General features: G+C 61.7%; 43 protein-coding genes, 5 other RNA genes, 10 pseudogenes and 2 riboswitches (2 of these 60 only partly in view). Of the genes and pseudogenes, 35 read left to right on the forward strand and 23 right to left on the reverse strand.

The window, feature by feature from the left end; genetic code table 11:
- Both J5I97_RS03760 and avrBs1 read left to right on the forward strand, forming a co-directional pair.
- Positions 1 to 259, forward strand: a pseudogene (locus J5I97_RS03760) (IS3 family transposase) (it extends 955 nt beyond the left edge of the window).
- Between the two features lie 373 nt (positions 260 to 632).
- Positions 633 to 3083: an AvrBs1/Avra family type III secretion system effector gene (gene avrBs1, locus J5I97_RS03765; RefSeq protein WP_208589171.1), complete on the forward strand. Its 2451-nt coding sequence runs from the start codon at positions 633 to 635 to the stop codon at positions 3081 to 3083.
- Positions 3084 to 3228: 145 nt separating this feature from the next.
- Here avrBs1 and J5I97_RS03770 read toward each other — a convergent pair.
- Positions 3229 to 4189 (reverse strand): annotated as a pseudogene (locus J5I97_RS03770) (IS30 family transposase).
- Positions 4190 to 4441: 252 nt separating this feature from the next.
- A complete protein-coding gene (ahcY, locus tag J5I97_RS03775; RefSeq protein ID WP_208589172.1) occupies positions 4442 to 5884 on the reverse strand; it encodes an adenosylhomocysteinase in 1443 nt (480 codons plus the stop codon).
- Positions 5885 to 5915: 31 nt separating this feature from the next.
- Positions 5916 to 6029, reverse strand: a riboswitch (S-adenosyl-L-homocysteine riboswitch).
- Positions 6030 to 6188: 159 nt separating this feature from the next.
- On the opposite strand from ahcY, the pseudogene J5I97_RS19725 reads away from it, so the two are divergent.
- The 5 genes and pseudogenes from J5I97_RS19725 to J5I97_RS20480 form a co-directional block, all read left to right on the forward strand.
- Positions 6189 to 6430: pseudogene (locus J5I97_RS19725) on the forward strand (hypothetical protein); the annotation flags it as partial.
- Between the two features lie 108 nt (positions 6431 to 6538).
- The gene (gene ppc, locus J5I97_RS03780; protein ID WP_208589173.1) at positions 6539 to 9253 is read left to right on the forward strand and encodes a phosphoenolpyruvate carboxylase; all 2715 of its coding nucleotides are present in this window, start codon (positions 6539 to 6541) and stop codon (positions 9251 to 9253) included.
- 80 nt (positions 9254 to 9333) lie between these two features.
- Positions 9334 to 9906, forward strand: a complete 573-nt coding sequence (locus J5I97_RS03785) for a TetR/AcrR family transcriptional regulator (RefSeq protein ID WP_208589174.1) — start codon at positions 9334 to 9336, stop codon at positions 9904 to 9906.
- The gene (locus tag J5I97_RS03790; protein ID WP_208589175.1) at positions 9903 to 10940 is read left to right on the forward strand and encodes a DUF4105 domain-containing protein; all 1038 of its coding nucleotides are present in this window, start codon (positions 9903 to 9905) and stop codon (positions 10938 to 10940) included. The genes J5I97_RS03785 and J5I97_RS03790 overlap by 4 nt, the downstream gene beginning before the upstream one ends.
- Positions 10933 to 11112, forward strand: a pseudogene (locus J5I97_RS20480) (hypothetical protein); the annotation flags it as partial. The gene J5I97_RS03790 and the pseudogene J5I97_RS20480, both read left to right, overlap by 8 nt.
- Positions 11113 to 11334: 222 nt before the next feature.
- On the opposite strand, the gene metK reads toward J5I97_RS20480, so the two are convergent.
- Positions 11335 to 12546, reverse strand: coding sequence for a methionine adenosyltransferase (metK, locus tag J5I97_RS03795; protein WP_208589183.1), 1212 nt, complete (start codon positions 12544 to 12546; stop codon positions 11335 to 11337).
- 231 nt (positions 12547 to 12777) lie between these two features.
- Between metK and J5I97_RS03800 the strand changes: the two genes are divergently transcribed.
- Complete coding sequence (locus J5I97_RS03800; RefSeq protein ID WP_208589185.1) at positions 12778 to 13881, forward strand: metal-dependent hydrolase; 1104 nt, start codon at positions 12778 to 12780, stop codon at positions 13879 to 13881.
- A 1-nt stretch (position 13882) separates the two neighbouring features.
- Here J5I97_RS03800 and J5I97_RS03805 read toward each other — a convergent pair whose 3' ends face one another.
- Complete coding sequence (locus J5I97_RS03805) at positions 13883 to 14710, reverse strand: class I SAM-dependent methyltransferase (RefSeq protein WP_208589186.1); 828 nt, start codon at positions 14708 to 14710, stop codon at positions 13883 to 13885.
- A gap of 28 nt (positions 14711 to 14738) precedes the next feature.
- Positions 14739 to 15737, reverse strand: a complete 999-nt coding sequence (gene dusB / locus J5I97_RS03810; protein ID WP_208589187.1) for a tRNA dihydrouridine synthase DusB — start codon at positions 15735 to 15737, stop codon at positions 14739 to 14741.
- Positions 15738 to 15843: 106 nt separating this feature from the next.
- Between dusB and J5I97_RS19730 the strand changes: the two genes are divergently transcribed.
- Positions 15844 to 15978 (forward strand): hypothetical protein, encoded by a 135-nt coding sequence (locus J5I97_RS19730; protein WP_371885880.1) that lies wholly within the window; start codon positions 15844 to 15846, stop codon positions 15976 to 15978.
- 137 nt (positions 15979 to 16115) lie between these two features.
- Here the strand turns inward: J5I97_RS19730 and J5I97_RS03815 are convergent, their stop codons facing one another.
- The 3 genes from J5I97_RS03815 to J5I97_RS03825 all read right to left on the reverse strand — a co-directional run bounded on the left by J5I97_RS03815 (position 16116) and on the right by J5I97_RS03825 (position 17787).
- Complete coding sequence (locus J5I97_RS03815) at positions 16116 to 16736, reverse strand: LemA family protein (protein ID WP_208589188.1); 621 nt, start codon at positions 16734 to 16736, stop codon at positions 16116 to 16118.
- Between the two features lie 228 nt (positions 16737 to 16964).
- Positions 16965 to 17345 (reverse strand): diacylglycerol kinase, encoded by a 381-nt coding sequence (locus tag J5I97_RS03820; RefSeq protein ID WP_208589189.1) that lies wholly within the window; start codon positions 17343 to 17345, stop codon positions 16965 to 16967.
- A 366-nt stretch (positions 17346 to 17711) separates the two neighbouring features.
- A non-coding RNA gene (locus J5I97_RS03825) (sX9 sRNA) lies at positions 17712 to 17787 on the reverse strand.
- A 62-nt stretch (positions 17788 to 17849) separates the two neighbouring features.
- On the opposite strand from J5I97_RS03825, the pseudogene J5I97_RS03830 reads away from it, so the two are divergent.
- Positions 17850 to 18054 (forward strand): annotated as a pseudogene (locus tag J5I97_RS03830) (hypothetical protein); the annotation flags it as partial.
- A 342-nt stretch (positions 18055 to 18396) separates the two neighbouring features.
- On the opposite strand, the gene J5I97_RS03835 reads toward J5I97_RS03830, so the two are convergent.
- The 3 genes from J5I97_RS03835 to J5I97_RS03845 form a co-directional block, all read right to left on the reverse strand.
- A complete protein-coding gene (locus J5I97_RS03835; protein ID WP_208589190.1) occupies positions 18397 to 19680 on the reverse strand; it encodes a sensor histidine kinase in 1284 nt (427 codons plus the stop codon).
- Positions 19681 to 19822: 142 nt separating this feature from the next.
- Positions 19823 to 20536 carry a response regulator transcription factor gene (locus J5I97_RS03840; RefSeq protein ID WP_208589191.1) on the reverse strand — a complete coding sequence of 238 codons (714 nt, stop codon included), beginning with the start codon at positions 20534 to 20536 and terminating at the stop codon, positions 19823 to 19825.
- A 92-nt stretch (positions 20537 to 20628) separates the two neighbouring features.
- A complete protein-coding gene (locus J5I97_RS03845; RefSeq protein WP_208589193.1) occupies positions 20629 to 21291 on the reverse strand; it encodes an arylesterase in 663 nt (220 codons plus the stop codon).
- A gap of 109 nt (positions 21292 to 21400) precedes the next feature.
- Here J5I97_RS03845 and J5I97_RS03850 point away from each other — a divergent pair, with 109 nt between their 5' ends.
- The 9 genes and pseudogenes from J5I97_RS03850 (at position 21401) to J5I97_RS03890 (ending at position 30407) form a co-directional block, all read left to right on the forward strand.
- A complete protein-coding gene (locus J5I97_RS03850; RefSeq protein ID WP_208591541.1) occupies positions 21401 to 22000 on the forward strand; it encodes an ABC transporter ATP-binding protein in 600 nt (199 codons plus the stop codon).
- Positions 21997 to 24480, forward strand: a complete 2484-nt coding sequence (locus J5I97_RS03855) for an ABC transporter permease (RefSeq protein ID WP_208589195.1) — start codon at positions 21997 to 21999, stop codon at positions 24478 to 24480. The genes J5I97_RS03850 and J5I97_RS03855 overlap by 4 nt, the downstream gene beginning before the upstream one ends.
- A 138-nt stretch (positions 24481 to 24618) precedes the next feature.
- Positions 24619 to 25270: pseudogene (locus J5I97_RS03860) on the forward strand (TauD/TfdA dioxygenase family protein); the annotation flags it as partial.
- 68 nt (positions 25271 to 25338) lie between these two features.
- A pseudogene (locus tag J5I97_RS20485) lies at positions 25339 to 25934 on the forward strand (IS4 family transposase); the annotation flags it as partial.
- Positions 25935 to 27380 (forward strand): annotated as a pseudogene (locus J5I97_RS20490) (peptidase domain-containing ABC transporter); the annotation flags it as partial.
- 245 nt (positions 27381 to 27625) lie between these two features.
- On the forward strand, positions 27626 to 27823 hold the full coding sequence (locus J5I97_RS03875) for a zinc-finger domain-containing protein (protein WP_208589197.1): 198 nt from the start codon (positions 27626 to 27628) through the stop codon (positions 27821 to 27823).
- Positions 27824 to 27833: 10 nt separating this feature from the next.
- Positions 27834 to 28946, forward strand: coding sequence for a glycosyltransferase (locus tag J5I97_RS03880; RefSeq protein ID WP_208589198.1), 1113 nt, complete (start codon positions 27834 to 27836; stop codon positions 28944 to 28946).
- The gene (locus tag J5I97_RS03885; RefSeq protein WP_208589199.1) at positions 28927 to 30261 is read left to right on the forward strand and encodes an O-antigen ligase family protein; all 1335 of its coding nucleotides are present in this window, start codon (positions 28927 to 28929) and stop codon (positions 30259 to 30261) included. The genes J5I97_RS03880 and J5I97_RS03885 overlap by 20 nt, the downstream gene beginning before the upstream one ends.
- Before the next feature lie 69 nt (positions 30262 to 30330).
- A non-coding RNA gene (locus J5I97_RS03890) (sX9 sRNA) lies at positions 30331 to 30407 on the forward strand.
- A 53-nt stretch (positions 30408 to 30460) separates the two neighbouring features.
- On the opposite strand, the gene J5I97_RS03895 is transcribed toward J5I97_RS03890, so the two are convergent.
- Positions 30461 to 31381 (reverse strand): LpxL/LpxP family Kdo(2)-lipid IV(A) lauroyl/palmitoleoyl acyltransferase, encoded by a 921-nt coding sequence (locus J5I97_RS03895; RefSeq protein WP_208589201.1) that lies wholly within the window; start codon positions 31379 to 31381, stop codon positions 30461 to 30463.
- A gap of 134 nt (positions 31382 to 31515) precedes the next feature.
- Between J5I97_RS03895 and waaA the strand changes: the two genes are divergently transcribed.
- Positions 31516 to 32832, forward strand: coding sequence for a lipid IV(A) 3-deoxy-D-manno-octulosonic acid transferase (waaA, locus tag J5I97_RS03900; RefSeq protein WP_208589203.1), 1317 nt, complete (start codon positions 31516 to 31518; stop codon positions 32830 to 32832).
- A gap of 184 nt (positions 32833 to 33016) precedes the next feature.
- Here waaA and J5I97_RS03905 read toward each other — a convergent pair whose 3' ends face one another.
- The 4 genes and pseudogenes from J5I97_RS03905 to J5I97_RS03920 all read right to left on the reverse strand — a co-directional run.
- Entirely contained in the window at positions 33017 to 34390 is a 1374-nt protein-coding gene (locus J5I97_RS03905) for a TolC family outer membrane protein (RefSeq protein ID WP_208589204.1), read from the reverse strand.
- Between the two features lie 21 nt (positions 34391 to 34411).
- Positions 34412 to 35068 (reverse strand): protein-L-isoaspartate O-methyltransferase family protein, encoded by a 657-nt coding sequence (locus J5I97_RS03910; RefSeq protein WP_208589205.1) that lies wholly within the window; start codon positions 35066 to 35068, stop codon positions 34412 to 34414.
- Positions 35069 to 35197: 129 nt separating this feature from the next.
- A complete protein-coding gene (locus J5I97_RS03915) occupies positions 35198 to 35851 on the reverse strand; it encodes a TetR/AcrR family transcriptional regulator (protein ID WP_208591542.1) in 654 nt (217 codons plus the stop codon).
- A 170-nt stretch (positions 35852 to 36021) separates the two neighbouring features.
- A pseudogene (locus J5I97_RS03920) lies at positions 36022 to 36158 on the reverse strand (LysR family transcriptional regulator); the annotation flags it as partial.
- A gap of 122 nt (positions 36159 to 36280) precedes the next feature.
- Here J5I97_RS03920 and leuC point away from each other — a divergent pair.
- The 4 genes from leuC to J5I97_RS03940 all read left to right on the forward strand — a co-directional run bounded on the left by leuC (position 36281) and on the right by J5I97_RS03940 (position 41014).
- Positions 36281 to 37729, forward strand: a complete 1449-nt coding sequence (gene leuC / locus J5I97_RS03925; RefSeq protein WP_208589206.1) for a 3-isopropylmalate dehydratase large subunit — start codon at positions 36281 to 36283, stop codon at positions 37727 to 37729.
- Positions 37730 to 37794: 65 nt separating this feature from the next.
- Positions 37795 to 38442 (forward strand): 3-isopropylmalate dehydratase small subunit, encoded by a 648-nt coding sequence (leuD, locus tag J5I97_RS03930; protein ID WP_208589207.1) that lies wholly within the window; start codon positions 37795 to 37797, stop codon positions 38440 to 38442.
- A gap of 94 nt (positions 38443 to 38536) precedes the next feature.
- A complete protein-coding gene (leuB, locus tag J5I97_RS03935; RefSeq protein WP_208589210.1) occupies positions 38537 to 39610 on the forward strand; it encodes a 3-isopropylmalate dehydrogenase in 1074 nt (357 codons plus the stop codon).
- A 519-nt stretch (positions 39611 to 40129) separates the two neighbouring features.
- On the forward strand, positions 40130 to 41014 hold the full coding sequence (locus tag J5I97_RS03940; RefSeq protein WP_238135632.1) for a hypothetical protein: 885 nt from the start codon (positions 40130 to 40132) through the stop codon (positions 41012 to 41014).
- Positions 41015 to 41053: 39 nt separating this feature from the next.
- Here the strand turns inward: J5I97_RS03940 and J5I97_RS03945 are convergent.
- A non-coding RNA gene (locus J5I97_RS03945) (sX9 sRNA) lies at positions 41054 to 41128 on the reverse strand.
- Between J5I97_RS03945 and J5I97_RS19745 the strand changes: the two genes are divergently transcribed.
- Genes J5I97_RS19745 through J5I97_RS19755 form a run of 3 tightly spaced genes read left to right on the forward strand, consistent with a single transcriptional unit; the run spans position 41114 to position 41945 of the window.
- Positions 41114 to 41563 (forward strand): hypothetical protein, encoded by a 450-nt coding sequence (locus tag J5I97_RS19745; protein WP_238135633.1) that lies wholly within the window; start codon positions 41114 to 41116, stop codon positions 41561 to 41563. The two genes, J5I97_RS03945 and J5I97_RS19745, sit on opposite strands and share 15 nt — an antisense overlap.
- A gap of 4 nt (positions 41564 to 41567) precedes the next feature.
- A complete protein-coding gene (locus J5I97_RS19750) occupies positions 41568 to 41759 on the forward strand; it encodes a hypothetical protein (protein WP_238135634.1) in 192 nt (63 codons plus the stop codon).
- Between the two features lie 3 nt (positions 41760 to 41762).
- Positions 41763 to 41945 carry a TonB-dependent receptor gene (locus J5I97_RS19755; protein ID WP_238135635.1) on the forward strand — a complete coding sequence of 61 codons (183 nt, stop codon included), beginning with the start codon at positions 41763 to 41765 and terminating at the stop codon, positions 41943 to 41945.
- 177 nt (positions 41946 to 42122) lie between these two features.
- Here the strand turns inward: J5I97_RS19755 and J5I97_RS03955 are convergent, their stop codons facing one another.
- The 5 genes from J5I97_RS03955 to ilvC all read right to left on the reverse strand — a co-directional run bounded on the left by J5I97_RS03955 (position 42123) and on the right by ilvC (position 47884).
- The gene (locus J5I97_RS03955) at positions 42123 to 43685 is read right to left on the reverse strand and encodes a 2-isopropylmalate synthase (RefSeq protein WP_208589211.1); all 1563 of its coding nucleotides are present in this window, start codon (positions 43683 to 43685) and stop codon (positions 42123 to 42125) included.
- Positions 43682 to 44800 carry a threonine dehydratase gene (locus J5I97_RS03960; protein ID WP_208591543.1) on the reverse strand — a complete coding sequence of 373 codons (1119 nt, stop codon included), beginning with the start codon at positions 44798 to 44800 and terminating at the stop codon, positions 43682 to 43684. Before J5I97_RS03960 ends, J5I97_RS03955 begins: the two co-directional genes overlap by 4 nt.
- A 75-nt stretch (positions 44801 to 44875) precedes the next feature.
- A complete protein-coding gene (locus J5I97_RS03965) occupies positions 44876 to 45133 on the reverse strand; it encodes an ACT domain-containing protein (RefSeq protein WP_208589212.1) in 258 nt (85 codons plus the stop codon).
- On the reverse strand, positions 45117 to 46838 hold the full coding sequence (ilvG, locus tag J5I97_RS03970; protein ID WP_208589213.1) for an acetolactate synthase 2 catalytic subunit: 1722 nt from the start codon (positions 46836 to 46838) through the stop codon (positions 45117 to 45119). Before ilvG ends, J5I97_RS03965 begins: the two co-directional genes overlap by 17 nt.
- A 44-nt stretch (positions 46839 to 46882) precedes the next feature.
- Positions 46883 to 47884, reverse strand: a complete 1002-nt coding sequence (gene ilvC, locus J5I97_RS03975) for a ketol-acid reductoisomerase (protein WP_208589214.1) — start codon at positions 47882 to 47884, stop codon at positions 46883 to 46885.
- A gap of 797 nt (positions 47885 to 48681) precedes the next feature.
- Here ilvC and J5I97_RS20280 point away from each other — a divergent pair.
- From J5I97_RS20280 to thiC, 7 genes are all read left to right on the forward strand, one after another.
- Entirely contained in the window at positions 48682 to 48810 is a 129-nt protein-coding gene (locus tag J5I97_RS20280; protein ID WP_279631226.1) for a hypothetical protein, read from the forward strand.
- 68 nt (positions 48811 to 48878) lie between these two features.
- Entirely contained in the window at positions 48879 to 50717 is a 1839-nt protein-coding gene (locus tag J5I97_RS03980) for a methyl-accepting chemotaxis protein (RefSeq protein WP_208589215.1), read from the forward strand.
- An 86-nt stretch (positions 50718 to 50803) separates the two neighbouring features.
- A non-coding RNA gene (locus J5I97_RS03985) (sX9 sRNA) lies at positions 50804 to 50879 on the forward strand.
- A gap of 628 nt (positions 50880 to 51507) precedes the next feature.
- On the forward strand, positions 51508 to 51972 hold the full coding sequence (gene hap3 / locus J5I97_RS03990; protein ID WP_208589216.1) for an Hpa3 family type III secretion system protein: 465 nt from the start codon (positions 51508 to 51510) through the stop codon (positions 51970 to 51972).
- Positions 51969 to 54098, forward strand: coding sequence for a type III secretion system effector XopF1 (xopF1, locus tag J5I97_RS03995; protein ID WP_279631227.1), 2130 nt, complete (start codon positions 51969 to 51971; stop codon positions 54096 to 54098). Before hap3 ends, xopF1 begins: the two co-directional genes overlap by 4 nt.
- 468 nt (positions 54099 to 54566) lie before the next feature.
- A non-coding RNA gene (locus tag J5I97_RS04000) (sX9 sRNA) lies at positions 54567 to 54642 on the forward strand.
- Positions 54643 to 54684: 42 nt separating this feature from the next.
- A riboswitch (TPP riboswitch) is annotated at positions 54685 to 54783 on the forward strand.
- 115 nt (positions 54784 to 54898) lie between these two features.
- Positions 54899 to 56776, forward strand: a complete 1878-nt coding sequence (thiC, locus tag J5I97_RS04005) for a phosphomethylpyrimidine synthase ThiC (protein ID WP_208589218.1) — start codon at positions 54899 to 54901, stop codon at positions 56774 to 56776.
- Between the two features lie 60 nt (positions 56777 to 56836).
- On the opposite strand, the gene J5I97_RS04010 is transcribed toward thiC, so the two are convergent.
- Complete coding sequence (locus J5I97_RS04010; RefSeq protein WP_208589219.1) at positions 56837 to 57085, reverse strand: hypothetical protein; 249 nt, start codon at positions 57083 to 57085, stop codon at positions 56837 to 56839.
- 117 nt (positions 57086 to 57202) lie between these two features.
- Here J5I97_RS04010 and J5I97_RS20495 point away from each other — a divergent pair.
- A pseudogene (locus J5I97_RS20495) lies at positions 57203 to 57671 on the forward strand (winged helix-turn-helix domain-containing protein); its annotated part runs 257 nt beyond the window's last position; the annotation flags it as partial.

Below are 57671 nucleotides of genomic sequence, written 5' to 3' on the forward strand. Positions count from 1 at the left end.
CGCCGGGATCGAGCCGTCGGTGGGCAGCGTGGGCGATAGCTAAGACAACGCGCTGGCCGAGACGATCAACGGGTTGTACAAGGCTGAGGTGATCCACCGGCGCTCATGGCGCAATCGCCAGGACGTCGAACTGGCCACGCTGGATTGGGTGGACTGGTACAACCACAAACGCTTGCTGGGGTCGATCGGGAACATTCCGCCAGCGGAAGCCGAAGAGGCTTACTATCGACAACAAGCCGGTTACGCCAAAGCGGCGTGACTCAAACCAAACGGCCTCCCAACTTCCCGGGGCGGTTCATATCAGCGCATTTCGATAGGCAACTTCGCTTTGGACTTTTGCCGCCCAAGCAGAATTAGTAAAAATAGGGCTTGCTACTTAATCTTGACTCAATAGTGCATAGATTCACCTCATTATTCTAGAAAATGAATAAAGGTTGTAAAACCTCCAATTGGGAGGTGAGTTCAGCCACCTTAAAAGCCGCCGAAGCTGCGCGTTAAGAGTGTCCATGAGCATGGCGAGATGTCGCACACGCTTCCAGCCTGATGCTGTAGACCGCAGTTGCTCGTAATCCATGCACGTGAAGTGCACCGGATTATTTTAAGAAAATTTTAACCATGCATGGGAGTTGATCATGTTAAAGGCCAAGTCAGTTATTCCAAAATATTCATCGTTTGAAACATCAGAAACATCGGCGGATTCGGTGAGCGCTGAATTTAATAATAATAAATCAATTATTGATGGGAAGGAAAGTGACACTTCACGCTTTTCAGTGCTGAGCTCCTCATTGTCACCTGCTCCACAACGCGCTCTTAAATTTAAGAAAAGCTATAGCGCAGCAACTATTGATGGGAAAATATATCATCCCAATGAAAAAACAGATTCAAGCATAGTTGACTTTCTTTCTCAGTCTTTGTCGAACAATGCCTATCGTTCGGAAAAACACCTCCGTAGGCGTGCGCTTGCATATATAAACCATATAAATGCCGAGAATAAAATTATTTCTAATGCTTGCTTCGCAATGAAAGATGTAAGCTCATTTGCTCACAAACAGTCAGAATGGCTTTGCCATCTAGAGCGTAGCTCATGGAAAGATGAGCCTGCGCTACAACGTCGTGACCGTCAACAGCTTGGCGATGAGATCCTTGGACTCAAACAACCGGATGCACAATCCCCTTATGCCAAGGCACGTGTTTGGAGAATCTCGGACCAGGCAGCGTCCGCTTTTGCGATGATGTTGAAAGGAGAATTGGGCCCATTCACTAAAGAGCAAGTAAAAACAGGCTTTGAACTGTGTCAAGAGGGCGAATTGTTGGCGGGACGTTTAAAAATACAGGCGAGAATGGCGTTTCGCTTGAAGAATCGCCACGACGCTAACCGCTCGGGGACACATTCAGTTAAGAGCACATCAGGCATGCATCTGTCCAACGATGTAGGCACCCAGATCCGCGAATTCTTTCAGATTCCAGTTATGTCGGGAACATCAGGGACATCGTCGGACGTGGTTATCGCTGCCCGCTATGCAGCTATGCATTCAGGTCTTCAATGGTCCGCGCCAGAGTTGACCATTGATCAAGCGAAAGACGCTTTAATTGATTTGTCGTTGGATTTCTTCAGGCAAAATAGCCCTGCTATAGTAATGGCCCTACGTATGAATAGCCTACGAAAGAACCAAGGTCTTCCCCACAAGGAGGTGGATAGATATCAGGTATTTACCCATAGTTACGCTGAAATTCACGGTGCAATTTCACTCACGATTGATGGAATCGATCCGACTGACAAGGCCGGAGTTGAAAATCAGCTATATAGCTACACTCTTGATGCAAAGGTAACATTGATGAAGACAGCTGGTCGTTTGATTGAAGAAGCGACCGGTAAAAGTGAAACCGCTAAGATCAACGTCGCCTCTCTGCAAACTCCGCAGCTTCGGCGAGTTATAGAAAAAAAAAAGATAGTGCAAAAAGTAGCGGAACTTTACAACAAAATGGGTAAGGTTGGAAATTTTTCTGCGCTTGAGGGGATAATTAATGAATCGTCCGTCAAAGATCTTCTAGTAAATGACAAGTCGGAAATTTCTAGAGACTACGCTGATGGAAAACCCTTGATGGTTCGAGGTCTGCGATTCCCGAATGATCGTGAGGCAACCAACAGTTTTGGTTCAACCGGGAAAACACCCGCAAAAAGAGAAGTTGATACGCTTTGCAATAATTCAACCGCATTTGATATTGTGATGACGCCTTTTTCCATTATAAATGCAAAGGCAAAGGGCGCGACCATATCCGAGATGAAAGTTCCTCATAGGCCAAAGTGGAAAGGGTTACCTTCAGTACTATATAAGGCTACTGCAGTTGGCGCCCTCCCGGAATATGCTAAGGCACGACCAGGATTTGGAGACGTTCATTCATTTAATTCGAACAAGGCATTTAATTCTGAATTTGCAAGGGCTTGCAACTCACTTAGCCACGCGGAGAAAATGGGGCTTATTGAAAATAGTTTAAAGCATTATATAAAGCCTGACCCAGATAGAAATTCATATGATTTCTACCACTCTCTTGATGATTTGGTCGATGCCCAGTGCATGCTGCAATCAAGAAAGCCTGGCTCTATTTTGAGGCACAACGAGTATTGCGCCAAGCTGGAATTATGGGATGCTAAAGCTATAGAAGTTGGAGAGTCACGCCCGGTAGCCGTAGCAACGTTGATAGAGTTCAATATCGAAATGTTGTCCGCTGCGCGTTATATTGAGGATGAGGGCTACGATGGAAAATTGATCTCGGATTTTCTTGAGCGTCAATTTTCTTGGCTTGGCCAAAATGCTGCGCTTGGCAAGGAAGACACGCTAAAAAAGCTTTCGGGACTGTCTTTTCATGAAAGAAAAACTGTTGCGAAAAAGGTCTGTGAGGCGCTCCGTCAAGGCGTTTCGCTTTGTATTTACGAGAAAGATAAGGAAGGAAGTCGAATTCGAGAATTGAGCCTGCTTGACTTCAATGCCTATGACATTATGCGTGGGATCGAGCTCTTTCTTTCTTCCAAGCTTCTCCAGCCTCCGACTGCGGCCGGTCCAACTATCAAGTCCAGCCTGTAGTGGTATGCGCTTATGCTGGTCAGCTGGATTACTCGTCCGTATTCAAAGGCCATTACCGGAGGGTTCTTTGTGCCTGCAGCGTCTTGCGGGCACAACCGACGCGATGCCTGTTGTCGACTCCCCGTAATTCAATGCCAGGGCGAATTCAACTCTGATTCGCAACGCTGTTAAGGACCTCCTCGGAGAAGACTTCGAGGGGCGTTTTGAATCCGAGTATCTTGCGCGGACGATTGTAGAGCCGCTGCTCGATCCATCGTAGGTGCGCATCGGCGATGGTGCTGAAATCGGTCTGTCGTGGCAAGTACTGGCGCGTCAACCCGTTGGCATTTTCGTTGCTGCCTCGCTGCCATGCGCAGTACGGATCTGCAAAGTAGAAATCACTCTGCAAGCAGGCGGCAATGAGCCGATGATCAGCAAACTCCCTGCCATTGTCGGCGGTGAGGGTGTGCACTGTCTGGCGTAGACCACCCAGGCGCTGGACGATGGCGTTGCGTACGTTCTCGGCGGTGCCGTCAGGCGAGTAAGCCAGCAGATGCAGGCGACTGCGGCGTTCGGTCATGCTGACCACCACGGCCTTTCCGTGTGAGGCCCTGATGGTATCCAGCTCCCAGTCACCGATGCGGCTGCGTTGCTCCACCACGCTTGGGCGCTGTGTCCAGCTGCGTCGATGTGTCAGCTGTCCGCGGCCATCGCGCACGCCCCGCCGCCGGCGCTTGCGGCGGCGCTTGCGTCGATGCGTGAACAACTAACTGACCACCGCGCTTCTGGTCGGCGTAGATGTGCCGATAGATCCATTCGTGACTGGCCAAGCCGGTGCGACCGGCAATCTGTTCCGGGCTGAAGTCCTCGCCCAGCAAGATCTCGATCTGTGCGATGCGCTCAGCGTCGATGCGTGGACGCCGGCTGGCCCGTGTGCGCCGATGCTCGCTGATGCGCTGCGCGTGATCGGGCAGATACTGCCGAGCGTGCTGATTGCGGCGCAGTTCGCGGCTGATCGTGCTGGGCGCGCGCTCCAACACACTGGCGATGGCCCGCATCGACATCCCGGTTTCATATAACGCATGTAGACGGTATCGTTCTGCTAGGTCCAGGCGGCTGGATGACATGGGCAACTCCACTTCGCGGTGAAGTCGTTCAGGTCACCTCGCCTGGACCACTTCACAACCGTTGGTGTTGCGAATCAGAGTTGAAGCCGCCGGCCCTGAATTGCAGGCCCGCTGGCCCGACTGGAAGCAGGGCGCTGGTCGGCGAAAGGGCAACGTGATTCTGGCGCAGCGATGCTGAAGGCATAAACGACAACGGGCACCTTGCGGCACCCGTTGTCGTGATTCTTTGTTGCGATGATTCTGTAGAAAGACTCAGTACCGGTAATGATCCGGCTTGTACGGGCCGGCCACGTCCACGCCGAGGTAGTCGGCTTGATCCTTGGTGAGGGTGGTCAGCTTGACGCCGATCTTTTCTAGGTGCAAACGCGCGACTTCTTCGTCCAGGTGCTTGGGCAGGATGTAGACCTTCTTCTCGTAGCTGTCGCGCTTCTCCCATAGGTCTATCTGCGCCAGAGTCTGGTTAGCGAAGGAGTTGGACATGACAAAGCTTGGGTGGCCGGTGGCGCAGCCCAGGTTGACCAGGCGGCCGTCGGCCAGCAGGAAGATCGCATTGCCGTTGCCGAACACGTATTTGTCGACCTGCGGCTTGATGTTGATCTTCTGCACGTCCTTCAATGCATTCAGCGCATCGACCTGGATCTCGTTGTCGAAGTGGCCGATGTTGCAGACGATGGCCTGATCCTTCATCGCCTGCATGTGCTCGACGGTAATGATGTCCTTGTTGCCGGTGGTGGTCACATAGATGTCGCCGCGACCCAGCGTGGATTCGATGGTATTGACCTCGAAGCCTTCCATCGACGCCTGCAGTGCGCAGATCGGGTCGATCTCGGTGACGACGACGCGGGCACCGTAGGCACGCAGCGATGCCGCGCTGCCCTTGCCGACGTCGCCGTAGCCGCATACCACCGCAACCTTGCCGGCCAGCATCACGTCCATCGCGCGCTTGAGGCCATCGGCCAGCGACTCGCGGCAGCCATAGAGGTTGTCGAACTTGCTCTTGGTGACCGAGTCGTTGACGTTGATGGCCGGGATCAGCAGCTTTCCGGCCTCGGCGATCTGATATAGACGGTGCACGCCGGTGGTGGTCTCTTCGGAGACGCCCTTCCAATCCTTGACCACGCGGGTCCAGTAACCCGGGCGCTCGACCGCCACGCGCTTGAGCAACGCCTTGATCACGCCTTCTTCGTGCGAAGAAGCCGGTTCGTCGACCCAGGTGCTGCCGTTTTCGAGCTCATAGCCCTTGTGGATCAGCAGGGTGACGTCGCCGCCGTCGTCCACCACCAGCTCCGGGCCGGTTTGGGTACCGTCGGGCAGGGTGAAGGTCAGTGCGTCCAGAGTGCAATCCCAATACTCTTCCAACGTCTCGCCCTTCCAGGCGAACACGGGCGTACCGGCCGCAGCCATGGCGGCGGCGGCGTGGTCCTGGGTCGAAAAGATGTTGCACGAGGCCCAGCGCACGTTGGCGCCGATATCCTTGAGCGTTTCGATCAGCACAGCGGTCTGGATGGTCATGTGCAGCGAGCCGGTGATGCGCACATCTTTCAGCGGCTTGGTCTGCAAGTGCTTGCGGCGGATCGACATCAGGCCTGGCATTTCGTGCTCGGCGATGTCCAGCTCCTTGCGGCCCCAATCGGCCAGCGAGAGGTCGGCAATCTTGTAATCGGTATGTGGGGCGATTTTCGTGGCAGCGTTCATGCAATTGCTCCGGTAGGCAAACAAATGTCTGCAGTTCCGGGCGCCGTTGAACGGTCAATGCTGGTCGAGCCTGGCCGTAGTGCCTGCACATTCGGTGCAGTTGGCAGATCAGTCCGCCATACCGGTCGCAGCGCCCCTCGACGAGAGCGCCGAGTATATCGGCAGCACCCCCGTCCGGCATGAATTTGGTGCCCATCCCCAATCGACTGCGGGGGAACAGCCGACGAGCGGCTGTTATGGTCCAGGGTCGATCGAGGTCGCTGGCTCGAACACCAGCGTCAACGATGATCTGCGCTGGTTGCCCGATGGCAGCGGCCCGCTGCTGCAGACCATTCGCAACGGCAACGGCCTGTTCCTGCTCGGCGAGGGTGCATCGCCGGAAGGCGCCAGCCCGTTCGTGGATCGCTTTAGATCTGCAGAGCACAACGCGCCACGTGCCTGTTCCATTGGCAGGAGCCGACGTATTCCCCGCCGCTGGCGTTGCTGGATGCGCATGGCATGCAATTGCCGCTCAGTCGCGAATCGTCCGAGGAGCCGGCGGACTATTTCGACGCGCGATGGTTGGTGATGAAACAGTGGCGTATGTCGCGATCATCTAATTCTTTTGGGTTAGTCTTCGACGACTTTGCGCTTGAAGAGGGTGGTGCGTTTCCGATGAACGAATACCGCAGCAGTCTTGTGTTCGCTACCCCCGATCTTCCCCTGCGCGACGATGTGCGTCGGCTCGGTGCACTGGTTGGTGATCTGCTCGCCGAGCAGGTTTCTATGGAATTTCTCGAAGAGATCGAACGCGTCCGCACCACCGCGATCTCGCGGCGCGAGAGCGATGCGCCGCCGTCCACGCTGAGCGAGCAGCTGAGCGGGCGCCAGCCACGGCAGGCCGAGGCGCTGGTGCGGGCCTTCAGCACTTATTTTCAGGTGGTCAACATCGCCGAGCGCGTGCATCGCATCCGCCGCCGCCGCCAATACCAGCGCAGCAGCACCGACACGCCGCAGCCGGACGGCTTGCACGATGCGTTGCGTCGGCTCAAGGCGCAGGGTGTGACGCTGCAAGAACTCAGCGACTGGCTGCCGCGCATCGACGTGGAGCCGGTGTTCACTGCGCATCCCACCGAAGCGGTGCGACGCGCATTGCTGGAAAAAGAACAGCTGATGGTCGCTAGCCTGGTCGCCAACCTGGACGGCATGCGCACGCCCAACGAGCGCGCCACCGATGCGGCGCGCTTCCGCATGGCCTTGACCGCGTCCTGGCAGACCGCCGATTCTTCGCCAGTGCGCCCCACCGTGGAGGACGAGCGCGAGCATGTGGGTTTCTATCTCACCCAGGTGCTCTACCGCGTGGTTCCGGTGGTGTACGAGACCCTCGAACACGCCATCGAAGAAACCTACGGCAGCGTGCCGGTCTTGCCGCGCCTGCTGCGCTTCGGTACCTGGGTAGGTGGCGACATGGACGGCAATCCCAACGTGGATGCTGCCACCATCGCCGGCACGCTGGATGCGCAACGGCGCGCGGTGCTGGACCGGTATCGAAAAGAACTCTGGCAACTGGCCAGCCTGCTCAGTCAGTCGACCACGCTGATCGCGGTCAGCCCGGCATTGAGCGAGCAGCTGGAGCGCTATCGCGCCTTGCTGCCCGATGACGCCGCCCGCTCGCGTCCGCGCCATGGAGACATGCCGTACCGCCTGCTCAACGACCTGATGCGCGCGCGCCTGCAGGCCACGCTGGACGATGCCGAGGGTGCCTACGGCGCTCCGTCGGAGCTGGAACACGATCTGCAATTGATTCTGGACAGCCTGCAGGCCAACAAGGGATTGCACGCCGGTTGGTTCGCGGTGCGCCGTCTGTTGTGGCGGGTGCGGACTTTCGGTTTCCATCTGGCACGGTTGGATGTGCGCCAGGAATCGAGCGTGCATGCGCGCGCGGTGGCTGATGCATTGGGTCAAGCTGATTGGGACGCGCAGGACGCCAAACAACGCGCAGCATTGCTCGGCCCCTATGCATCCGGCGAGCAGGCCTTGCCGCGCGTGCAGGACGAAGGCAATGCGCGGCTGGATGCGGTGTTCGCCGCGCTCGCCGATGCGCGCACCCGCCACGGCGCCGACGCGCTGGGCAGCTATATCATCTCGATGGCGCACAACCGTGCCGACGTGCTCACCGTACTCGCACTGGCGCGGCGCGGGGGGCTGGTCGATAACGCCGGCGCAGTACCGCTGGATATCGTGCCGTTGTTCGAAACAGTGGCCGATCTGCGTGGCGGCACTGGCACCGTGCAGGACCTGCTCGCCGACCCGGTCTATCGCCAACATCTGGCCGCACGCGGCGACACCCAGATGGTCATGCTGGGGTATTCGGACAGCGGCAAGGACGGCGGCATCGCGGCATCGCGTTGGGGTCTGCAGCGCGCCCAAGTCGAACTGCTGGAAGCGGCCGCCGAGCTTGGCGTGCGGCTGACCTTCTTTCATGGTCGCGGTGGCTCGATCGCGCGTGGCGGCGGCAAGACCAGCCGCGCGCTGGATGCCGCCCCGCGCGGCAGCGTCGATGGCCGACTGCGCGTCACCGAGCAGGGCGAGGTGATCCATCGCAAGTACGGCATCCGTGCCTTGGCGCTGCGCTCGCTGGAACAGATGACTGGTGCGGTGCTGTTGTCCAGCCTGCGCCCGCGTGCTCCTGAGCCGCGCGAGGATCGCTGGCGGCCGGTGATGGATCTTGTCGCCGAACGAAGCACGGTCGCGTATCGCGCGTTAGTGGATGCGCCGGATTTTATGCAGTACTTCCGTCTGGCCACGCCGATCGATGTGATCGAACGCATGACGCTGGGTTCGCGCCCGTCGCGGCGCTTGGGCCAGGACGCGGCGTTGTCCAACTTGCGCGCGATTCCGTGGGTGTTTGCATGGAGCCAGGCACGTGCGGTGATCCCCGGCTGGTACGGCGTGGGCAGCGGTCTGCAGGCGGCGGTGGAGGCCGGGCATGAAGACACCTTGCGCGAGATGGCGCGGGACTGGCCATTCTTCCGCACCTTCCTGGACGACGTCGCGATGGTGTTGTCCAAGGGTGACCTTAGGATCGCCGAGCTGTTTTCGCGGCTGTCGGGCGACCTGCACACGCGGTTTTTCCCGGGTATTGGCGACGAACTGGCGTTAACCAAGGGCTGGGTGAAGGCGTTGACCGGGCAGCAGTCGCTGTTGCAGCATGACCGGCGGCTGGCGTTGTCGATCCGCTTGCGTAACCCGTACATCGACCCGATCAGCGTGCTGCAGGTGGATCTGCTGCAACGCTGGCGTGCCACCGATGGCGAAGACGAGCAGTTGCTACGGGCGCTGGTGGCCTGCGTCAACGGCGTCTCGCAAGGCGTGCAGAACACCGGCTGATCCGACCGTTTGTCGGAGAGGGCGTGGAATCGTCAAGCGGACTCTGGTATTGCCGGACAAATCTGTCCAATAATGCCGCGATGACGACTTCCCGCCCCGATGCCGCGCTGCGCCGCCGGCAGATTCTCGATGCCGCCGACGAAGTGTTCAGCGAACACGGCGTCAATGCACCGCTGGAACTGGTGGTCGATCGCGCTGGCCTGGGGCGCGCCACGCTGTACCGTCATTTCCCGGATCGGGTGGCGTTGATGATCGCGCTGATCGAGCGCGGGCTGGATGGCTTGGAGCGGCTGGCGGCCGATCTGGACGCGCGGCCAGATGGCCTTGCCGTGCTACTGCACGATTTGGCCGAACATATCGCCCAGTCTGCACCTATGGTGGATTTCTGGCGCTCGATCGAGCGCGCGCACCCGTCTGTGCAGGCAGCCGATCATCGCGTGGCGCGAATTTTTTTGCCATTCGTGCAGCGCGCCAAGGCAGCCGGTCTGTGCCGAGCCGATCTGGACGACGAGCAATTGGTACTGGTGATCGACATGCTGGGCAGTTGCCTGCGTGGCAGTGATGAGTCCGAACGCAAACGCTTGGCGCATCGCTCGGCCGATCTGTTGATGCACGCATTGGGCATGCCGGTGCCGGAAGGCGGCACGCGATGAAACCGGCCACGCGCGCCTGCATCGGTCGTTGGGCTTTGCGCGCTGCTCTGGTGCTAGCCGCGCTGTGGGGGGGGCTGGCGATCTACTTCGCGCTCACCGGCAATGCATTCGTGCGTGCGGCATGGGTGGGTTCGTGGTGCGCGATGGCCCTCGCGGCGTTGTGGGGTTTGCGTCGTGGACGCGAGAATTGGGCGTTGGTGGGGATCTTCAGTGCCGCGTTTGCGGTGCTGGCGGTGGCCTGGTGGATGATGCCGCCCAGCCAGGACCGCGATTGGGCCGACGATGTCGCCCAGCGCCTGCAGCCGGAGGTGCAAGGCAATATCGTCACCCTGCACAACGTGCGCAATTTCGACTGGCATAGCGAAACCGATTACGTCCCGCATTGGGAAACCCGTCGCTACGATCTGGACCGGCTGGTCAGCGCGGATCTGGCACTGTCGTACTGGATGGGTCCGGCGATCGCGCACACGTTGGTGTCATTCGGTTTTGAAGACGGCTCCCACGTGGTGTTCTCGCTGGAAATTCGCAAAGAGCGCGGCGAGTCGTTTTCCGCATTGGGCGGTTTCTTCCGCAGCTTCGAAGAAACCCTGGTGGCTGCCGACGAGCGCGACATCCTACGTGTGCGCAATAACGTGCGCGGCGAAGACATGTATCTGTATCGCTTGGCAATTCCCAAAGCCGGTCTGCGCCGCATGTTCATGGGGTACGTGGGGCTGGCCAACGATCTCAATCGCGCGCCGGCCTTCTACAACACGCTCGCCAGCAACTTCACCATGATTGTGTTTGCGCTGGTGCGGCAATTGCAGCCGACGCTGCCGCTGGATCACCGCCTGCTGCTATCCGGCTACGCAGACGAATATGCCTACGATCATCAAGGCCTGATGCCCGGCTACGATTTCGCCACCTTGAAGCAGCGCGGGCACTTCACTGCACGCGCGATTGCAGCCGATAAAGCAGCGGATTTCTCCAAGCGTATCCGTGCCGGCATGCCGCAGGCTCCGGCGCCTGCGGCGACGACGAACGTACCCCGGTAACCGCGTCGACCTGCATCTGGGCGATGCGCCGACCGATCACCTGTTGCTGGATCTGTCGGTTGCCAATCCGACCGAGCAGCACAGTGACCGGGCGCATGTGGGTCACGACACCGATGCGATCTCCGATATCGTCGATTCCGGCATGACCAGCCTGGTGACTGCAAACGGCGTGTCCCGCGCCGGCACGGGTGCACGCGGAAGTATCCGCACAAAACCGGCAGACGTCGTGGTGCGCGGGGTTGATGTTTGCGCGGCGCTGCATCCGGTCTCGGGACACTTCGTGAATCCATCCATGGAGTTTCGCCGGCGGCATCCATTCTGCCAAAACGCAACTGGGCCGCGTCAGCGGCCCAGTTCCAACTCAACCATGCACGCTCGTGGCAGCGGGGCTGGCTTACTTCAGCTTTGCATCGGCGCGCAGTGCGTCGGCGCGGTCGGTCTTTTCCCACGAGAACGCTGTGGCGTTGTGCTGCGCGCCGGTCGCGTCGGTGTAGGTGAAGTCCTTCGGCTTGCGGCCGAAGTGACCGTAGGACGCGGTCTGCTGGTACATCGGGTGGATCAGGTCGAGCATCTGGATGATGCCGAACGGGCGCAGGTCGAAATGTTTGCGGATCAGCTTTTCGATCTGCTCGTCGGCGATCTTGCCGGTGCCGAAGGTGGTGACCGAAATCGAGGTCGGCTCGGCCACGCCGATGGCGTAGGAAACCTGCACTTCGCAACGGTCGGCCAGACCCGCAGCCACGACATTCTTGGCCACATAGCGCGCGGCATATGCTGCCGAACGATCGACCTTGGACGGATCCTTGCCCGAGAACGCGCCGCCACCGTGACGCGCCCAGCCGCCGTAGGTATCGACGATGATCTTGCGACCGGTCAGGCCGCAATCGCCCACCGGGCCGCCGATGACGAACTTGCCGGTCGGGTTGATGTGAAACTTGGTGCCCTTGTGCAGCCACTTGGCCGGAAGCACTGGTTTGAGAATTTCCTCGCGCACGGCTTCGACGAGATCTTTCTGCTTGATGCCCGGATCGTGCTGGGTCGACAGCACCACCGCGTCGATCGCGGTCGCAACGCCGTCTTCGTAACGCAGGGTGACCTGCGACTTGGCATCCGGACGCAGCCAGGACAGCGCCGAGTTCTTCTTCTTGCGGATCTTGGCCTGCTGCTCGACCAGACGGTGCGCCAGGTGGATCGCAGCCGGCATGTGGCTGTCGGTCTCGTTGGTGGCATAACCGAACATCAGGCCCTGGTCGCCAGCCCCCTGCTGTTCGGGATTCTTGCGATCAACGCCCTGGTTGATGTCCGGCGACTGCTTGCCGATCAGGTTGAGCACCCCACAGGTCTCGCCGTCGAAGCCGACGTCGGAGCTGTTGTAGCCGATGTCCAGGATGACCTTGCGGGTCAGCGCTTCCAGGTCGATCCAGGCACTGGTGGTCACTTCGCCGGCCACGATCGCGACGCCCGTCTTGACCATCGTCTCGCATGCCACGCGGGCGCGCTTGTCCTGGGCCAGGATGGCATCCAGCACTGCGTCGGAGATCTGGTCGGCGATCTTGTCCGGATGGCCTTCGGAGACCGATTCTGAGGTGAACAGGTAGCTGGACATCAGGCTTATATCCCTTTATTCGGATGAAAAGATGGCTGCGGATAATACACGCCGCGGGTGCCGATTGTATCGCGCGCCTGAACGGACTGCTTTGGGGTTAGTCGATGTCGGGGGACGCCGGTCGGGCGCGATGCCAGGCGATCAACTGCCCGGTGACACGCCGACGGCAGCACGTTAAACGCATCTGAAAAGATACCCGCCCGTGCATGTCCGGCCTGCTAGCATCGGCCGATGGATTCATTGACCCAGATCGTTCTTGGCAGCGCTATTGCTGCCGCCATCGCGCCGCCTGGACAGCGGCGCGGCGCCTTGTTGGCCGGCGCGGTATTGGGCACCTTGCCCGATCTCGATGCAGTAATATTACTGCCGTTGACCGACGATCCGGTCACGCTGATGACGGTGCATCGCAGCGTCAGCCATTCGTTGTTTGTGCTGCCGTTGCTTGGTTGGCTGATCTGGTGGCTGTTCCGTCGCTACGGCAATGGGCGTGTGGCCAGTGCGCCCAAACGCTGGTTCTGGGCGATCCAGCTGGCTCTGATCACTCACCCGTTGCTGGATGCGTTCACTGTGTACGGCACCCAGCTATGGTGGCCGCTGCAGCCGCATCCGGCGATGTGGTCGAGCGTTTTCATCATCGACCCGGCCTACACGCTGTGGCTGTTGTTGGCCTGTGCAGTGGCGTGGTTTGCGCGCGCCCGCCCAATCGCGCAACACGTGCTGGTGATTGGACTGGTCGTCAGTTCTGCCTACCTGGGCTGGTCGCTGCTGGCCAAGCATCTGGTCGATCGCCAGGCCGATCGCGCATTGGCCGCACTTGGCCTGGGCGATGCGCCGCGCTTCTCGGTCCCGATGCCGCTCAACACCTTGCTGTGGCGGGTGGTGGCGATGACACCCAACGGCTATGTGATCGGCGAGCGCTCGCTGGTGGCCGACAAAGGCCCGATGCATTTCCGTGGTTATTCCAGCAACACCCAGGCCTTGGGCGAAGTGGCGACCTTCGACGCGGTACGCCGGCTGACCTGGTTCAATCGCGGTTTCATGCGCGCGCGTCTGGTCGATGACGAATTGATGCTCAGCGACCTGCGCATGGGTCTGGAGCCGGATTACAACTTCAACTTCGTCGTTGCCCGCCGCGAAGACGGGCAGTGGCAGCCGATCGCGCCGCGGCAGATCCAGGCCGCCTACCGCGCGCCGGTGGCACGCGATCAGATCGGTGCAGTGCTGGCGCAGATGTGGCAGCGCATCTGGCACGAGCCGAGCGGTACCGTGCTGACCGGCGATCTGGAACATGCCGGCACATCCGCACCTGCGCCTGCCCCCGTAACTCACCCGTAACTCAATAGACCGTTGCACGCGCCTGCACGAACGAATAGAAGAACACCGCGTTCGGGTCGCTGTGCACCTGCGCCAGTTCGCGACGCATGCCGTCCACGGTTTCCGCGTTGACTGCCCCGGCCTGCAGCAATTGGTCTGCCGCCGAGAGCAGCACTTCTTCCCAGAATCCGATCATGGTCTTGCGCCGGCCCGGCTCGCGGTTGTCCAGATGCAGGGTCTTGATCTTGGTGTGCACATCGTGGAAACCGCCGGCCAGCAGCAGATTGCCCAGCTTGGCACCGACGAACGGGTCGCCGCCCTGGTCATGCTGGAAGTCGTTGAACGCCATCCAGTAGCGCCACAGATTCGGCGAGTACGGGTGCAGCAGGAACGAAGCATTCATCACTTCGGTCACGTACACCGGCGAACCGGGCAGTAGCACGCGCCGCACTTCGTTGAGCACGCGTGCGGGCGAGGGTACGTGTTCGAGCACCCAGCACAGAAACGCTGCATCGAACTGAGGAGCTTCGAACGGCAGATCGGTCGCATCGGCCTGCTGCAGCGTGTAACGCTCGCGGCACCATGCCAGGCGTTCGAGATTTTCCCGCGCTGCGCCCAACTGCGCTTCGCTCAGATCCACGCCGGTGACATGCAAGTCGGGGAAACGACGCAGCAGGATCTCGGTCTGCGCGCCGACGCCGCTGCCGACTTCCAGCAACCGCCGCGCGCCGCTGTAGTCGATCTGATTGAACAACGTGGCTTCGAGCAGTCTTGCCTGTCTTAGCAAGCGCGCTTGTTCAGTGGGCGAGAATCCGTGCAGGTAGGTAGGGGTATCGCTGGGTGTGCGCATGGGTGCAGCTCCGACACTTCAAGAAAACTCAGGCGGCCCTCGACAGCGGCGGCGGCATGCCTGCAATCAAGGCGTCGAAATAATCGCGGGTCAACGCCAGCTGCGTCTCCGGTGTGTCGGCGCGATTGACCACCACGCGAAAGTCGGCGCTTTGCGGATGATCCTTGGCGTACCAGCCCAGATGTTTGCGCGCGATGCGCACGCCCTGCGGCTGCCCGTAGAACCCATGCAGTGCTTCCAGATGACCCAGCAAGGTGTCGCGCACGAAGGCCAGCGACGGTGGCGGCAACAGCTCGCCGGTGGACAGGTAATGCGCCACTTCGCCGAATATCCAGGGGCGCCCTTGCGCGGCGCGGCCGATCATCACCGCATCCACGCCGGTGTCGTGCAGCACCTGCGCGGCTTTCTGCGGTGAATCGATGTCGCCGTTGGCGATCACCGGAATCTGCAGCGCTGCCTTGATCCCGGCAATCGTGGCGTACTCGGCGGTGCCTGTGTATTGCTGATCGCGAGTGCGGCCGTGCACGGCGAGTGCGGCGATACCGCAGTCCTGCGCGATGCGTGCGATGGTTGGGCCGTTGCGATGATCGCAATCCCAACCTGTGCGGATTTTCAACGTCACCGGCACATCGACGGCCTGCACCACCGCACGCAGGATGCGCGCCACCAGCTCCTCGTCGCGCATCAGCGCCGAACCTGCCCAGGCGTTGCAGACCTTCTTGGCCGGGCAGCCCATATTGATGTCGATCAGCTGCGCGCCATGGTCGACGTTGTAGCGCGCCGCCTCTGCCAACTGCTGCGGCTCGGTGCCGGCGATCTGCACGCTGATCGGGTCAGGCTCGCCGGCATGGTCCATGCGGTGCAGCGATTTGCGCGTGCCCCAGAAGCGCGGATCGGAAATGGTCATCTCCGACACCGCCAACCCGGCGCCCAGCCGCTTGCACAACAGCCGGAACGGCTTGTCGGTGACGCCCGCCATCGGGGCGAGGACCACGCTTGGGGCGATGGAGTAGGGACCAATGCGCATGGGATCATTGTAGCTGGAGCGGGAATTGGGAAGCGTAAGAGCGTTTGCGGGAGAGCGAGGTCGTTACGCCGGACTGTCCTGGTAAACGTCCGAACACTCTGGCCGCGTGGATGCGCTGCACGCGGCCGGCTTGCTTGTTGTGGGCGTCAACCCACGGCAGGCGCGCGAGGTGGCCAAAGCCGCCGGTCAACTGGCCAAGACCAATACTCTTGATGCGCTATTGCCAATGACGCTCGACTAGCCGCTGGAAGGCTGGCGCCGTCAGCTGCGCGAGCGCCAACAGCGTTGTACTTAATCCGTACGCGATGAAGGTGTTTGAATTGGCCCACCAATTCACTTGTCTCAACATGACCTTACAGCGCGCCAGACAGTACCTGATTACTGCGCAGGCTGTGACTGCTGCTGCTGCGCCTGCTGAGTGCCAAAATCCACCTGCGGTGCGCGCGAGATCTGGGCTTCGTTTTCGACGCTGAAATTGGGCTTGGGCCGATAGCCAAAGATCTTGGCGGTGATCACCTGCGGGAACGAACGCAGGTAGGTGTTGTAGTCCTGCACGGTCTGGATATAACGACCACGCGCCACCGTAATGCGGTTCTCGGTGCCTTCCAGCTGCACTTGCAGATCGCGGAACGACTGGTCGGATTTCAGCTGCGGGTAGTTCTCGCTGACCACCAACAAGCGCGACAGTGCGCTACCCAGTTCGCCCTGCGCTTGCTGGAATTGCTTTAGCGATGCTTCGTCGTCGGCATTGACCTGAATCTGGCCGACGCGCGAGCGCGCATTGGTCACTTCGGTCAGCACCTGGCGCTCCTGCTGGGCGTAGCCCTGTACGGTGCGAACAAGATTGGGAATTAGATCGGCGCGGCGCTGATATTGGTTCAGCACTTCAGACCAGCCGGCCTTCACTCGCTCCTCCTTCTGCTGAATCGCGTTGTAGCCGCAACCGGACAGCGAGGCGGTCAGAATCAGCAACACCACGGCGCGAATCAGGACAGGCATGCAGGCGATTCCGTTGAATAGAGACCCACAGCATGCCATGCGCCAGGTCAAGCGCGCATGCACATGCGTCCGCCTGGCATGTCGTGCCCGACACGCGCACACCATGATCACCCCGTGCAGCTGCATTAGCTGCATTGCCGCACGCCTACCAAACCGCACTCACTAGTGGTGTGCAAAGCGGCCTACAAACCCACCCGGCGGCAACAAGGCTTGCATCACCGGCTGCTTTCAAAACAAACGCGGCAGCAGAATCAGTCCCCAGCACAGCAGCACATTGAGCAACAGCAAGAATACAGCTGCCGAGCCCATGTCCTTGGCACGCCCGGCCAGCACGTGGTGCTCCGGACCATAGCGTTCGATCACTGCTTCGATCGCCGAATTCAACAGCTCGGCGGCCAGCACGATCAGCAGCGGCGCAATCAGCGCGATACGCTCCAGGCCGGACCGGCCGAGCCATAGCCCGAGCGGCGCCAGCATTACGGCCAGGCAGACTTCAAGGCGAAACGACGATTCATGCAGCCATGCCGCACGTAACCCCTGCCACGACCAGATCGTCGCCTTGAGCATGCGGCGCGGACCGCGCGGCACGTGTCCCAGTTGATCGGCCATGCGTCAGTGCTTCCGTTCGCATGGGCGTGTGCGGGGACACATCGAACGCATGGCATGGTCGCTGCTTGGGAAAGTGCGAATCTTGCACCGTGACGGAGTGCGCCGCCAGTTGCCAGGCGATTTGCGCTTAGCTTGCAGCCACTCCGCGCACTGCGCCTGTCGTGCTGGTGCAGGATTTCCCAGGCAAACCCGTGATCAACCCAGGTACGCGACGATGTGCTGACGTTCGTGACGCGCATCCGTCGCGATCTGTCAATGCACGCATCGGTTATCTGTCGATCAAACCGAGCCCGTCGCGGTCGATCAAACCGAGCCCGTCGCGCGCGCAGTTGCTGCCGGCTGCCGTCAGCGCCAATCGTTTAGAGCGGCTAACAAAACGTAGCGAGCAGTCGTCGGGTGGGTGCTCACGGCGCGGAGGAACCGGAGTGTAGGCGTGGTACATGCCGATTCCGAGCACCGGCCGCGCCCGCCTGACGGTGAGCGCAGTCGTTTTGTTAGCCGCTCTTAATCGAGGACGCACTCGCACCACTTGCGAAGGTGGACTAACGTGGACGTCTACACGCCGATGCTCGATGTCACCGGTAAGCCGCGCTTGGAACTGTTTCGCAAAGACAGGCTGCACACGACCGCCGATGGTTACGCCATTTGGCGCAAGGTCGTGGCACCGGTGTTGGAGCAGGACCAGGACGTTACCGAACCGATCCGTTGATCTCTATTGCCGGATCGATCAACTTGCAAGTGATGCGTGTGCAGTCGCTGCATCGGCACACGCGCATTCATGCGCGAGGGAAATACGCTGGCGTGGCTATCGCGCGTGAATGAAGTGGTCGTCTATCTACTGCTGCGGTACGCGAGATACGGCGGCGCCAGCGGTAACGCTCGGTCGCATCATCAAGAGCGGCTTACAGAACGCTGCGCAGAGTTATCAATGCGGAGTGATCAGTCAGGTGCCAGCGGCGCGCAGCAGCGGTGTTCGCGAGTAATTCCATACACCACCTGCCGTCATGGCAGCGCAGCCAGCGGCGAAGCGCGCTTCAGCGCGTGCCAGGCCTCAGGCCACCACCACCGCAACGGAAGTACCGACATCGGTTTGGCTATGCAATTCGATCCGCCAACCGAAGCGGTCGCATAGCCGGCGCACGATCGACAAGCCCAGGCCAGTGCCTTGCGGGCGGGTCGGATCGGCACGGAAGAATGGTTCGAAGGCGCGCGCACGTGCCTCTTCGCTCATGCCGATACCGGTGTCACGCACCACAATGCGGTCCTGGGTGACTTCGACCTCAATACTTCCGGTATCGGTGTAAGCGCAGGCGTTGCGTAACAGATTGCTCAGTACCACCCGCATCACCCGTGGCGGCGCGAACATCTGCAGGCTGGGTTCGCCCAATATATGCAATGACACCGGCTTGTCGCCGAGCAATTCGCGAGCGCTTTCGACTTCTTCGCTGACCAGTTCGGCGGCATCGAAGGTTTCGCTTTGCGGGTCGATTTCGGCTTCGCGCGCCAGGATCAAAAACGCGTCGATCACCGCTTCCATGTCATGGCCGGCACGCTGGATGCGGCGCAGGCTGCGTTGCGTGCGTGGCGACAATTCGTCGTCAGCCAGGGCCATGTCGCTGGCGACACGGATCACCGTCAGCGGCGTGCGTAATTCATGGCTGGCATCTCGGGTGAAGTTGCGTTCGCGTGCAACGTGGTCGCTGACCCGTTGCGCCAATGCGTGCAAGGCAGCGGCCAGCTGACGCGTATCGCCCTGCAACTCTGCCGGCAATCGCTCCGGTGCCAGTTCGTCCACATCCGGGTTGCGCGGATCCCATTGCGACACGCGCCGTGCAAGCCAGCTGATCGGCGATACCAGACGTTTGGAGACACGATAGGTGAACCAGGACACACCGTAGATTGCCAGTAACACGATGATCGCCGGCACCACCCCGAACCACAGCGTCAGATGCGCGGCCCGCGAGCGTGGAAACACCAGATACAACCGCCCTTCCGGACGTTGATCGACATAGACCAGCGCGTCGGCGGCAGCCACTTCGCTGAAACCCAGCGGCAACCGCCGCAGCGCGACCGGGACGTTGTCCGGGACGTTGTCGTTGACTTTGCCGGCAGGCGAGAAATAGCCCTGGATATTGCGTGTGTTCGGCGGCCGATTGTCCGGCACGCTCGCTTGCAGGCGCCAGAAATGCACAGCCTCGTCGGCGAGTACGGTGCGCACCAAGCTGTACCTGATGACGAAGGAGACCAGATAGCCGGCAAGCACGATGGTCAGACTCGCCAGCGCGACCTGCAGTAGGAAGGCAAGACGTATTTTTCGCGGGAGCCCGTGTGGCATTGCTGCATCCAGGGGAGAGCGCCGGATTATAAGCAACGCTTCCGTGAGTCGATTGTGTAACCAGCCGGCAGCACGCGATAACGAGCGGCGCGTGGGCGCCTACGGAACTGGCCGGTCGCCAGAAAGCAGCTAGCCCATAACGTCAGGCCATCGGTTGGGCGATGTCGGCGATGCGATAGCCGGCGCTCTGCACGGTATGCAGCAGCGGGCGGTCGAATGGCTTGTCGATGATCTTGCGCAGGTTGTACAGATGGCTGCGCAGGGTGTCCGAATCCGGCAACCCATTGCCCCAGATCTCGCGCTCGATTTCCTGGCGGGTCACCACACGCGGCGATTCACGCATCAAGATGGTGAGCAGACGCAGGCCGATCGGCGAGAGCTGCAGCTCGGTGCCGGCACGGGTGGCGCGCATGCTGACCGGATCGAGCACCAGGTCGGCGACCCTGAGCACTTCCGAACCCACCTGGCGACGCTCGCGGCGGATCAAAGCACGCAGACGCGCTTCCAGTTCCTGAATGGCGAACGGCTTGGTCAGGTAATCGTCGGCGCCGAAGCCCAAGCCGGTGAGCTTGTCGTCCAGCGTGTCGCGAGCGGTCAGCATCAACACCGGGGTGGACTTGCGTGCGTCGTTACGCAGGCGACGACATACTTCGATCCCGTCCAGACGTGGCAGCATGAGGTCCAGAACGACCACGTCGTAGCTGTTCTCGGCGGCCAGACGGTAACCGTCGAGCCCGTCCTGCGCATAGTCGACCTCGAAGCCACGGCCTTCCAAGTACTCGCCGATCATTTCGGAGATATTGCGATTGTCTTCGACGACCAGCACGAGGCCGGACGTTTCCTTGGTCTGACGCATGGACTTTCCTCGGTCTTCAGCTTTGTGAAACATGCCGGATCGATGGTGGAAAGGGTGTGAAGACCGATCTAACGTTGTGTGACCACTGCGCTCTAGCGCTCGAGCAGCGGACGCAACGCCGGCCAGACCGTTTCCAGCACCTTGGGCTGCGCTGCGGCAGTCGGGTGTAAACCGTCGGCCTGCATCAGGCCCGGTTGCAGCGCGACGTTTTCCAGAAAAAACGGCACCAGAGCAGTCTTGTACTGTTTGGACAGGTCGGCATAGGTCGCCCTGAGGCGCTGGCGGTAGGCCGGGCCGTAGTTCGGTGGCACATCGATCCCGAGCAGCAGCATCTTGGCGCCGGCCTGCTGGCTGAGCTGGATCATCTTCTCCAGATTGCCCCTGAGCTGGGCCGGGGTCAGGCCGCGCAGCGCATCGTTGCCACCGAGCTCGATCACCACCACGCCAGGCCGGTGCTTTTCCAGCAGGCCAGGCAGCCGGGTCAACGCGCCGGAACTGGTTTCGCCGCTGATGCTGGCATTGACGATCGCCGGTGGCGTCGCCATGTCACGCTTGAGACGTTGGTCCAGCAGAGTCACCCAGCCGGACTCCACCGGGATGTTGTGCGCAGCGCTCAAGCTGTCGCCGACGACCAGAATCGGTGCAGTCGACACCGGGCCTTTGGCAGAGGCAATGCCCGTCGCAAGCAGGGGCAGCGCCAGCAGCCACAACGCGGCATATCGCAGTGTTCTTTCACGCATTCGGAGATTCCTCATCGACAGTCCGGCCCCTCGCTCCAGCACCCGCACCGCCATCGACGTCCGCGAGGTCGGCAAGTCCGTCAGTGGACCGGATGGCACGCTCCACATCCTCGACAACGTGAGCTTGACGGTCAGTGAAGGCGAGAGCATCGCCATTGTCGGCGCGTCCGGTTCGGGCAAGACCACCTTGCTCGGTCTGCTTGCCGGGCTGGATCTACCCAGCCGCGGCAGCATTGCGCTGTCCGGCCAGGATCTGGGCCAGTTGGACGAAGAAGCCCGCGCCGCCTTGCGCGCACGCGAAGTCGGTTTCGTGTTCCAAAGCTTCCATTTGCTGCCGGCGCTGACCGCCCAAGAAAACATCGCGCTGCCGCTGGAGCTGGCCGGGCGCGAAGATCCGGCGCGGGTACGCGAGGTGCTGGAAGCGGTGGGGCTAAGCGTACGTGCGCGCCACTACCCGCGGCAGCTGTCCGGTGGCGAGCAGCAACGTGTGGCGCTGGCGCGCGCATTCGTGGCCAAGCCGCGCATCCTGTTTGCCGATGAACCCACCGGTAGCCTCGACCAGACCACCGGCGGGCAGATCAGCGACCTGCTGTTCGCGCTCAATGCCACCAGCGACACCACGCTGGTGCTGGTCACGCACGACATGACGCTGGCGCAGCGCTGCCACCGCATCTACCGCATCGACAGCGGCCGCCTGCACGCACAGACCGGTCCGACGGCATGAACGTGCTGCGACAAGCCGCGCGTGCGGTGCGCCGCGAGTGCCTGGCCGGCGATCTGCTGACCGTGTTCGCCGCGCTGGTGTTGGGCGTTGCGGTGATGACGGCAGTAGGCACGCTGGTCGATCGGGTGACGCTGGCACTGACCACCAGCGCGGCCGATGTGCTCGGCGGCGACCTGGGCGTGACCGGCCGGCAGGAAATTCCAGCCGACTTCGCCGAGCAAGCGCAACGACGCGGCTTGCAGAGCACGCGCATGGTCAGCTTCCCCAGCGTGCTGTTCCATGGCCACGCCAGCCAGATGGCCAATATCCGCGGCGTCGGCCCCGGCTATCCGCTACGTGGTCAATTGCTGGTGTCCAAAGACAGCGCGGGCGCGGACGGCAAGCCTGCCAGCGCACCGCCACCAGGTCAGGCCTATGCCGACCCGCGCCTGCTCGAAACCCTGGGCCTTCGGGTGGGCGAGCAACTGGAATTGGGTGTCAGCCATCTCACCATCACCGGCGTGCTGCGCGCCGAGCCGGATGCCGCCGGTGAGCTAATGCAACTGTCGCCGCCATTGCTGGTCAACCGCGCCGATATCGATGGCGCCGGCCTGCTCGGTCCCGGCAGTCGTGCCTCATACCGGCTGATGTTCGCCGGTGCGTCGGACGCCATCGCAGATCTGCGCGCCTGGCTGAAACCGCGCGCCAGCGAATACCGCCTGGTTGGCATCGAAGATACCCAACGCGGCATGCGTTCGGCGTTTGATCGCGCGGCACGCTTTCTGGCCCTGTCGGGATTGTTGGCGGTGCTGCTGTCCGGCGTGGCGACCGCATTGGCGGCGAACCGGTTTGCGATGCGCCGCATCGACACTGTGGCGGTGTTGCGCTGTTTGGGGGCACGCCAGCGCGACATCCTGGCGATGTTGTCGCTGCAACTGCTGCTGACCGCCATCCCGGCTTGCCTTGTCGGAGTTGGGCTGGGCATGCTCGCGCAGGAAGGTTTGGTACAGGCGCTAGGCAGCTTGATCCCGAAACGGCTGCCGTTGCCGCAAGCCGTCCCGGCCATGGCGGGCGCGGGTATCGGGCTGGTGCTGTTGCTGGGCTTCGGCCTGCCGCCGCTGCTGCGGCTGCGCAACGTGCCGCCAATGCGCGTGCTCAACCGCAGTTTTGCCACGGTGCCGCCGAGTTCCTTGGTGGTCTACGCCGCGGCGTTGGTCGCCACACTGGCACTGACCGTGTACGCCACCGGCAACCTTGTGCTCGCCGGCTGGGTACTGGGCGGCCTGGCCGCGTTGGCACTGGTCGCGATGGCCTTGGGACTGAGCCTGCTGGCCTTGCTGCGGCCGATCCAACATCGTCTGCGCGGCTCATGGAAGTTGGGTCTGGCCTCGCTGACGCGGCGGCGCGCGCTGAGCGTGGTGCAGTTGGTCGGCCTGTCGTTGTCGTTATGCGCGCTGTTGCTGCTGGCCGTGGTCGGCCCTGGCCTGCTTGGCCAGTGGCGCGAGCGCCTGCCGGTGGATACGCCCAACTACTTCCTGATTAACATCCAGCCCGAACAAACCGAACCGGTGCTGCAGACACTGCGGGGATGGGGCGTGCAAGGTGCGGCGATGGAGCCGTTTTCGACCGGGCGACTTGTCGCCATTAACGACAAGCCGCCGGTGCGCGGTGACCGTGATCCGGCTGACGACGGCGACGGCAGCAACCGCCCGGTCAATTTCTCCTGGAGGCATGCATTCCCCCCGGCAAATACCTTGCTGCAGGGCAAATTCTGGGCAGCCGACAGCATTGCACCGGAGGCCTCGGTGGAAGAAGGCTGGGCGCAGCGCTATCAGCTCAAACTCGGCGATCGCATCACCTTGCTGCTGGGCGACCAACAGCGCAGCTTCACCGTCACCAGCATCCGCAAGGCCGACTGGGATTCGTTCCGGGTCAACTTCTTCCTGCTGCTCAACCAGGGATCAGTCGGCGATGCGCCGTACAACCTGATTTCCAGCTTCTACCTGCCGCCCGGCAATGCGCCCAAGCTGGCGTCGTTGAGCCGCGACTACCCCAACATTTCGGTGCTGGATATCGACGCCATCCTCGACCGCGTGCGCGAGGTGATCGACCAGGTGGCGCAGGCAGTGCAGTTGGTGATGGGCTTCAGTCTGCTGGCCGGTGTGCTGGTGTTGCTGGCGGCCTTGCAGGCAACTGCGGGTGAGCGGCGCTACGACAGCGCGGTGTTGCGCACGCTGGGTGCGCGGCGCGGCCAATTGCGTGGCGCGATGTTGGTGGAATTCGGTGCGCTCGGCTTGCTCGCAGCGATGCTGGCGGTGAGCGCCGCGGCCGTGATCGGCGCGGTGGTCGGGCGGCAAGCCTTCGAAATGGTATTGACGCCCGATTGGCCGCGCTTGCTGATCGGCGGTGCATTCGGAGTGGCGTTGAGTCTGCTTGCCGGCTGGTCGGGGACGCGGCGCATTCTTTCCACGCCGCCGGCGTTGGCGTTGCGTACGGAGTAAGCGCGGACCCAGGCGGCCCTTCTTTGCCGTCGAGGTGCCATCGTTATGGCCCGCGTCACTTCCGCCGCGCCGCGCGACGCGACTTCCGCCCTGAAAACTTCCGGCTTTCAGGGCGTTCAGATTGTGCCATTCGCTGCCCCGCTGCAGATCCACGTGCTGCGTAATTTCCAGCTGCGCGGGTATCTCAAAGCGCTGGTGGTATCCGACATCAAGGGGAACGGTGAACCGATCGGCCTGGGCGATGCCGGCCACTACTGGCTCAGACCTTTCGGACAAGGCAACGCCCAGTCTGGGCTCGCTGCTGCATGCCCAGGAGCTCCCCGGTGAAGGCGGCGACACCTTGTTCGCCGATCAGCATCTGGCTGGCAGACCCCGCCCGACGCGCTCAAGCGCACTGTGCAGAACATGCGTGCCGAACACAGCTATCTGGCCAAGTTCGAGCAGCTGCGTGCGCGCAATCCGTGGCGCCCTGCATTGAAGCCGGAACAGATCGCCGAAGTGAAGCCGGTGCAGCACTCGATCGTGCGCACGCGCCCGAAAACCTGCCAGAAGGCGCTGTTCGTCAGCGAGCATTTCACCACCCGCATAGTCGGCTTGCCCGATGACCAAGGCCGGGCATTGCTACAGACCATGTTCGAGCACAGCACAGCACAGCAAGTGCGAGGCGCTGGTGTATCGGCATCGTTGGCAGCCGCATGACATGGTGTTCTGGGACAACCGCTGGGTCATGCATCTTGCCGCTGAGGTTTCCCCACATTTCCTCCGGGCAGATCAATCACTTGCGACATGATCGTCTGGAAGTAAAGTGCGCGCATGGGGCACTCTTCAAGGTGACTAAGCCAGAGAAGGTTGACGACCATGCGCGCCAGCGAAGTATTGCAGAAGTGCCTGCCCAACTCACTGTCCGGGATGCATGCGTTGCGCGAACGCGCGTTGCTGCATGCGGTTGAGGCGTTGTTGCACGGACGTGCGCGGCGCGCAGCCGGTAATCGTCATCGACTGGAGCGATTTGAAGCCAGACAAATCGTGGTGTCTGCTGCGCGCAGTGGTGCCGGTGGGCGGCCGCACACTCACCTTGCTGGACATGCTGGTGCCAGGAAAGCAGCAGGGATCGCCTGGTGCAGAAAAACGCTTCTTGCAATAACTGAGGGCACTGGTTCCGGACGATGTTCGCCCGATCCTGGTCACTGACGCCGGCTTCCGGACACCGTGGTTCCGCGCCGTATCGGCCATGGGCTGGTGTTGGGTTGGGCGACTGCGCGGGCGCCCGCAAGTCAAGCCGCAGAACGTGCCGGATGAGGCAGAGCGAATGGAGCGACAGCCGGAAACTGCACGTTTTGGCGTCCAATCGTGCCTGCGAGTTACCGCCGATGCAGGCCAATCGCAGCGATCCACTCGATTGCCGGTTAGTGGTTTACGCCAAGACACGGCAAGGGCGCAAACAGTGCAATCGCGTGGTGTATCTGTCCTCCAGGCTGGGCCTGCAATGGATGGGTAACGTGTTTGCCCACCTGATGAAGTTGCCGCTGGATTTTTTTGAAAAACGTCATTTGGGCGATGTCACGTCACGAATGCCGTCGGTGCAAACGATCCAGCGCACGCTGACCATCAGTTTCGTGGAGTCGATCATTGATGGACTGATGGCCGTGGTGACATTGGGGCTGATGCTGATCTACAGCTGGAAGCTGGCATTGATGACGCTGCTGGCGGTAACGCTGTATCTGATGATTCGTGCGGTCGCGTATCGTCCGGTACGCGACCGCACTGAGCAGCAACTCGTCGCCTTTGCCAAGCAGCAGACGCATCTATTGGAATCTCTGCGCGGTATGCAGAGCTTGAAAGTGGCCGGTGAAGAATCGCAGCGTCGCGCCACTTACGGCAATCTGCTTAACGACACAGTCAATCAGGATGTAAGGTTGGCGCGGATGGGCCTTGGATTCAGCACAGCCAGCCAACTGGTCTTTGGCCTTGAACGTATTGCGGTGATCTGGATTGGAGCCAGATTGGCTTTGGACAACGTGTTTTCAGTCGGCATGCTTGTCGCTTATCTGGCTTACAAGGAGCAGTTTGCCGCGCGGGTGAGCGGGCTGATCGACAAGTGGATCGAGTTCCGCATGCTACGCCTGCATGGTGAACGGTTGGCCGACATCGTGTTGACGCCGCCGGAAGACGATCACGCGCTGTCGGAGGCACTGCCACCGACCGAACCGCGTATCGAATTGGAAGGGCTATCGTTTCGTTACGCAGAGGGTGAGCCATGGGTGCTCAGGAAGTGCAGTTTTGGTATCGAAGTCGGCGAATAGGTGGCGATCATCGGCCCGTCTGGCTGTGGCAAGACCAACTTGTTGAAGCTGTTGCTTGGCCTGCTCCAGCCGACAGAAGGCGTCATTCGCATCGGTGGTCATGACCTGAATAAACTTGGCGTGCGCAACATGCGTGCCGTGGTGGGTGCGGTAATGCAGGACGACCAGTTATTTGCCGGCAGCATCGCCGACAACATCAGCTTCTTCGATCAGGACTTTGATCTTGAACGCATCGCGGCGGCCGCGCGGCTGGCCGCAGTGCACGAGGAGATCGTCGCGATGCCGATGGGTTATCACGGATTGATCGGCGACATGGGCAGTTCGCTGTCTGGCGGCCAGAAGCAGCGGATCATGCTGGCGCGTGCGCTGTACCGTCAGCCAACGTTGTTGGTGCTGGATGAAGCGACCAGTCACCTCGACGTCATGCGCGAGCGGCTGGCCAACCACGCGGTGAAGCAACTGACGTTGACCAAGGTGATCGTGGCGCACCGCCCGGAGACCATCGCCAGTGCCGACCGCGTGGTCGTGCTTGAGCAAGGTCGCGTTGTCCAGGAATTTCGGCCGCAGGCAGCTCCGGTGGAAATGGTTTCTGCGTGATGTGTTGGCAATGGTCTCGGGCGTCTCTCGTAAAGTGTCCGGGCGCGGGTGGCTAACGTGGTTGAATTGGAAGACGCAAAATGAAGCCGATGACCGGGTTCTGGAGCGCCGCGCTAGGCCCGTCTTATCGCTATCGGGCTGCGCGAGTAGCGACTGGGACACGGCGGGCGCATCCGGCGAGGCAGCCGCTCTTGCAACGTCTACCGCTGCTAGAATGCGGTCCGTTCTCTTTAGCGATTTACGCCATGCGCCAGACCGCCACCGCGCCCGCCAATGCCCAAACGCGCTACACCGTGCACCGCGGCGATTTGCCGCTGAGCTGCCCGACGCCGCAGATGGCGCTGTGGAACTCGCATCCACGCGTCTACCTGCCGATCGAAGACGAGCCCAACTGCGAAGCCAAGTGCCCGTATTGCGGCGCGCTGTTCGTGCTCGCCGACTGATCTTCGCCGGATGCACCGCCTGACCGTGGTGCAACTGCTGCCGGCGCTGCAGTCCGGCGGCGTGGAGCGCTCCACCCTGGAAATCGCCGCCGCGCTGGCGCGTTCCGGCCACCGCGCCGTAGTCGTGTCGGCGGGCGGTCGTCTGGTCCAGCCGCTGCTGGAGGTGGGCGGTGAGCATCTCACTGTAGAGATCGGCCGCAAGTCGCTGCTGACACTACGTCATGTGGTGAGCCTGCGCAGGCTCTTTGCCGAACTCGGTGCCGACATCGTGCATGCGCGCTCGCGCCTTCCCGCCTGGCTGGGGTGGTACGCGCTGCGTGGCATGCCGCAAGCCACGCGGCCGCGCTTTGTCACCACCGTGCATGGGCTCAATTCGCCCAGCCGCTACAGCGCGGTGATGACATATGGCGAGCGGGTCATTTGCGTCTCGCAGACCGTGCGCCAGTACGTTTGCATGCACTATCCGCAGATCGACACTGCGCGCTTGCGCACCATTGCGCGCGGTGTCGACACCGCGCAGTTTCCGCGTCGGTCGCATCCTGATCGCCGCGCGCGCAAATGGGCGCACAGCCTGCTGCCAGGCTTGCCCGCCGACGCGCCATTGTTGTTGCTGCCCGGTCGCGGCACACGACTGAAAGGCCATGCCGACGGTCTGCAACTGCTCGCCGGCCTACGTGCCGCCGGGGTGCCTGCCTGGCTGTGGCTGCCGGGCGCACGCGAGCCGGGACGCGAAGCCTACGTGCGCGAACTGGAGGCCGAGGCCGCCAGGCTGGACGTGGCTGACGCCGTTGCCTTCACTGAGCCCACCGCGCGCATCGCCGAGGCCTACGCCGCCAGCGATCTGGTGCTGCAGCTGTCGCGCAAACCGGAAGCCTTCGGTCGTACCGTGGTCGAGGCCTTGTCGGTGGGCCGACCGGTGCTGGGCTGGGCGCATGGCGGGGTCGGCGAACTGCTGGCCGCGCTGCAGCCCAGTGGTGCGGTTCCCGCTTTCGATGCGCAGGCCTTGCGCAGGCAAGCGCTCCATCTGTTGCAGCAGGCGCCCACACCGCCCGCCGTGCGCGGTTACACGTTGCAGGCCATGCAATCGGCCACCCTGAAGGTCTATGACGAACTCCACCGCTGAGGCCATTACGCACGCGCCCGTGTTGACGCCCGACGCAGGTCGCTGGGCACCGCTATGGGTGATCCTGTTCGTGGCGCTGTGGCCCACGCCCGGGCTTGCCGAGGCGGTGTTGTCGCTAGGTGCGGTATTTGCGGCGTATCGCTTGCTGGACGCGCGCTTTCGCGGCGGCACGCGGTTGCTCAGTGGCGCGGCCTGGGCGCTGACCAGCTTGTTGTTCTTCGCGTATTGGTTGCCGCAAATGCTGTCGGCGTTCGATGCGATGGACGTGGGGGTGGCGCTGCGCAAGTTGGCCACCGATCTGCGCTATCTGCCTTTCATGTGGTTGTGCGCGATTGCGGTGGCCAACGCGCAGCGGCGCCGTCGCACCTTCACCGGCTTGGCAGTGATCGGTGGGGTGTGGACGCTGGACGCATTGCTGCAGGCCGCATTCGGTACCAGCGCGTTGTTCTTCGGCATGGATCAAATCAAACAACTGATCAGCGGCCACAGCCTGTGCACGGCGCAAGAGCTGGCCTTGGTCGATCGCCTCAGCGGCGCATTGGGCCCGTGCAATCTCAAATTCGGGCAGACCCTGGCCAGCCTGTCGCCGTTCCTCTTGCTGGCACTCGGACGACGCAATGCCTGGGCCTGGGCAGGCGCTGCGGCTGCAGTCGGCGTGGTGTTGGTGCTGGCCGGTTCGCGTGCGTCCTGGATCACCTACGGCGTGATCATGCTGCTGTCCGGTTGGCAGCTACTGGGCGGCCGTCGTTTGCTTGCCGTTGCGGTGGTCGGTGCGCTATTGGCAGGCGGGGTGGTGGCCGTGGCGCCCCAGGCACGCGAGCGGATTCAGCGCACCATGCTGGCTTTCCGCAATGGCGAACAAGGCGTCGACCAAGCCTTGTCCGGACGCGCACAGATCTGGGGCGCGGCGCTGTGCATGATCCGTGGGCACCCGCTCAACGGCGTGGGCGCGCGCGGGTTCCGTCAGGCGTATCCGGCTTGCAATCCGGCACCCGAACAGGCGCCGGCGTGGGGCGATGGGCCTGCCTTCCATGCGCATCAGATCGTGCTGGAAATTCTGGCCGAAACCGGCGTGATCGGTTTGCTGCTGTGGCTTGCCGGTGCGGCGCAGGCATGGCGCGCATGGCGTTATTCCAGTCTGGCGGCACGCGAGCAGGCGCGGCCGGCGATGATCGCGCTGGTGGCAACGGTCTTCCCGCTCAACACGCACCTGGCGTTCTATTCCAGCTTCTGGGGTGGCCTGAGCCTGATGCTGGCCGGGTTGTACGCTGGCGCCTTGCTCAACGACGATGCGGATCAACCGCCGCCGCGGTAATGTCTAAGAGCGGCTAAAAAAACGACTGCGCTCACCGCCAGGCGGGCACGACCGGTGCTCGGAATCGGCATGTCCACGCGTACACTCCGGTTTCTCCGCGCCGTCCGCACCCACCTGACGACTGTGCTCGCTACGTGTTGTTAGCCGCTCTAAAGCGACGCTGCGCATGCGCGCGTCGCATGCATCCGATGAACCGCAATCACCGATAGAAATCGCTACGCCCGCCCGGCTGGCGTTTGAAGCGCCGATGGATCCACAAGTATTGGTCCGGTGCCTCGCGCACCATGTCCTCGATCACCGCATTGACCTGCGCGGTATCGGCGATGACATCGTCGGATGGAATGTCTGTCAGTGGCGGCGCGATCTTGAGGATGTAGCGGCTACCTTCGCGACGATGGAAGTACGGCACCACTGCGCAACCGGTCAGGCGCGCCAGCTGATGCGTGGCGGTGATGGTGGAGGCCGGGTGTCCGAAAAACGGTACGAACACGGTGTCCTTGCCGCGCATGTCTTGATCCGGCGCGTACCACAGAAAACCGCCGCGCTTGAGATGCTTGATGGTGGCGCGCAGATCTTCGTTGGCGAACATGTGCGTGGCGTAGCGCAGCCGTCCGCGCTTGACCGCCCATTCAAACACCGGATTTCGGTGCTTGCGGTACATGCCGGCCAGCGGCACGTGATCGCACAGCAGCCGCCCACCCATTTCCAACGTCATGAAGTGGCCGGACACCAGCAACACACCGCGCTTTTGTTCCTGCAGACGCTGCAGATGTTCCAGGCCGTCGATCTGGACGCCGGGGCGAATGGCATCGATGCTGCCCCACCAGGCGCGCGCGAATTCGAACAGGCCCACGCCCAGCGCATCGAAACTATCGCGCAACAGCCGCGCTCGCCATGCATCGTCCTGTTCGGGGAAACACAGCTTGAGGTTGACCTCGGCAGCACGTCGACGCGTGCCCGACAGACGCATCGCGATCCAGCCGGCACCACGGCCCAGCGCGCGCTGCAGCATCCAGGGCAGGTGTCCAGCCAGCACCATCACGGCAAGGCCCAGATAGATCGGCCAGTACTTTGGGTTGCGCAGGGAAGGGCGGACGGCGACGTTAGCGGATTCGGACATGTGCCAATTCTAGAGCGTGTTCTGCCTTTTAAGATGAGATGCGTCGGCCGTACATGGCATGACACGCTCAAGGGATCGCACGCATCGGGCAGCGTGCACATGCGCACGCACGGACGCTCCCGTATCCTGCAACGATGCGGAAAGACCCGATCGAATGGCTGTTGCGCGGGCTGTACTCGGCGCTGTTGTACCTGCTGCTGCCGGTAACGGTGTACCACTTGGTATGGCGTGGTTTTCGTGTGCGCGAATACTTCAATCGCTGGAACGAGCGCTATGCGTCGTACACGCATGCCTGCGGTCGCCCACGCGTGTGGGTGCATGCGGTGTCGGTGGGCGAGGTCAACGCCGCTGCGCCGCTGGTCAATGCGTTGCGTGCGCAGCGCCCGGATATCCGCTGGGTCATCACCACCATCACCCCGACCGGCTCCGAGCGGGTGCGTGCGGTCTGGGGCGATGCGGTGGACCATGTGTATCTGCCATACGACGTGCCCGGCAGCGTGGGCCGGTTCCTGGAGCATTTCCGCCCGCGCCTGGCACTGATCCTGGAAACCGAGCTGTGGCCGAATATGCTGTTCGGGTGCCGCGACCGGCAGATTCCGGTGTACATCCTCAACGCGCGCTTGTCGGCGCGTTCGCTGCGCGGCTATCGCCTGTTGGCACCGCTGATCAGCCGCGCGCTGCGCACAGTCACCTGTGTGGCGGCGCAGTCGCACGACGATGCCGAACGTTTCATTACCCTCGGCGCGCGGCCGGATCAAGTGATCGCGCTGGGCAATCTCAAGTTCGATATCGCAGCGCCTGTGCAGTTGCAGGCCGTGGTCAAGCAGTTCCGTAGGCAGGTGCCGGCCACGCGCCCGGTGTGGATCGCGGCCAGTACGCATGAAGGCGAAGAGGTCGCGGTCGCCGACATCCACGCACGCTTGCTGCTGCAGTTTCCGGAGTTATTGTTGTTGTGGGCGCCGCGCCACCCCGAGCGCTTTCCCAAGGTCGAGGCGCTGGCACGCGAGCGCGGTTGGAGCGTGTCCACGCGCAAGGCCCGGCAATGGCCGCAGGCACGCGACAACGTGTTCGTCATCGACACGCTGGGCGAGCTTATGAGTTTCTACGCCTGTGGGCAGGTCGCCTTCGTCGGCGGCAGCCTGCAGCCGATCGGCGGGCACAATCTGCTGGAGCCGGCTGCGGTCGGCACTCCGGCGGTCACCGGCCCGCATCTGCATAATTTTTCGGAGATTTCGCGGCGCATGCGCGAGGCCGATGCGGTCGCCATCTGCGAGAACGCCGATTGCGTGTATCAGGATCTTGCACGCCTGCTCGGCGACCAGGCGCGGCGCGAGACGATGGCAGCCAATGGGTTGGCGCTGGTCGCCAACGGCAAGGGCGCGGTGGCGCGCACGCTGATGCAGATTGCGCCGGATCTACCGCCAGTGGTGAGTGATGGTACGGCGCTTTGAAAGGCGCGCGTGCTTGCTGCACCGGTGAATTAGAGCTTGTCGCAGTCGTGCTAACGCACGTCATCAAGTCGCTTTAGTTCTGGCCGTCATCGCAGCTATCGCACGTAGCCACATACACGCGTTTGCATCACGCCCAAAAATGGCGTTCCCAAGCCCGCTTTTTTGCGTTACCTGTTAGCCACTCTTACTGCAGCGAACCACTGCCCTGCAGCTTGGACTCTGCATCCTGCGACAGTAGGCGGTTGACATCCTGCAGGTCAGTGATGTCGAGCTTGCCGATGGCTTGGCCCAACAGCAGACGGTTCTGCAGGAAGTTGTAGCGCGACTGAGCATAGTTCAGCTGCGCCTGGAACAGCGTGCGCTGGTTCTGCACCACGTCCAGCACGGTGCGCGTGCCGACTTCCAAACCGACCTGAGAGGCGTCGTATGCAGCCTGCGCGGAGACCACTGCCAGACGGCGGGCTTCCACTTCGCTGATGCCGGCCACCACGGTCTGATAGGCGTTGCGTGTGTTGCGATCCAGCGCGCGCTTCTGCTGTTCGTAAGTGTCCTGCTGGATATCGCGCTGCGAGAGCGCCTGACGCACCGCCGACTGCGTTGCGCCGCCAGCGAAAATCGGGATCGACACGGTGACACCGATCGCGTCGGTGTCGACGTTACGGCCCTGGGCAGTAATTACGCTGTTCTCGGCAGCTGACGTGCCCCAGCTATTGCTACGTCCCATGCTGCCGGTCAGGCTGACCGTTGGTAAATGACCTGCGCGTGCTGCCGTGATGCTGGCTTCGGCGGCGCTGACCTGTAGTTGCTGTGCCCTCAATGCCGGGTTGTCGGCGATGGCAGTGGCCACCAGTTGATCGACATTGCTGTAAGCGGCAGGCACTTGCGGGCGGAACTCTTCGGGCAATGCACGCAGGCCGACAACCGGCTGGCCTGTGAGCTCGGTCAGCGCCTGATAATAATCCTTCAGCGTATTGCGGGCAGTGATGGTGTCGGCACGTGCCTGGTCATACTGGGCACGCGCTTCGTGTACGTCCGTGATCGGGGCCAGCCCTACTTCCAGGCGCTTGTCCGCATAGTCGAACTGCTTTTTGGCCGCTGCCTCGTTGGTCTCCGCGGCGGCGAGCGATTCGATGCCCACCAGCACCTGGAAATACGCTGCCGACGTACGAGTGATCAGATCATTATTTGCCGACGCCAGCGTGAACTCGGCTGCTTTGGCTATTTCGCGTTGGGCGCGCAGGTTGGAGAACTGGGTCCAGTTGAAGATCGTTTGTGAGCCCTGGATCTGACTGGAACGCGACGAGGTCGTAGCGCGACCATCCTGACCCTCGATTTCGCGGTGCGATTTGCTGTAGTCGTAAGCGCCGTTGAGCTGCGGCAACAATGCCGCACGCGCCTGCACTTGACCTTCCCGATTCACCAGGCGTGTGGACTCGGCTACTGCCAGCTGCGGATCGCCGTTGCGGGCCATTTCGTAGACTTGCAGCAGGTCGGTGGCCTGCGCAGCCATCGGAGACAGGGCGGTGGCCATGGCCAGAACGAGAAATCGGTGGATCATCGTGGAAGCTTCCCTTGGAAATCAGAATTGGAATCGGGGTGTCGGTGCGGCGCCCTGAAGATAGGCGAGGTCGGTTTCGAACAACGATCCGATGCGCGGGGCGTTGACGTCGCCACGCACCAGCACTGCTTCCATCGCCGGTTCGTGACCGCGCACGACAAACAGCCGACCGTTCGGGCGCAACCACTGCAGCCACTGGATCGGCAGCGCATCGACCGCGCCGGTCACGCAGATGGCATCGAAACGACGCTCGCTCTGCCAGCCGAACACATCGGCGATTTCGACACGCACGTTGCTGCCTAGACCGGTGCTGTCCAGATTGGCGCGCGCGGCTGCAACCAGGGCCGGGTCGATCTCCAGGCTCACCACTTCGCGGGCGAGCGCGGCCAGACAGACCGTGGCAAATCCGCTACCGGTGCCGACCTCAAGCACGTCCTCGCCCGGCTGCAGATCCAGCGCCTGCAGCATGCGGCCTTCGACCACCGGCTTCATCATCTTTTGCCCGGCCGACAGCGGGATTTCCACATCGACATAGGCCAGCGTCTTGTAGGACTCCGGCACGAAAGCTTCGCGCGGCATGCGCGCCAGCACGTCGAGCACGCGCAGATCCAGCACGTCCCACGGCCGGATCTGCTGTTCGACCATCTTTTCGCGGGCTTGGGAGAAATCGATCGTCATGGTGCGGTTATCCAACGCGGTGGGCCAAACATTTTACCGGTGCGCGGGGGTGCCTGGCGCATCCAACATCGCCGCGTGCTGCCAACCGGCGCAGTGCCGGAAGTCATCGCCACCAACGTCCGGGGGCGATCAACGGGGCGCATAGGCTCTCAAAAAGAAGTCAACGCTGGACTGGATGTGCTCGTCTACCTGCGCGCGCGTCGGCTGGCCGTGCAGGCCGCACATCATCAGCGCGTACAGCTCGCCCTTGAGCAGACAGAAGAATTGCGAGGCCGCGCGCGCCAGATCGGAGATCTCCAGCTGGCCATCGGCCACACGCGCCGAGAGAAAATCCGCCAGTGCTTGCTGGGTCCGCCTGGGGCCGGCGTCCCAGAACATCTCACGCACATGCACATCGCCGGTGCCGGGAGCCATCATCATGCGGTGGGTGGAGATGGCCGAGTCGGCGCTGACCGCAGCGAAGAACGCGTGGGCGATCTCGATCAGCTGGTCGCGCAGCGCACCTTTTGGGGCGTGATCGAACAGATCGTCCGGCATCATGTGCTGGCATTGCTCACGGATCGCCTCGGAAAACAAGCTTTCTTTGTCGCCAAAATGGCTATAGACGGTCAGTTTGGAAACGCCGGCCTGCGCAGCGATCCCATCCATGCTGACCCCGGCATAGCCTTGTTCCATGAACATGGTGCGGGCGGCGCCCAAAATAGCGGCGCGTTTCCCAAGATCCTTGGGACGTCCAGGGCCATTGATCCTGACTTTGGACTTGAGAGGGGGCAAGCTGGACATACTGCCAATACTATACCATCGGGTTCTATATTTATACTCGGCGGTGCCGGGTTCCGTTAATGGTTTCATCTATAGTGACTCTCGGTGTCATGGTCCTCCCGGCAGCTGTCGGGAATTCACCCTCGCGCTGGTCCCGCCGTGGCGGCGACGCGCGTTGCCTTGCCCCCAAGCGATTCCAGCAACGCAATGCGTTTGCTCACGGCAGGCTGGGTCAGCAGGTGCAGCGCTTCGCCGGTCGCCGGCCGCCGGCCGAGAAGCTTCCGCTTTCGGCAATCGCCACGAATACGCGGAGGCTCGACAGATCCATTGCCATTCCTAGAATTTACCTTTTCGAATAAAAAAGATGAATTTGCCTTATCCAGGGCAAGCTCCTAGCATCGAACTCAGCCAGGTGGGCGCACCCACCGTTACGCCAATCGGATTGCCGCAATGACTGCCAAGACGCTGTACGACAAGTTGTGGGAACTGCACGAGGTCACACGCCGTGACGACGGCTCGTCGCTGATCTACATCGACCGCCACATCCTGCACGAAGTGACTTCGCCGCAAGCCTTCGAAGGCCTGCGCCTGGCCGGGCGCAAACCGTGGCGCATCGACGCCAACATCGCCACGCCCGACCACAATGTGCCGACCACGCGCGCCGAGCGTCAGGGCGGGCTGGAATCTATCTCCGATGAAGTCTCGCGGCTGCAGGTGCAGACGCTGGACGAGAACTGCGACGACTTCGGCATCCTCGAGTTCAAGATGAACGACGCGCGCCAGGGCATCGTGCATGTGGTCGGCCCGGAGCAGGGCGCAACCTTGCCGGGCATGACCGTGGTCTGCGGCGATTCGCATACCTCCACGCATGGCGCATTCGGCGCGCTGGCGCACGGCATCGGCACCTCCGAGGTCGAGCATGTGCTGGCCACGCAATGCCTGATCGCCAAAAAGATGAAGAACATGCAGGTGCGCGTGGAAGGCACGCTGCCGTTTGGCGTGACGGCCAAAGACATCGTGCTGGCAGTGATCGGCAAGATCGGCACCGCTGGCGGCAACGGCCATGCGCTCGAATTTGCCGGCAGCGCGATCGGCGACCTGTCGATGGAAGGCCGCATGACCATCTGCAACATGTCCATCGAAGCCGGTGCGCGCGTGGGCATGGTGGCAGTGGATGAAAAAACCATTGCATACGTCAAAGGTCGCCCGTTCGCGCCCAAGGGCGCCCACTGGGATGCGGCGGTGGCGCTGTGGCGCACGTTGGTCTCCGATCCTGACGCACATTTCGACACGGTGATGGAGCTGCGTGCCGAAGACATCAAGCCGCAGGTCAGTTGGGGCACCTCGCCGGAAATGGTGCTGGCGGTGGATCAGCAGGTGCCGGACCCGGCGACCGAGCAGGATCCGACTAAGCGCGACTCGATCGAGCGCGCGCTGAAATACATGGGTCTTCGGGCAAATCAGCCGATGACTGAAATCCGCCTGGATCGCGTGTTCATCGGTTCGTGCACCAACTCGCGCATCGAAGATCTGCGCGCGGCCGCTGCGGTGGCCAAGGGGCGCAAGGTCGCGGCAACCATCAAGCAAGCGCTGGTGGTACCCGGTTCGGGCCTGGTCAAGGCGCAGGCCGAGGCGGAAGGTCTGGACAAGGTATTTTTGGAGGCCGGCTTCGAATGGCGCGAGCCGGGTTGTTCGATGTGTCTGGCGATGAACCCGGACAAGCTGGGCAGCGGCGAACACTGTGCGTCCACCTCCAACCGCAATTTCGAAGGTCGCCAAGGCGCAGGTGGCCGCACGCACTTGGTCAGCCCGGCGATGGCGGCCGCAGCGGCAATCAACGGTCACTTTGTCGATGTACGTGAACTCGGAGAGTCGGGTTCGAGGGTTTCGGATGCGTAATAGCCGGCTCGTGTATTTCAGCCTTTTCGAATTCTCAATTCTCAATTCCTAATCCCGGCCTGCTTATGACACCTTTTACTCAACACACCGGACTGGTGGCGCCGCTGGATCGCGCCAATGTCGATACCGACCAGATCATCCCCAAGCAATTTCTCAAGTCGATCAAGCGCACCGGCTTCGGGCCGAACCTGTTCGACGAGTGGCGTTATCTGGATATCGGTGAGCCTGGTCGCGATAACAGTCAGCGTCCGATCAACCCGGAATTCGTGCTGAATTTCCCGCGTTACCAAGGCGCCAGCGTGTTGCTGGCACGCGAAAACTTCGGTTGCGGTTCCTCGCGCGAACATGCGCCGTGGGCACTGGATGAATACGGTTTTCGCGCGGTGATCGCACCGAGCTTTGCCGACATCTTCTTCAACAACAGTTTCAAGAACGGCTTGTTGCCGATCGTGTTGGCCGGACCGGAAGTCGACGCCTTGTTCGAGCAATGCCTGGTCACAGAGGGATACCAACTCACTGTGGATCTTGCCGCACAGCGCGTGCTTGGCCCCGATGGTGTGGAATACAGCTTCGACATCGATGCGTTCCGCAAACACTGCCTGCTCAATGGGTTGGACGACATCGGCTTGACCTTGCAGGAAGCCGATACCATCGGTCGCTTCGAACAAGGCCATCGCACGCGCCAACCGTGGCTGTTCGGCGCGCTGCAGTGAATGCGACAGTTGGTTTCTCCAATCTGGTGACGCCAAGCGCGCGCTGCGTTGGCTTGATTTCAAAGGCGCTGCGGCGCCAACTCACGAGGATTGCATGAGCAAACAGATTTTGATTCTTCCTGGCGACGGTATCGGCCCGGAGATCATGGCCGAAGCGGTCAAGGTGTTGACGCGGATCGATGCGCAACATGGCCTCGGTTTCAACCTGGTATACGACGAGCTGGGTGGCGCGGCTTACGACAAGTATGGCAGCCCGCTGGCCGACGAAACCCTGGAGCGCGCGCGTGCTGCCGATGCAGTGCTGCTGGGCGCAGTGGGTGGACCGCAATGGGACACCATCGATCCATCGCTGCGTCCGGAGCGCGGTTTGCTCAAGATCCGCTCGCAGCTCGGCCTGTTCGCCAACTTGCGTCCGGCGCTGTTGTATCCGCAGTTGGCCGATGCCTCCACGCTCAAGCCGGAGGTCGTCTCCGGACTGGATCTGCTGATTCTGCGTGAGCTCACTGGTGGCATTTACTTCGGTCAGCCGCGCGGCACGCGCACGCTGGAAAATGGTGAGCGCCAGGCCTACGACACCTTGCCCTACAGCGAAAGCGAGGTCCGCCGCATCGCCAAGGCCGGCTTCGAGATGGCGCGTCTGCGCGGCAAGAAGCTGTGTTCGGTCGACAAAGCCAACGTGTTGGCATCGAGCCAGTTGTGGCGTGCGGTGGTGGAAGAGGTTGCCAAGGATTATCCGGACATCGCGCTGTCGCACATGTACGTCGACAACGCGGCCATGCAGCTGGTACGTGCGCCGAAGCAGTTCGACGTGATCGTGACCGACAACATGTTCGGCGACATCCTGTCCGACCAGGCATCGATGCTCACAGGCTCGATCGGTATGCTGCCCTCGGCTTCGCTGGATGCAAACAGCAAAGGCATGTACGAGCCGTGTCATGGCTCGGCGCCGGACATCGCAGGCAAGGGCATTGCCAATCCGTTGGCGACCATCCTTTCGGTGGCGATGATGTTGCGCTACACGTTCGCGCAATCTGCTGCAGCGGATGCGATCGAACACGCTGTCGGCAAGGTGCTCGATCAAGGCCTGCGCACCGCCGACATCTGGTCGGAAGGCACCACCGAGGTCGGTACCGTGGCGATGGGGGATGCGGTGGTGGCCGCGCTGTAAAAGCTCTTCTTGCTTGAACAGTTGTGGCTGTCCTGGTGGCTATCGTTCTGGTGAACGATGGCCACTTTCGTTTGGCTGGTTGATCGATCCATCCGCGAGCACGATCAGTCAACCATGTTCCGCTTTTCCTCCCGCCGTCGATAACCGCTGGTGGTGCTTGCGCTAGTGTCGGCGTGGGCGCTTATGCGGCATCGATGCTGCATAAGCGCCTGCTTGGAAGGACTTGCGGCGTGTCCCATGCAGGTACGCGTGCGAGTGCTCCGGTTCGTCCCGGCGGGCAGCCTCCCGACGTGTGCACGATGGCCTGCCAACCCAAGCACTCGCAATCGACACCAAAAGTTCGATCGGCAAGGTCATGCAATTCACTGCGGTCTGCGCTGTTGTTCGCTTGTAGCCTTGGGGATGCAGCCGCCTTCTCCTCGCGTCGATTCCGGGCGCCGTCGTGATCGTTCCTCGTCGATTTCAGGGGTCTACCTGCGCCGCGGCAACACCTACTTGTGGCCGACGAGCAGCGGTACGTTGTCGACCTCGGCCGGCGCGCTGGACGCGGCCTGCGCGGCGACCAACCCGGCGTTCGTGCCCTACAAGACCGCCGACAGCCTGACCGCGCCCAACCGCTGCGGCGCGTTCGGCTACTACGAAGGCCGCTCGGTGCAGAACGGCTACGGCAAGACCTCCGCCCACTACCTGTCCGGCATTTTCGATGTCAGCGACGAGGCCACCGGCTATGCGCAGGTACTGGCCAATCGCTCCAAGGACGAAAGCTCCAGCCAGACCCACTACTACATCGGCAAGGGCGCGCTCACCGTCTACGACCCGGACCTGGGCCTAATCACCGCGCAGCGCATCTTCCTGCTTTCGGAAGTGGGCGGGATCAAGAACATCGAATACGACGAAAAGTCCTGGAACCTCAACGCCGGCATGCGCGGCAAGCTGTTCGACGGCGGCTTCGACTGGGATGCGAGCGTGTCGATGTCGCGCTACGACATCACCACGCGACGTCCGCGCTTGCTCACCAATGCGGTGCGCGACCACTACATGGGGGCGGTGCTTGGCTATCGGCCCGATGGCACCGAAATCCGCGATTTCTACGCCGACAGGCTGTTCGCGCCGGGCAGTGAGTCGCTGTATAGCCAGCTCACCACCGAGGTGGTGAGCTGCAGCCAATCCAGCACCGACCAGGCCCAGTTCGTGTTCAGCGGCGACCTGTTCGCGCTGCCGGCCGGCATGCTGCAGATGTCCACTGTGCTTGAGGCGGCGCGGCAGAAGTACGACCTGGATCCGGATCTGCGCATCACCGTGGACTACATCGTCACCGACGAATATCTGTGCCGCCGCGATGGCCTGGATCCGCTGTCGGACCCCTGTTCGGTCGCGCACGAGTACCAGACCTTCTCCACCTAGTCGTCCAATCCGCTGCTGGAGGAAGAGAAGGGTAAGAGCGGCTAACAAAACGTAGCGAGCAGTCGTCAGGGGGTGCGGACGGCGCGCAGGAATCTGATTGTGCGCGTGGTACATGCCGATTCCGAGCACCGGCCGCGCCCGCCTGGCGGTGAGCGCAGTCGTTTTGTTAGCCGCTCTAAGTCGACCACGCTGGTCTTGGTATGGGACGTGCTGCCGACGTTGTCGCTGAGCGCGCATTACTATCGGATCGAACTGGAAGGGCGAGTGGAGTCGATCTCCAGCGAGACACTGCTGGCGAACAACGCCAACTGCCTGCTCGGCAGCGACCGCGCCGGCAATGCGGTCGATACCGCGTCGACGGCCTGCCAGTTCTATATCCAGTCGGTGACCCGCAGCCCCGGCACCGACCTGACCGCTGAAGGCCGGATCACCGCATTGGAGACTTTCCCGATCAACCAGTCGCTGATGCGCATCGATGGTATCGACGCGAATCTGCGCTACAGCGTCGACCTCGGCGATTGGGGCGCGTTCGCCCTGGAGGCCGGCTAACCACGTGCTGAAGATGGAAGTGGCGCAGTTCGCCGGGGCCAAGCCGGTGGACGCGATGAATGACGTCGACTACCTGGCGTTCCGCACGCGCAGCAATCGGCGTCTGAACTGGAGCATCGGCAACTGGTCCACCAGCCTGTACGGCTACCGCTACGGCTCGCGCCCGAACTACGCCGAGAGCAGACGCGTGGCGTAGTACGTGGTCTGGAATGCGGACATCGCCAAGCAGATCACCGACAAGGCCACGCTCGGCCTCAGTGTGTTGAACGTGTTCGACAGGATTCACCCGCGCGACGACACCTACATCTCATGGCCGTACTTCCCGCGCGTGTACAGCGCGCTCGGGCGGCAGTTGTACGCCAACTTCACCTACAAATTTTAAGGTGCGCATGCGCTGCGCCACAGAGTTCGCTCCAGCAGCTTGCCGCACTGGCGTGGCAGAACCTGGATAGCGCCATCACAATTAACTGCCAGTCCCTGCCAATCCCTGCGCCCAAGTAAAAAACCAGAACGGCCAGCAGATAGCTCTGCTGGCCGTCAGGATCGGATCGGTAGCGCGTTACGCCACCGCAGCCGTCTTGCCGGCGACCACGCCACGCGCGCGCTGGCGCAACAGGCGGTTGGCCACATCCAGCCAAGCGAGTGCGCTGGCTTCGATGATGTCCTTGCTGGTGCCGGTGCCTTCGTATTCCACGCCGTCGTGACGCACGCTCAGGCTGGCTTCGCCACGCGCGTCTGCGCCGATGCCGACGCTGTGTACCTGATAGCTGTCCAATTCCAGCTTTACACCTGTGGCCGAAGCAAGCGCGCCGAATAGCGCATCCACCGGGCCATTACCTTGCGCGGTTTCAGCGACGCGATTGCCTTCCGGATCTGACAATTCAACCAGCGCGTTCGCGCGGCTGCCGACATCGCTGATAGTCATCGATGCCAGGCGGTAGCCTTCCTGAACGGTGGCATCCTGCATCAACGCCTGCAGATCGGCGTCGGTGAGCACGCGCTGCTTTTCGCACAATGCCTTGAACTGCTCGAAGACCAGCTTGACCTCTTCTTCTTCCAACAGATAGCCCAACGCGCGCAGGCGCTGCTCGACTGCCGCACGCCCGCTGTGGCGGCCCAGCACCATTTGCGAGGACTCCCAGCCCACATCTTCCGGACGCATGATTTCGTAGGTGCCGCGATGGCGCAGCATACCGTGCTGATGGATGCCCGATTCGTGTGCGAACGCGTTGCCACCGACCACTGCCTTGTTGCGTTGTACCGGCATGCCGACAAGGCGTTGCAGTAGCTGCGAAGTGGAGACGATGCGCGGCGTATTGACGGCCGAGTCGATGTTATAGAACGCACCGCGCACCTTCAGTGCCATGATGATTTCTTCCAGCGCGCAGTTGCCCGCACGCTCGCCGATGCCGTTGATTGTGCACTCGACCTGCCGCGCGCCGCCTTCGATCGCAGCCAGCGAGTTTGCCACGGCCAAGCCTAGATCGTTGTGGCAATGTGCGCTGAAGATCACCTTGTCGGCGCCTTCTACGCTAACGATCAGGCGCGAAAACATGGCGCGGATTTCTTCCGGCGTGGTGAAGCCCACCGTGTCGGGCAGATTGATCGTCGTGGCACCGGCAGCGATCGCCACGCGCGCCACCTCGGCCAGGAAATCTTCTTCGGTGCGCGTGGCGTCTTCGGCGGAAAACTCGACGTCATCGATATAGCCGCGCGCCAGCGTCACATGCTTGTGCACCGATTCCAGGACCTGTTCACGGCTCATGCGCAGCTTGTGCTCGCGATGTAGCGGGCTGGTGGACAAGAAGACATGCAAGCGCGGGTTGGCGGCTGCTTCCAGCGCACGTGCCGAGGTCTCGATATCCGCCTGAAGGCAGCGTGACAAAACCGCCAGCGTGGGGCGACGCAACTCGCGGCCGATCATCGCGATGGCTTCGCGGTCGGAATGCGAGCTGGCCGGGAAGCCGGTTTCGATAATGTCCACGCCGAGTTCGTCCAGCGCACGCGCCATGACCAGCTTTTGCTGGGACGTCATGCTGCATCCGGGGGATTGCTCGCCGTCGCGCAGGGTGGTGTCGAAAATTCGGATACGCGGGGTCTGGTTGGATAAGCTCGTGTTCACCAGGAAGACTCCTCTACGACGATGGCTGTGACAGGCGTTGAAGCGACTGCGGATGGGCGGGAAAGAACGTGTGCTTTGGAAGCTGGTTTGGCGCTGCGTTCGTTGCGACGTCGTTCGGTATTGCGACGACGCGGTTTGCGTGGCGGCCGCGGCCGCACCTCGGACAAGAGCGCGGCCAGAACAGTTGCGTCGATATTACCGCCAGAGACCACCGCACATTTGCGTTTGCCCGCAACACGGCGACCAGCTGCCAATGCCAGGGCACCAGCGCCTTCGGCGATGACGTGTTCTTCCAGCGCCAGACGCACCAGAGTTTCGCGTAATTCGGCCTCGCGCACGATCACGATATCGTCGAGCAAGCTCGAGCATAGACGGCGGGTGAGGAAGCCTGGAATCTTGACCTTCACGCCGTCGGCCAGCGTGGGGACCGGGGTGATTTCGCGCAGATCGCCGCGCACTGCGCGGGCCATCGAATCCACGCCTTCCACCTGCGCGCCGACAACGCGCACGCCTTGCGATTTCAGTGCCAGCGCCACGCCGGAAGCCAGGCCGCCGCCGCCGATCGGCACGATCACCACATCCGGCGCATGCGCGGCCAGTTCAATGCCCACGGTGCCTTGGCCGGCGATCACGTCGGGGTCGTCGAAGGCCGACAGAAAGCGGTAGCCATTCTGGTCGGCCAGCTCGCGCGCAAACGCAAACGCCTCGTCGTAGCTGTTGCCGTGTTGGCGTACGGTGGCGCCCCAATGCGCGACACCGGAGATCTTGGTCTGCGGCGCGCCATATGGCATCACCGTGATGGCCTGCACGCCCAGCCGATACGCCGACCACGCCAGCCCTTGCGCATGGTTGCCGGCCGAGGCGCAGATCACCGGACGCTCGTCGCCGCGTTCCAGCCCCGCCAACAGTGCGTTCAATGCACCGCGCACTTTGTAAGAGCCAGTGCGCTGCAAGTTTTCCAGCTTCAACCACACACCGAAGCGCTCGGCGTAATGCAGCGGGGTGGGCGATAAGTACTTGCGCAGACGTGCCTGTGCTGCAAGCACGTCTGCCACGCTGACGGCTACGTCGCTTAGGTCTGGCTCCTGCGTAGAGGGGCGGCCGGAATCAGGCATTGCGGCACGCGCGCGACCGATCCGGAAGAAGACACCTCCGGACAGCGGTTTGATGATCACGTGAGGTTTGATCGTTCATGCGGCGGCCTCGGCCGGGTCCACTGCAGTGATCGCCACCGATTCGCAGTCGTAGACCTTTTCCAACTGCAGGCGCAGCGTTTCCGGCGGACGGATGCTGTCCACGTCCAATTGCAGATGCCAACGGCCTGCATCGTCCGGGGCGGTGCCACCCTGGATGGCGCACGGGCGGAAGCCGCGGCGCTCGGTCATGCCGATCACGCGCACCAGCGCGCCTTCGGCCGGCTTAAGCACCAGATCAAGCCGGTAACGCATGCGATGTCTCCTTGACCGCGAGTGCGGGATTGCTGTCCAGCATGGTGCTGTTGGCAGTGTTGGGCGGCACCAGCGGCCACACGTTGGCGCGTGCATCGATGGCGACATGCAGCAGGCCCGGGCCCGGTTGCGCCAGCAGTTCGGCCAGCGCCGCATCCACATCGCCGCGCGCGATGATGCGCTTGGCCGGAATACCAAACACCTGCGCTAACGCGGCGAAATCCGGGTTGTCGGACAAATCGATCTCGCTGTAGCGCTCGGCGAAAAACAGCTCCTGCCACTGCCGCACCATGCCCAGCGAACTGTTGTCCAGCAGCACGATTTTCACCGGTAGCTTGCAGCGCGCGATGGTGACCAGCTCTTGGACATTCATCATGAAGCTGCCGTCGCCGGAAACCAGCACCACGGTGCGGTCGGGGCAGGCAAACTGCGCGCCCATCGCCGCCGGCAGGCCGAATCCCATCGTGCCCAACGCGCCGCTGGTGAGGTGGTTGCGCGGATCGTTGAAGCGGCAATGCTGGGCCACCCACATCTGATGCTGACCCACATCGCAGGCGATGATGGTGTCGGCCGGGGCCACTTCGCTCAGGCGCTTGAGCAGCGCCGGTGCATAGATATCGGTACCGGGCGCGTCGTAACGCGCACCGAATTTTTCGCGGTTCGCAAAGCAACGCGTGCGCCATGCCTGACAGTTGCCACGTGCCGCGCTCAAGGCTTTCAGACTCACGGACACATCGCCAGGCACTGCGATGTCGGCAGTGCGCAGCTTGGAAATTTCATACGCATCGGCATCCAGATGGATGACGTGCGCGAACGGTGCGAACTCGCTCAACTTGCCGGTTGCACGGTCGTCGAAACGCGCGCCTACCACCACCAACAGATCGCATTCCTGGATCGCCATGTTGGCCGCACGCGTGCCGTGCATGCCCAGCATCCCCAGGTAATCCGGATGCGCATGCGGCAACGCACCCAGGCCGCGCAAGGTCAGTGCGGTCGGGATGCCGGTAGCTTCGACAAAGCGCCGAAACGCCTCCACCGCACCGGCCAACGCGATTCCGCCACCGCCGTACACTACCGGGCGTTCGGCACCGGCAATGGCTGCCAATGCTTCTGCCAACCTGGCGTCTTCAGGGGCCGGAGGCGGCAGCACCGCCGCCGGCACGTGATCGGGCAACTGCGAGGCATCGGCGATCTGCACATCCTTGGGCAGGTCGATCAGGACCGGCCCGGGACGTCCTTCGCGCGCGATGCGAAAGGCCTCGCGCACCATTTCCGGAAGATCCTCCACGCGCCGCACCAGAAAGCTGTGCTTGACGATCGGCATGGTCATGCCAAACACGTCCAGTTCCTGGAACGCATCGGTGCCCAGCAACGATGTGGCGACCTGGCCGGTCAGACACACCATGGGGACCGAATCGAGCATCGCGTCGGCGATGCCGGTGACCAGATTGGACGCGCCTGGGCCGGAGGTGGCCACGCACACGCCGACCCGACCGCTGGCACGGGCGTAGCCGTTGGCGGCGAGTGCGGCGCCCTGTTCGTGACGGACCAGGATGTGCTTGAGCCTGGAATCCACCAGGGCGTCGTAGAACGGCATGATGGTGCCGCCCGGATAACCGAACAGCGTTTCCACGCCCTCGGCTTCCAGGGCCTGCGTCAGCCAGCGCGCGCCATTGCGGGGCGTGCTGTGTGCGGAGGTGTTCATGCGTTGCGGACCTTCGGTGTTAAGCGGTGGGGAATGCGGCGGCGTTACGCCGCTTGTTGATTCGTAGGTGTGGTGGCGGCTTGCTGTTCGCCGTTGAGCCACACCATCTTGGCGCGCAGCTTCTTGCCTACCTCCTCGATCGGATGTTCCAGATCGGCCTGCTTGAACTTGGTGTAGTTTGGCAGGCCAGCTTCGTATTCGGCCACCCAGTTCTTGGTGAAGGTGCCGTTCTGGATGTCGGTCAGCACATCCTTCATGCGTGCCTTGGTGCTGGCGTCGATGACGCGCGGTCCGCTGACATAGTCGCCGTATTGCGCGGTTTCAGAGACAAATTCCAACATGCGGGTGATGCCGCCTTCGTAAAACAGGTCCACGATCAACTTCAGTTCGTGCAGCACTTCGTAGTACGCGATTTCAGGCTGGTAGCCGGCTTCCACTAATACTTCAAAACCGGCCTGCACCAGCGAGGAGGCACCGCCGCAAAGTACGGCCTGCTCGCCGAACAGATCGGTTTCGGTTTCTTCCTTGAAGGTGGTCTTGATGATGTTGGCGCGCGCGCCGCCCAGGCCGCCGGCATAAGTCAGCGCAAACTGCTCCGCCTTGCCGCTGGTGTCCTGATACACCGCATAGATGCACGGTACGCCACGGCCGATTTCATATTCGCGACGCACCAGCGCGCCCGGGCCCTTCGGCGCGACCAGCACCACGTCCAGATCTGCGCGCGGCTTGATCATGTCGAAATGCACGTTCAGACCATGTGCGAACAGCAGGCAGGCGCCATGCTTCATATTCGGTGCGATGACCTCTTCGTACAGCTTCTTCTGCACCATGTCCGGGGTCAGGATCGCAACCAGGTCGGCGCCCTTCACTGCTTCGGCCGGCGCCACGACGGTGAAGCCGTCGGCTTGCGCCTTGGACTCGGTCGGGCCACCGGGACGCAGCCCGACGGTGACCTCGAAGCCGGAATCGCGCAGATTCAGCGCATGCGCGCGGCCCTGGCTGCCGTAGCCGATGATCGCGATTTTCGGTTGGATGTTGTTGCTCATGAATAAGTCCTTAGCGAGTTGGCAGTGAGAAATATAAGGTCAGCCGGCAACGTCAGAGTCTGGCCGGCTGAGCAAAGAGGGGACGGATGATGGCACTGTCCGTGGCGACGCATGCACCAGCGCCGTTGCGGACGCGGGTGGAAGACGTTGCGGCGATTTCAGTGATGTCGTTCATGTCATTCGAAACTTTTGGTGGTCCCTGAAACGCGAAACCCCGCGCCGTTGCCGGTGCGGGGTCTGATCGAAGCCTTGTGTGTCTGTTGCCTACACGAAGTCTCGTCCCGCACCGGTTGGCCAGGTAATAAGTACGAGTACGACAAGCGAGACGACCGACGCGCCGAAGGGCGCGGACATCAGAGCGTTCGAGGTGGTGCGGCGATCCTGCATATGCCTGAGATAACCATTGCTGTAGGTATGGTGTCAACCCTTGCGGCTGAAATAGCCGTATCTATGCGTGACGCGCCGTGCAAAGCCTAGCGGCAGCAGCATGGTTACTTATAAAACCGGATCGACGCTGCGCAGGAATTGCCAATCCCGATCCCTAATTGCGCGGTATTCAGGGCCAACGCGGCGTGCGCATCGAACCGCCCAGCATGACCCGCAGGTCTGGTTGGCGATGCATTTGTCGTGGCATGGGAACCTCCTGTCAAGCGTTGCGCACCTGTGGTGCATCCTCGATTCCGAGCACCGGCCGGGCCAGTTTCGCCACTGCGCAGTAGTTTTAATTTAGAAAGAAGTCTAACTACCGTTGCTACGATGTGTGAGAGCTGCCGCCTAACTGTCAGAGCATCGCCGAGTTGCAGCTGCTCAACATTCGGGTGGTCTTTGCCGACGTCCGGTATGGTGGTTACCAGACGATTGCGCCCGAGTTGGCCAGCGTGCGGCCCTCGCAAAGCCGCAAGGACGGGCAGGTGGCCGGTAACTGAGCAAGCCGGCGCGGATGAGCGCGCTGCTCAATTCCAGTCCTAATGGCTTCGATTGATTAGGAATTCTCATGAGTTCGATGCAACAGCCTGACCCGCCGTCGCAAACACATGCGGCCGTACTTCCCGATGCGCCGGTCGCCTTGCTGCGGCTGTCGGCCGAGGCCTGCTTAGTGGGTTGCAACCGCGCCGGCCTGGAGGTGCTCGGCAAGACCGCCAGCGAGCTGCAAGGTGCACCGGCAGCGCTGCTGTGGGGGCTGAGCGCTGCCGATCTGGTCGGCGAAGACGGCGTCTGGGCCGCCCCGGGCGACGACCCGGCACGGCGCGTGCGCTATGTGTGCGACCGCGAGCACGGCGGCTGGATACTGTCGCTGCCGCACGTGGAAACCGCGATCATATTGCGCGAAGCCACCCGCTTGGCCGAAGACAGCCGGCCGGTGCCAATCTCGCCTCTGTTGCAGCCCTTGGTTGCGCGGCTGCACGCCGAGCACGAAGACCGCACGGTGCTCGAACGTACCGCGCAGGCACTGGCCGGCTGCGAACTGGAGCTGCTGCTGCCGCTCGGTTTGGCAGAGACCGAGATGGGCCGCCGGCTGCAGGCGGGCTTCGGCAATCTGGCCGAAGCGATCCGGCAAGCGGTTGCGCTGTCGGTGCAGATCGCCGCCGAGGTGCCGCCGTTGGTGGCCGAGAACGACGAGCTGGTGCGTCAGTCGCAGGCGCAGACTGAGGCACTCGATGGCGCGCGCGCTGCGGCGGAGCGTCTGTCGTCGAGCCTGCAGGACGTCAATGCCGAGCTGGCGCAGGTGATCGCGCTGGCCACCAGTGCCGATGAAAGCGCGCGCCAAGGTGTGGCCGCGGCACACGCGCTGGGTCAGGCAATGCACGAAGTGGAGCGCCGCGCGGCACGTGCCGGCGAGGTCATCGAAGTCATCGACTCGGTGGCATTTCAGACCAATATCCTGTCGATCAACGCCAGTATCGAAGCTGCGCATGCCGGCGATGCCGGGCGCGGCTTTGCGGTGGTCGCCACCGAAATCCGCCGTTTGGCCGAACGTGCCGCAGCTGCGGCGCGCGACGTACGCGCGATCCTGGCCGAAACCAGCGACGCGGTGGGCGAGGGCGCCGCATCCGCTCGCGGCACCGAAGCGGTGCTCGATGGCATCACCCGCGTGCTCGGGCAGGCCAGTCGCGCGATGACCACTGTGGCCGGGCGCATCCAGGCGCAAGACGGTGAGATTCGTGGCATCGAGCGTGCCGTGGACGGTGTAGTCGCGTTGGGGCGCAGCAATCTGCAACACGCCGCGCATGTGGCCGAACGCAGCGAAGCGCTGGAGCGCGGTACCGAAACCCTGCGCGATTGCGTGGGCTTGTTTCGTTTGCCCGCCGACCCGCTGCAGGTGCCCAGGCACGCGCGCGTCAAGGAACTCGCCGTGGCGACCGCGAGCAAGATCGGCACCGCATTGACGCAGGCAATTGCACGCGGCCAGATCGCCGAAGCACACCTGTTTGCGCGCACCTATACACCGATTGGCGGCGTGGAGCCGCCTAAATTCAGCACCGACTTCGATGCGGTCTGCGACGACGTATTGCCGGCGTTGCAGGAGCCGCTGCTGGATGCGCATCCGTGGATCGTTTTCGCGATCTGCGCCAATCCCGATGGCTACGTTCCCACCCACAATCTGCGCTTCACTCAGCCGCTGACCGGCGATCCCAAGCGCGATCTGGTCGGCAACCGTACCAAGCGCAAGTTCACCGACCGTGTCGGCCGTAGTGTGGGTGCGCATACCGACCCATATCGCCTGCAGGTCTACCGTCGCGACACCGGCCAGATCATGTTCGACCTGTCCGCACCAATCTTCGTCGGGCGCAAACACTGGGGCGGTCTGCGGGTAGGGTATACGCTGGAATGACACTGTGCAGCAGAACTTGAGTAAGAGCGGCTAACAAAACGACTGCGCTCACCGTCAGGCGGGCGCGGCCGGTGCTCGGAAGTGGCATGTACCACGCGTACACTCCGGTTGCTCCGCGCCGTGAGCACCCACCTGACGACTGCTCGCTACGTTTTGTTAGCCGCTCTAAAGCGCCAATCTCGAACGTGCTGCATATACTGCTAAACAGCTACTGCACATCGGCTACAAGCGGATAGTGATAGTGCAAAGAGGTCTGGAGATGGCTCGCAGTGGCACCGTCCTTATAATAATCGAAGCAAGTATTGCGAGTCGTCGTTGGCATCGTACGCCAGCGTTTGGGCCACCCGTTCAGTCGCCTGCATAACTGCCACGGAAAATTCGAATAGTCGCCACGCGAAAGTGGCCAGCACATTAATGCGCATTACCCCATGCAATCCGAGTCCTTTAGGGTTACAGCACTGCTTCGATAAAGAAAATCTTGCGCGTGGTGACGGCCATATGAACCCTGCATTTAGGGAGCAGAAGTTTTGGGCTTTTTTTATTGAGTAGATTAATGATATATTAATTTATTGAAAATTTTGTATATTTCGGTATTGCGCTGACGCTGAAGGGGTTGATGCGGCCATAACCGCCGCTCATTATTTTTTCGATAAGAATCTCTGATTATGCATATGCTGCTTCGCAGCACTTCGTGCATCGCTCTTTTTCTTCGCGATAAACTTTTGAGGTATTACATGAGAGGTAGAGGATTTGCCTGCCGCAGCTAGACGATTGTATTTATATACCGGAGATGTTTCAGGTGACTACGACTCGTATTCGAATTAACCAACACGCGCCTACCAATTTCTTCATCAATCTTGGCGTCAGCCTAGGTTTGCCAGATGACCTTGTGCAACGGATCGCTGCTGGCGAGGCGGTGCTTGGGCCGGCAGGGATGCTCTGCCGTGTACATATGCAGCCGCACGAGCACGCAGATACATTGGCCGCGTTTGCTGAGGTGATTCTGCCGATAGCGGCACGCGAACTAGACGGAGACGATGTGGTGAGGCTACTCGCGCTGCAAGAGCACTTGCTGACAGAATACGGTTGGCGGCTCACGCTATCGGATCTGGGCCTGCTGTGTGTCTGTCCGTTGATCGCTGCGCACACCGCCGAAGATGTGGCGGCGGTTCTGGACCGTGGCCAGACGATCGCGCGGGTAGCGCTGGAAGTGTTGGTTGCACAGACCGAAGAATCCGCGGCGGTGGTGTCATGAAGTCTCCCGCACAGATAGGAAGCTCTTCGAGGACCCCGCAGCAGTGCGTCCCCCAGGGTTATAGCGAGCAAACGAACCAAGGCGAGATTGTGACAGAAACCTCAACATCAACGCAATCCGAGTTGTTAAAGGGGCTGAGGCCTCCTTCGCGCCGCATGTCGTTCAAAAACTCTGATGCCTCCAAGTTTCCGTCAGAGAGCACACTAAGCTTTAACGAATCCGCGCGCTCCTCTGATGCGTCCAGGTTCTCGTTCCAATACGTACCAAGCCGTTTCGAATCCTTGCCTGCCGCTGATGCGTCCGAGCTCTTGTTCGAGAGCGGATCAAGAAATTTCGGATCGTTTTGTGTCTCCGAAGTGTCCGAGTCGTCGTTCAGAAGTGCGTATGCGGACTTTACGGCGCCCGACTCGCAGATGCCGGTTGAGCCCAGTATGTCAGAGTCCCAGGTGTCAGAGCCCCTAGCCAATAGCAGCGCGCACGCCCTGGAAACTTTGAAGAGCCAGCTACGTTCGCACCTGAGTGGTATTCGTTTTGAAGAGGAATCGACTACCCAGAGAGATCTGGAGAACCAGTATCTGCAGTGGGCGGACGCACGCTTGCAGGAGCGCGTGACGGCATTCGGACCGGACGCCGGATATCAGATCGGCTGCGATATGGCAGCGATAGGAGCCAAGGCCACGTTGCCGATCGCTTACGAGTGCTTTAGGAAGCTCATGATCGGAATCATGCGTCAACCATTGGGCGTGTTCACGGGCACCATCTATGATCAGCGCAGACCTCCTGGATCAGAACCTATGAGTATGGCAGCCATAGCGGCCCTTGGATCCTCGGCAGGGTCTTACGTTTGCGATACGTTTCTGGTGCCGGCGATGGATCGGCGCGCGCGCGTGGCGAACTTGCCAAAATTCAAAGCGATCGATCCAAAGGTACTGGTGCCCGATCCTCCGCGGGTCGCTTTGGAGATATGCCGCGACGGCAAGAAGCGCTTCAGTGTCCGAGGCGAGCGCGACGTCCCGATGGCGCAGGAGAAGGCGGCGGTCTACGAGTACCGCAAGGGAATCAGCGAATGGCAAGCGGTGCTGGAAGAAAGGTCCGTCCGCACCTTGCTGTTCAAGCCGGGGGTAAACGCGGTGGTTAACGGTGCGCGCCGGATTCCCACCGGTCCAGCACATACGCCCATTGGTCAGACGGCGATGGCCGCGCTCGCCATCGGGAGTTGGGGGATTGCGCATCAGGCCATTCTTGAGACCGGTAAAACTCTAGCCTGCACTGGTCAGGCGAGTGTTCCAGATTTGGTCGGTGGGCACCAACGCCTCAATACCTTCTTGTTATCCTTGCCGGATACGACGCGCCCACCTGCGCAATGGTCCGATGCAATCCATTTTCCGCGCTATTTGCTGGAGACCGGCAAGGAGGGAATGGCGTTGGCCAAGCATGCCTGGAACACCGCCGGCGCGATCAAGGACGCGGTGAACGATGTGCTGTTCCGTCATGTGTCAGCCAATATACTGGCCACGTTCGCCTCTACCAGCGTAGGCAGGTTTATCGCCTCGCCTTGGCGTGGCGGCAGTTATACAACTCCGCCAAATGAAGCCCTCAATGCGCCGGCGGTACTCTTCGGACAGGGTGCGGCCACCGCCACCAATGACATGGTCTGGAATGCTGCCAAGTCCAAGAACGGTTCCTACACGGCACACGCGACACGCTTGGACCAAGCGCGCGCAGTCGAGGTTGCCAGGCACGACCTGACAATTGCAGAAACGTCGCGGGCGCTAGTCGATTCGATCAGGTCTGTGTATGCAGCGCTGGACACCGGACGCGCGATGGAAGAGGGAAGCCCTTCACATCAACGTTTTCAACCGTTCTATTTGCAGGAACTATTCCGCGTGCTTGAGCAGCTGAATCTGGAGATCGATATGCAAGATGTGTCGCTAGAGAAAGTTAACGCTGCCTACAATGAGTGGCGTAAAGCAAAGGATTTTTTCAAAAGCTTCACCCCACCAGAGAATAGCTCGGAGAGTATCGCCGATGCGGCCGCTGTGACCAAGCTTGTCGACCAGTTGGGCACTCTCCAGCAGGCCATAAGCCAACGTCAGCGGCTAAAGCAATGGGAGCAGGGCTGCTAGCTGAGAGCGCATGTCTTTTTAGCTTGATATTCCGATGTGGCCCGACTGGTATGGAGTTGCCCATGTCAGTTTCAGGAGCCAGGTTCGATCTTGATACGGCATGGTGCTGTGCGTGCGACTGCGCGATTATGCCGCGCTTTTGCTTAAGTATGCCCATGGCCATTTGTGAGCCGATCGCTCTGCGCCATCAGTCGCCATCCCCCCGGCATTGCTGACCTGCAGCATGCTCGGAACTGAAAGAAGGTACCGCTACCAGGAGAGTCCGCGTAGGCGAGTGATGGGCGTAATAACGCATTCGCAGCTGCGAATGCGTAGCAAAAAAGGACAGCGGCTATCTGTTGTGTTAATGCATTGCCCGGGTGAGCGCCGCCCGGGCCTCGGTGGCCGTGCCTGTGCATGCATTAAGAGCGGCTAACAAAACGACTGCGCTCACCGCCACGCGGGCGCGGCCCGGTGCTCGGAATCAACATGTACTGCGCGTACACTCCGGTTCCTCCACGCCGTCCGCACCCACCTGACGGCTGCTCGCTACGTTTTGTTAGCCGCTCTAAGCAGATGTCGCCGCTGCGGTGATGTGGTGTAATTAGCGTCGAAGTGGGGGTACCGCGGTCTAGCCGTGGTTGAGACAGTCCCTTCGAACCTGATCCGGCTGATACCGGCGTAGGGAAGCTTCGTTAGATGCGATGGTCCGCACCTGCACGGGCAGTCTGTGTTGAGCGCCGCCGCTTCGTCCCCACTGCGAATCCTTCGCAGACCCAGCGCCGTTGGTGCTGGTTTTCCAGCACACAGAGACGAATGCCATGAATGCCGCGCCCACCGTTTTGCAGCAACAAGCCCAGTCGCTGTCCGAGGCTGTGACCCAGCCGATTCCCGGTTCCCGCAAGATCTTCGTGCACGGCTCGCGCGCCGATCTACAGGTGCCCATGCGCGAAATCGCATTGACCCGCACCCCCACATTGTTCGGTGGCGAAGACAACCCGCCGCTCAGTGTCTACGACACCTCCGGGCCGTATACCGACCCGCATGCTGCAATCGACCTTGTCGCTGGCCTGGATCCGCTGCGCGCTGGATGGATCGCCGAGCGCGGCGATACTGTGGCGCTGGACGGGCTGAGTTCGAACTTCGGGCGCGGCCGCGAGCACGATGCACGGCTGGATGCGGTGCGCTTCCCCGCACGGCGCTTGCCGCGGGTGGCGCGCGACGGTGCCAACGTCACCCAGATGCACTACGCACGCCGCGGCATCATCACCCCCGAGATGGAGTTCGTGGCGATTCGCGAAAACCAGCGCCTGGAGGCGGTGACCGACGCGATGCTGCGCAAGCAACATCCGGGCGAAGCCTTCGGTGCGGCGATCCAACAACGCATCACGCCGGAGTTCGTGCGCGACGAGATTGCGCGCGGTCGCGCGATCCTGCCCAACAACATCAATCACCCGGAAAGCGAGCCGATGATCATCGGCCGCAATTTTCTGACCAAGATCAACGCCAACATCGGCAATAGTGCGGTGTCCTCGGGCATTGCCGAAGAAGTCGAGAAGCTGGTGTGGTCGATCCGCTGGGGCGGCGACACGGTGATGGATCTGTCCACCGGCAAGCACATCCACGAAACGCGCGAGTGGATCATCCGCAACTCGCCTGTGCCGATCGGCACGGTGCCGATCTATCAGGCGCTGGAAAAGGTCGATGGTCGCGCCGAGGAGCTTACCTGGGAAATCTTTCGCGACACCTTGATCGAGCAGGCCGAACAAGGCGTGGACTACTTCACCATCCACGCCGGCGTGTTGTTGCGCTACGTGCCGCTTACCGCCAAACGCGTCACCGGCATCGTCTCGCGTGGTGGCTCGATCCTGGCCAAGTGGTGCTTGGCGCATCACAAGGAAAACTTTCTCTACACCCATTTTGAAGACATCTGCCAGATCATGAAGGCCTACGACGTGGCGTTCTCGCTGGGCGATGGTTTGCGCCCAGGCTGCATTGCCGATGCCAACGACGCGGCGCAGTTCGGCGAACTGGAAACGCTGGGCGAGCTGACCAAGATCGCGTGGAAGCACGATGTGCAAACCATGATCGAAGGACCTGGCCATGTGCCGATGCAATTGATCAAGGAAAACATGGACAAGCAGCTGCGCGAATGCGGCGAAGCACCGTTCTACACCTTGGGGCCGTTGACCACCGATATCGCACCCGGCTACGACCACATCACCAGCGCGATCGGCGCGGCGATGATCGGTTGGTTCGGCACCGCGATGCTCTGCTATGTCACGCCGAAGGAGCACTTGGGCCTGCCTAACCGACAGGACGTACGTGACGGCATCATGGCCTATAAGATCGCCGCGCATGCCGCCGACCTCGCCAAGGGGCATCCGGGCGCGCAGGTGCGCGACAACGCCTTGAGCAAGGCGCGTTTCGAATTCCGTTGGGACGACCAATTCCATCTCGGTCTGGATCCGGAAAAGGCCAAGGAGTTCCACGACCAGACCCTGCCCAAGGACGCGCACAAACTGGCGCACTTCTGTTCGATGTGCGGGCCGCACTTCTGTTCGATGAAAATTACCCAGGACGTACGCGATTACGCAGCCGAGCACGGCATGGGCGAAGAACGCGCGCTATCGGCGGGAATGGACGAAAAGTCGGCGCAGTTTCTGGCGCAAGGCGCGCAGGTGTATCGCGTTTCGTGAAATGGTGCGGGATTGATTTCTGCGCGCGCAGTGCAGCGGCTGCTTAGGGAAAATTCAGCTTCATCCTCCGCAGATCGCACCACGGCTTGCAAGTGCTGTGGTGCGGTCGAGTTGCAAGCGTTTATGGCCGACAAGGATTTCGAGCGATTTTACCTGAATCGCAGATAAAAAAATCGCGCCAGGAGGCGCGAAGGTTACGTCGTAATTATTTGAATGCGTCGGCGAGAGAGAGAGCCTGACGTCGCCGCCTGTCGAATAGGAAGCAACGACAAATAGAGTAAGGTTTCGTAATAAATAGATGCATGACATAGTTGGTTGTTGTCCTTTGCTGAATTTGGCGTTTCGCGCGAAATGCGCAATGCGTTCCCCGTAGTCCCCGCATGCCGATACGTGCTCTTGCTGATGAGTGTTCCTCCCGCTAATGCAATCCCATCGGGCCGACTGCGTACCGGTCAGTGCGTGTTTGATGCTGCATTGTGCGAATTTAGCGCTCTTTATGCGAAGCGCGCGCTGCGCTTGGCGCCCAAATCCTTGGTGGTGTTGCTGACTCCGACACGACAGCCAGGGCATATGGCCACGCGCGCGCAACTGCTTGCCGAGGTGTGGCCCGACATCTTGCCGACCAACGATGTGGTGACCCAGGTGGTCACCCAACTGCGCAAGGCACTCGCCAGCAGTGACGGGCCGCGCTCCGAGCACATCGAGACGATCGCCAAGACCAGGTATCGCTTGATGGCGCCGGTGACGTGGGAAACGCAGTTGGAGACACCGCCACCGATCGCTCAGGGTGCGTCTCAATCAGGACCGCCTAATCAATCGCAATCCGATAACGTTGCGCTGCGTGCGTCCCGCGAAGTCAGCACCGCGACGCAGACAGCTCATGGCGCACCCAAAC

It is taken from the genome of Xanthomonas fragariae (genome assembly GCF_017603965.1).
In the GTDB taxonomy this organism is placed as follows: domain Bacteria; phylum Pseudomonadota; class Gammaproteobacteria; order Xanthomonadales; family Xanthomonadaceae; genus Xanthomonas; species Xanthomonas fragariae_A.

Bases quoted from the DNA above. Each gene is read 5' to 3' on its own strand.
- metK (WP_208589183.1), bottom strand. From the start codon at position 12,546: ATGTCCAGCTACCTGTTCACCTCAGAATCGGTCTCCGAAGGCCATCCG.
- ilvG (WP_208589213.1), bottom strand. From the start codon at position 46,838: ATGAACACCTCCGCACACAGCACGCCCCGCAATGGCGCGCGCTGGCTG.
- J5I97_RS03855 (WP_208589195.1), top strand. From the start codon at position 21,997: ATGAACGTGCTGCGACAAGCCGCGCGTGCGGTGCGCCGCGAGTGCCTG.
- J5I97_RS03910 (WP_208589205.1), bottom strand. From the start codon at position 35,068: ATGACGATCGATTTCTCCCAAGCCCGCGAAAAGATGGTCGAACAGCAG.
- leuD (WP_208589207.1), top strand. From the start codon at position 37,795: ATGACACCTTTTACTCAACACACCGGACTGGTGGCGCCGCTGGATCGC.
- J5I97_RS03815 (WP_208589188.1), bottom strand. From the start codon at position 16,736: ATGCCTGTCCTGATTCGCGCCGTGGTGTTGCTGATTCTGACCGCCTCG.
- J5I97_RS03820 (WP_208589189.1), bottom strand. From the start codon at position 17,345: ATGGCCGATCAACTGGGACACGTGCCGCGCGGTCCGCGCCGCATGCTC.
- J5I97_RS04010 (WP_208589219.1), bottom strand. From the start codon at position 57,085: ATGTCATGCATCTATTTATTACGAAACCTTACTCTATTTGTCGTTGCT.
- J5I97_RS03965 (WP_208589212.1), bottom strand. From the start codon at position 45,133: ATGCGTTACCGGCTTGATCTGGTGCTTAAGCCGGCCGAAGGCGCGCTG.
- J5I97_RS03805 (WP_208589186.1), bottom strand. From the start codon at position 14,710: ATGCGCACACCCAGCGATACCCCTACCTACCTGCACGGATTCTCGCCC.
- J5I97_RS03980 (WP_208589215.1), top strand. From the start codon at position 48,879: ATGAGTTCGATGCAACAGCCTGACCCGCCGTCGCAAACACATGCGGCC.
- J5I97_RS03845 (WP_208589193.1), bottom strand. From the start codon at position 21,291: ATGAGGAATCTCCGAATGCGTGAAAGAACACTGCGATATGCCGCGTTG.
- dusB (WP_208589187.1), bottom strand. From the start codon at position 15,737: ATGCGCATTGGTCCCTACTCCATCGCCCCAAGCGTGGTCCTCGCCCCG.
- J5I97_RS03905 (WP_208589204.1), bottom strand. From the start codon at position 34,390: ATGATCCACCGATTTCTCGTTCTGGCCATGGCCACCGCCCTGTCTCCG.
- J5I97_RS03960 (WP_208591543.1), bottom strand. From the start codon at position 44,800: ATGCCTGATTCCGGCCGCCCCTCTACGCAGGAGCCAGACCTAAGCGAC.
- hap3 (WP_208589216.1), top strand. From the start codon at position 51,508: ATGTTTCAGGTGACTACGACTCGTATTCGAATTAACCAACACGCGCCT.
- J5I97_RS03875 (WP_208589197.1), top strand. From the start codon at position 27,626: ATGCGCCAGACCGCCACCGCGCCCGCCAATGCCCAAACGCGCTACACC.
- J5I97_RS03915 (WP_208591542.1), bottom strand. From the start codon at position 35,851: ATGTCCAGCTTGCCCCCTCTCAAGTCCAAAGTCAGGATCAATGGCCCT.
- ppc (WP_208589173.1), top strand. From the start codon at position 6,539: ATGAACGAATACCGCAGCAGTCTTGTGTTCGCTACCCCCGATCTTCCC.
- J5I97_RS03880 (WP_208589198.1), top strand. From the start codon at position 27,834: ATGCACCGCCTGACCGTGGTGCAACTGCTGCCGGCGCTGCAGTCCGGC.
- ahcY (WP_208589172.1), bottom strand. From the start codon at position 5,884: ATGAACGCTGCCACGAAAATCGCCCCACATACCGATTACAAGATTGCC.
- thiC (WP_208589218.1), top strand. From the start codon at position 54,899: ATGAATGCCGCGCCCACCGTTTTGCAGCAACAAGCCCAGTCGCTGTCC.
- J5I97_RS03895 (WP_208589201.1), bottom strand. From the start codon at position 31,381: ATGTCCGAATCCGCTAACGTCGCCGTCCGCCCTTCCCTGCGCAACCCA.
- J5I97_RS03785 (WP_208589174.1), top strand. From the start codon at position 9,334: ATGACGACTTCCCGCCCCGATGCCGCGCTGCGCCGCCGGCAGATTCTC.
- leuB (WP_208589210.1), top strand. From the start codon at position 38,537: ATGAGCAAACAGATTTTGATTCTTCCTGGCGACGGTATCGGCCCGGAG.
- leuC (WP_208589206.1), top strand. From the start codon at position 36,281: ATGACTGCCAAGACGCTGTACGACAAGTTGTGGGAACTGCACGAGGTC.
- J5I97_RS03800 (WP_208589185.1), top strand. From the start codon at position 12,778: ATGGATTCATTGACCCAGATCGTTCTTGGCAGCGCTATTGCTGCCGCC.
- J5I97_RS03835 (WP_208589190.1), bottom strand. From the start codon at position 19,680: ATGCCACACGGGCTCCCGCGAAAAATACGTCTTGCCTTCCTACTGCAG.
- J5I97_RS03790 (WP_208589175.1), top strand. From the start codon at position 9,903: ATGAAACCGGCCACGCGCGCCTGCATCGGTCGTTGGGCTTTGCGCGCT.
- waaA (WP_208589203.1), top strand. From the start codon at position 31,516: ATGCGGAAAGACCCGATCGAATGGCTGTTGCGCGGGCTGTACTCGGCG.
- ilvC (WP_208589214.1), bottom strand. From the start codon at position 47,884: ATGAGCAACAACATCCAACCGAAAATCGCGATCATCGGCTACGGCAGC.
- xopF1 (WP_279631227.1), top strand. From the start codon at position 51,969: ATGAAGTCTCCCGCACAGATAGGAAGCTCTTCGAGGACCCCGCAGCAG.
- J5I97_RS03885 (WP_208589199.1), top strand. From the start codon at position 28,927: ATGACGAACTCCACCGCTGAGGCCATTACGCACGCGCCCGTGTTGACG.
- avrBs1 (WP_208589171.1), top strand. From the start codon at position 633: ATGTTAAAGGCCAAGTCAGTTATTCCAAAATATTCATCGTTTGAAACA.
- J5I97_RS03840 (WP_208589191.1), bottom strand. From the start codon at position 20,536: ATGCGTCAGACCAAGGAAACGTCCGGCCTCGTGCTGGTCGTCGAAGAC.